The organism is Pseudomonas sp. 43(2021), assembly GCF_017490805.1.
Classification (GTDB): domain Bacteria; phylum Pseudomonadota; class Gammaproteobacteria; order Pseudomonadales; family Pseudomonadaceae; genus Aquipseudomonas.
The window spans coordinates 1-54,979 of sequence record NZ_JAFGYJ010000007.1 but is presented as its reverse complement, the minus strand read 5'-3'; the positions used below and the strand labels follow the sequence as shown (position 1 = coordinate 54,979).

Annotated in this window: 55 protein-coding genes (1 of these 55 cut by a window edge); 28 read left to right on the top strand and 27 right to left on the bottom strand. The window is 63.8% G+C overall.

The window, feature by feature from the left end:
• The 3 genes from J5M71_RS08045 to J5M71_RS08035 form a co-directional block, all read left to right on the top strand.
• On the top strand, nt 1-1,002 hold the 3' portion of the coding sequence (locus tag J5M71_RS08045) for a 5-(carboxyamino)imidazole ribonucleotide synthase (RefSeq protein ID WP_025341133.1). The gene continues 81 nt to the left of window position 1, outside the view; 1,002 of the gene's 1,083 nt are visible here — the last part of the coding sequence; its start codon lies off the left edge, out of view; the stop codon is at nt 1,000-1,002.
• Between the two features lie 95 nt (nt 1,003-1,097).
• Nucleotides 1,098-1,343 (top strand): GlsB/YeaQ/YmgE family stress response membrane protein, encoded by a 246-nt coding sequence (locus J5M71_RS08040; protein WP_207831352.1) that lies wholly within the window; start codon nt 1,098-1,100, stop codon nt 1,341-1,343.
• Between the two features lie 12 nt (nt 1,344-1,355).
• A complete protein-coding gene (locus J5M71_RS08035; RefSeq protein ID WP_207831350.1) occupies nt 1,356-1,925 on the top strand; it encodes a DUF3299 domain-containing protein in 570 nt (189 codons plus the stop codon).
• A 124-nt stretch (nt 1,926-2,049) separates the two neighbouring features.
• Here J5M71_RS08035 and J5M71_RS08030 read toward each other — a convergent pair whose 3' ends face one another.
• Together J5M71_RS08030 and J5M71_RS08025 are read right to left on the bottom strand one after the other, a co-directional pair.
• Nucleotides 2,050-2,946, bottom strand: a complete 897-nt coding sequence (locus J5M71_RS08030) for a D-hexose-6-phosphate mutarotase (protein ID WP_207831348.1) — start codon at nt 2,944-2,946, stop codon at nt 2,050-2,052.
• Nucleotides 2,947-3,017: 71 nt separating this feature from the next.
• On the bottom strand, nt 3,018-3,416 hold the full coding sequence (locus J5M71_RS08025) for an acyl-CoA thioesterase (RefSeq protein ID WP_003253317.1): 399 nt from the start codon (nt 3,414-3,416) through the stop codon (nt 3,018-3,020).
• A 361-nt stretch (nt 3,417-3,777) separates the two neighbouring features.
• Here J5M71_RS08025 and J5M71_RS08020 point away from each other — a divergent pair, with 361 nt between their 5' ends.
• From J5M71_RS08020 to J5M71_RS07985, 8 genes are all read left to right on the top strand, one after another.
• Nucleotides 3,778-5,067, top strand: coding sequence for an MFS transporter (locus J5M71_RS08020; RefSeq protein ID WP_207831346.1), 1,290 nt, complete (start codon nt 3,778-3,780; stop codon nt 5,065-5,067).
• A 218-nt stretch (nt 5,068-5,285) separates the two neighbouring features.
• Nucleotides 5,286-6,284 (top strand): phosphate ABC transporter substrate-binding protein PstS, encoded by a 999-nt coding sequence (locus J5M71_RS08015; RefSeq protein WP_056793940.1) that lies wholly within the window; start codon nt 5,286-5,288, stop codon nt 6,282-6,284.
• Between the two features lie 139 nt (nt 6,285-6,423).
• A complete protein-coding gene (locus J5M71_RS08010) occupies nt 6,424-8,712 on the top strand; it encodes an ABC transporter permease subunit (protein ID WP_207831344.1) in 2,289 nt (762 codons plus the stop codon).
• Between the two features lie 71 nt (nt 8,713-8,783).
• On the top strand, nt 8,784-10,400 hold the full coding sequence (pstA, locus tag J5M71_RS08005; protein ID WP_207831562.1) for a phosphate ABC transporter permease PstA: 1,617 nt from the start codon (nt 8,784-8,786) through the stop codon (nt 10,398-10,400).
• A gap of 72 nt (nt 10,401-10,472) precedes the next feature.
• The gene (gene pstB / locus J5M71_RS08000) at nt 10,473-11,306 is read left to right on the top strand and encodes a phosphate ABC transporter ATP-binding protein PstB (protein ID WP_046613712.1); all 834 of its coding nucleotides are present in this window, start codon (nt 10,473-10,475) and stop codon (nt 11,304-11,306) included.
• A 187-nt stretch (nt 11,307-11,493) separates the two neighbouring features.
• On the top strand, nt 11,494-12,264 hold the full coding sequence (phoU, locus tag J5M71_RS07995) for a phosphate signaling complex protein PhoU (protein ID WP_063912252.1): 771 nt from the start codon (nt 11,494-11,496) through the stop codon (nt 12,262-12,264).
• Between the two features lie 164 nt (nt 12,265-12,428).
• Entirely contained in the window at nt 12,429-13,325 is an 897-nt protein-coding gene (locus J5M71_RS07990) for a response regulator (protein ID WP_063912251.1), read from the top strand.
• Between the two features lie 198 nt (nt 13,326-13,523).
• Nucleotides 13,524-14,420, top strand: coding sequence for a M23 family metallopeptidase (locus tag J5M71_RS07985; RefSeq protein ID WP_207831342.1), 897 nt, complete (start codon nt 13,524-13,526; stop codon nt 14,418-14,420).
• Between the two features lie 100 nt (nt 14,421-14,520).
• Here the strand turns inward: J5M71_RS07985 and J5M71_RS07980 are convergent, their stop codons facing one another.
• From J5M71_RS07980 to phoB, 3 genes are all read right to left on the bottom strand, one after another.
• Nucleotides 14,521-15,861, bottom strand: a complete 1,341-nt coding sequence (locus J5M71_RS07980) for a hemolysin family protein (RefSeq protein ID WP_087500932.1) — start codon at nt 15,859-15,861, stop codon at nt 14,521-14,523.
• A 173-nt stretch (nt 15,862-16,034) separates the two neighbouring features.
• Complete coding sequence (phoR, locus tag J5M71_RS07975; protein WP_207831340.1) at nt 16,035-17,342, bottom strand: phosphate regulon sensor histidine kinase PhoR; 1,308 nt, start codon at nt 17,340-17,342, stop codon at nt 16,035-16,037.
• Between the two features lie 48 nt (nt 17,343-17,390).
• Complete coding sequence (gene phoB, locus J5M71_RS07970) at nt 17,391-18,080, bottom strand: phosphate regulon transcriptional regulator PhoB (RefSeq protein WP_207831338.1); 690 nt, start codon at nt 18,078-18,080, stop codon at nt 17,391-17,393.
• Between the two features lie 172 nt (nt 18,081-18,252).
• Here phoB and J5M71_RS07965 point away from each other — a divergent pair, with 172 nt between their 5' ends.
• Entirely contained in the window at nt 18,253-18,621 is a 369-nt protein-coding gene (locus tag J5M71_RS07965; protein WP_207831336.1) for a hypothetical protein, read from the top strand.
• Nucleotides 18,622-18,740: 119 nt separating this feature from the next.
• On the opposite strand, the gene ubiA is transcribed toward J5M71_RS07965, so the two are convergent.
• Entirely contained in the window at nt 18,741-19,631 is an 891-nt protein-coding gene (gene ubiA, locus J5M71_RS07960) for a 4-hydroxybenzoate octaprenyltransferase (RefSeq protein WP_207831334.1), read from the bottom strand.
• Nucleotides 19,631-20,188, bottom strand: a complete 558-nt coding sequence (locus J5M71_RS07955; protein WP_063912245.1) for a chorismate lyase — start codon at nt 20,186-20,188, stop codon at nt 19,631-19,633. The genes ubiA and J5M71_RS07955 overlap by 1 nt, the downstream gene beginning before the upstream one ends.
• Nucleotides 20,189-20,418: 230 nt before the next feature.
• Here J5M71_RS07955 and J5M71_RS07950 point away from each other — a divergent pair, with 230 nt between their 5' ends.
• The 4 genes from J5M71_RS07950 (at nt 20,419) to J5M71_RS07935 (ending at nt 22,760) form a co-directional block, all read left to right on the top strand.
• Nucleotides 20,419-20,586, top strand: coding sequence for a rubredoxin (locus tag J5M71_RS07950; protein ID WP_003253349.1), 168 nt, complete (start codon nt 20,419-20,421; stop codon nt 20,584-20,586).
• Nucleotides 20,587-20,602: 16 nt separating this feature from the next.
• A complete protein-coding gene (locus J5M71_RS07945; RefSeq protein ID WP_207831332.1) occupies nt 20,603-21,751 on the top strand; it encodes an FAD-dependent oxidoreductase in 1,149 nt (382 codons plus the stop codon).
• Nucleotides 21,752-21,937: 186 nt separating this feature from the next.
• Nucleotides 21,938-22,237: an HU family DNA-binding protein gene (locus tag J5M71_RS07940; protein ID WP_013974808.1), complete on the top strand. Its 300-nt coding sequence runs from the start codon at nt 21,938-21,940 to the stop codon at nt 22,235-22,237.
• A gap of 148 nt (nt 22,238-22,385) precedes the next feature.
• Entirely contained in the window at nt 22,386-22,760 is a 375-nt protein-coding gene (locus tag J5M71_RS07935) for a hypothetical protein (protein ID WP_063912243.1), read from the top strand.
• A 72-nt stretch (nt 22,761-22,832) separates the two neighbouring features.
• On the opposite strand, the gene J5M71_RS07930 is transcribed toward J5M71_RS07935, so the two are convergent.
• The 6 genes from J5M71_RS07930 to exbB all read right to left on the bottom strand — a co-directional run bounded on the left by J5M71_RS07930 (nt 22,833) and on the right by exbB (nt 29,540).
• Complete coding sequence (locus tag J5M71_RS07930) at nt 22,833-24,236, bottom strand: aminoacyl-tRNA deacylase and HDOD domain-containing protein (RefSeq protein WP_207831330.1); 1,404 nt, start codon at nt 24,234-24,236, stop codon at nt 22,833-22,835.
• A 78-nt stretch (nt 24,237-24,314) separates the two neighbouring features.
• Nucleotides 24,315-26,393, bottom strand: coding sequence for an ATP-dependent DNA helicase RecG (gene recG, locus J5M71_RS07925; protein ID WP_039612341.1), 2,079 nt, complete (start codon nt 26,391-26,393; stop codon nt 24,315-24,317).
• Nucleotides 26,394-26,396: 3 nt separating this feature from the next.
• A complete protein-coding gene (locus tag J5M71_RS07920) occupies nt 26,397-27,323 on the bottom strand; it encodes a hydrogen peroxide-inducible genes activator (RefSeq protein WP_087500924.1) in 927 nt (308 codons plus the stop codon).
• 94 nt (nt 27,324-27,417) lie between these two features.
• Nucleotides 27,418-28,149, bottom strand: a complete 732-nt coding sequence (locus J5M71_RS07915) for an energy transducer TonB (RefSeq protein WP_085588821.1) — start codon at nt 28,147-28,149, stop codon at nt 27,418-27,420.
• The gene (gene exbD, locus J5M71_RS07910) at nt 28,146-28,574 is read right to left on the bottom strand and encodes a TonB system transport protein ExbD (protein WP_013974803.1); all 429 of its coding nucleotides are present in this window, start codon (nt 28,572-28,574) and stop codon (nt 28,146-28,148) included. Before exbD ends, J5M71_RS07915 begins: the two co-directional genes overlap by 4 nt.
• A 3-nt stretch (nt 28,575-28,577) precedes the next feature.
• On the bottom strand, nt 28,578-29,540 hold the full coding sequence (gene exbB / locus J5M71_RS07905; RefSeq protein WP_207831328.1) for a tonB-system energizer ExbB: 963 nt from the start codon (nt 29,538-29,540) through the stop codon (nt 28,578-28,580).
• A gap of 190 nt (nt 29,541-29,730) precedes the next feature.
• Here exbB and J5M71_RS07900 point away from each other — a divergent pair, with 190 nt between their 5' ends.
• A complete protein-coding gene (locus tag J5M71_RS07900) occupies nt 29,731-30,588 on the top strand; it encodes an SDR family oxidoreductase (RefSeq protein WP_207831326.1) in 858 nt (285 codons plus the stop codon).
• Between the two features lie 129 nt (nt 30,589-30,717).
• On the opposite strand, the gene J5M71_RS07895 is transcribed toward J5M71_RS07900, so the two are convergent.
• From J5M71_RS07895 to J5M71_RS07875, 5 genes are all read right to left on the bottom strand, one after another.
• Complete coding sequence (locus tag J5M71_RS07895; protein WP_063912237.1) at nt 30,718-31,449, bottom strand: hypothetical protein; 732 nt, start codon at nt 31,447-31,449, stop codon at nt 30,718-30,720.
• A 59-nt stretch (nt 31,450-31,508) separates the two neighbouring features.
• Nucleotides 31,509-31,889 carry a RidA family protein gene (locus J5M71_RS07890; RefSeq protein WP_009684531.1) on the bottom strand — a complete coding sequence of 127 codons (381 nt, stop codon included), beginning with the start codon at nt 31,887-31,889 and terminating at the stop codon, nt 31,509-31,511.
• 23 nt (nt 31,890-31,912) lie between these two features.
• Nucleotides 31,913-34,021: a bifunctional GTP diphosphokinase/guanosine-3',5'-bis pyrophosphate 3'-pyrophosphohydrolase gene (gene spoT / locus J5M71_RS07885; protein WP_207831324.1), complete on the bottom strand. Its 2,109-nt coding sequence runs from the start codon at nt 34,019-34,021 to the stop codon at nt 31,913-31,915.
• Nucleotides 34,022-34,080: 59 nt separating this feature from the next.
• Complete coding sequence (gene rpoZ, locus J5M71_RS07880; RefSeq protein ID WP_003253383.1) at nt 34,081-34,344, bottom strand: DNA-directed RNA polymerase subunit omega; 264 nt, start codon at nt 34,342-34,344, stop codon at nt 34,081-34,083.
• 261 nt (nt 34,345-34,605) lie between these two features.
• Nucleotides 34,606-35,478 carry a LysR family transcriptional regulator gene (locus J5M71_RS07875; RefSeq protein ID WP_013974798.1) on the bottom strand — a complete coding sequence of 291 codons (873 nt, stop codon included), beginning with the start codon at nt 35,476-35,478 and terminating at the stop codon, nt 34,606-34,608.
• A 206-nt stretch (nt 35,479-35,684) separates the two neighbouring features.
• Between J5M71_RS07875 and J5M71_RS07870 the strand changes: the two genes are divergently transcribed.
• The 3 genes from J5M71_RS07870 to J5M71_RS07860 all read left to right on the top strand — a co-directional run bounded on the left by J5M71_RS07870 (nt 35,685) and on the right by J5M71_RS07860 (nt 39,500).
• Entirely contained in the window at nt 35,685-37,067 is a 1,383-nt protein-coding gene (locus tag J5M71_RS07870) for a glutamine synthetase family protein (RefSeq protein WP_015272334.1), read from the top strand.
• 4 nt (nt 37,068-37,071) lie between these two features.
• A complete protein-coding gene (locus J5M71_RS07865; RefSeq protein ID WP_207831322.1) occupies nt 37,072-37,845 on the top strand; it encodes a gamma-glutamyl-gamma-aminobutyrate hydrolase family protein in 774 nt (257 codons plus the stop codon).
• 113 nt (nt 37,846-37,958) lie between these two features.
• Nucleotides 37,959-39,500, top strand: coding sequence for an APC family permease (locus J5M71_RS07860; RefSeq protein WP_207831321.1), 1,542 nt, complete (start codon nt 37,959-37,961; stop codon nt 39,498-39,500).
• 123 nt (nt 39,501-39,623) lie between these two features.
• Here J5M71_RS07860 and gmk read toward each other — a convergent pair whose 3' ends face one another.
• Together gmk and J5M71_RS07850 are read right to left on the bottom strand one after the other, a co-directional pair.
• Nucleotides 39,624-40,244: a guanylate kinase gene (gmk, locus tag J5M71_RS07855; RefSeq protein WP_207831319.1), complete on the bottom strand. Its 621-nt coding sequence runs from the start codon at nt 40,242-40,244 to the stop codon at nt 39,624-39,626.
• A 13-nt stretch (nt 40,245-40,257) separates the two neighbouring features.
• Nucleotides 40,258-41,121 carry a YicC/YloC family endoribonuclease gene (locus tag J5M71_RS07850; protein WP_063912232.1) on the bottom strand — a complete coding sequence of 288 codons (864 nt, stop codon included), beginning with the start codon at nt 41,119-41,121 and terminating at the stop codon, nt 40,258-40,260.
• 228 nt (nt 41,122-41,349) lie between these two features.
• Between J5M71_RS07850 and rph the strand changes: the two genes are divergently transcribed.
• Complete coding sequence (gene rph / locus J5M71_RS07845) at nt 41,350-42,072, top strand: ribonuclease PH (protein ID WP_013974792.1); 723 nt, start codon at nt 41,350-41,352, stop codon at nt 42,070-42,072.
• 23 nt (nt 42,073-42,095) lie between these two features.
• Nucleotides 42,096-42,464 carry a DUF4870 domain-containing protein gene (locus tag J5M71_RS07840; RefSeq protein WP_003258195.1) on the top strand — a complete coding sequence of 123 codons (369 nt, stop codon included), beginning with the start codon at nt 42,096-42,098 and terminating at the stop codon, nt 42,462-42,464.
• A gap of 32 nt (nt 42,465-42,496) precedes the next feature.
• On the opposite strand, the gene J5M71_RS07835 is transcribed toward J5M71_RS07840, so the two are convergent.
• Nucleotides 42,497-43,276: an exodeoxyribonuclease III gene (locus J5M71_RS07835; RefSeq protein WP_003253401.1), complete on the bottom strand. Its 780-nt coding sequence runs from the start codon at nt 43,274-43,276 to the stop codon at nt 42,497-42,499.
• Between the two features lie 80 nt (nt 43,277-43,356).
• Between J5M71_RS07835 and pyrE the strand changes: the two genes are divergently transcribed.
• Nucleotides 43,357-43,998, top strand: coding sequence for an orotate phosphoribosyltransferase (gene pyrE, locus J5M71_RS07830; RefSeq protein ID WP_003253405.1), 642 nt, complete (start codon nt 43,357-43,359; stop codon nt 43,996-43,998).
• A 175-nt stretch (nt 43,999-44,173) separates the two neighbouring features.
• Here the strand turns inward: pyrE and argB are convergent, their stop codons facing one another.
• From argB to coaBC, 4 genes are all read right to left on the bottom strand, one after another.
• Complete coding sequence (gene argB, locus J5M71_RS07825; RefSeq protein ID WP_003258198.1) at nt 44,174-45,079, bottom strand: acetylglutamate kinase; 906 nt, start codon at nt 45,077-45,079, stop codon at nt 44,174-44,176.
• Between the two features lie 30 nt (nt 45,080-45,109).
• Entirely contained in the window at nt 45,110-46,510 is a 1,401-nt protein-coding gene (locus J5M71_RS07820; protein WP_207831317.1) for a phosphomannomutase/phosphoglucomutase, read from the bottom strand.
• A 111-nt stretch (nt 46,511-46,621) separates the two neighbouring features.
• Nucleotides 46,622-47,077, bottom strand: coding sequence for a dUTP diphosphatase (dut, locus tag J5M71_RS07815; protein WP_015272329.1), 456 nt, complete (start codon nt 47,075-47,077; stop codon nt 46,622-46,624).
• Nucleotides 47,078-47,082: 5 nt separating this feature from the next.
• Nucleotides 47,083-48,294, bottom strand: a complete 1,212-nt coding sequence (gene coaBC / locus J5M71_RS07810) for a bifunctional phosphopantothenoylcysteine decarboxylase/phosphopantothenate--cysteine ligase CoaBC (RefSeq protein WP_012274821.1) — start codon at nt 48,292-48,294, stop codon at nt 47,083-47,085.
• Nucleotides 48,295-48,422: 128 nt separating this feature from the next.
• Between coaBC and radC the strand changes: the two genes are divergently transcribed.
• On the top strand, nt 48,423-49,103 hold the full coding sequence (gene radC / locus J5M71_RS07805; RefSeq protein ID WP_207831315.1) for a DNA repair protein RadC: 681 nt from the start codon (nt 48,423-48,425) through the stop codon (nt 49,101-49,103).
• Between the two features lie 135 nt (nt 49,104-49,238).
• Here the strand turns inward: radC and J5M71_RS07800 are convergent, their stop codons facing one another.
• Nucleotides 49,239-50,846, bottom strand: coding sequence for an ABC transporter substrate-binding protein (locus J5M71_RS07800; protein ID WP_207831313.1), 1,608 nt, complete (start codon nt 50,844-50,846; stop codon nt 49,239-49,241).
• Nucleotides 50,847-51,207: 361 nt separating this feature from the next.
• Between J5M71_RS07800 and rpmB the strand changes: the two genes are divergently transcribed.
• The gene (gene rpmB, locus J5M71_RS07795; RefSeq protein WP_003258972.1) at nt 51,208-51,444 is read left to right on the top strand and encodes a 50S ribosomal protein L28; all 237 of its coding nucleotides are present in this window, start codon (nt 51,208-51,210) and stop codon (nt 51,442-51,444) included.
• A 10-nt stretch (nt 51,445-51,454) separates the two neighbouring features.
• Nucleotides 51,455-51,610 (top strand): 50S ribosomal protein L33, encoded by a 156-nt coding sequence (gene rpmG / locus J5M71_RS07790; protein ID WP_003253507.1) that lies wholly within the window; start codon nt 51,455-51,457, stop codon nt 51,608-51,610.
• A 155-nt stretch (nt 51,611-51,765) separates the two neighbouring features.
• Here the strand turns inward: rpmG and J5M71_RS07785 are convergent, their stop codons facing one another.
• Nucleotides 51,766-52,125 (bottom strand): cupin domain-containing protein, encoded by a 360-nt coding sequence (locus J5M71_RS07785; protein ID WP_003258971.1) that lies wholly within the window; start codon nt 52,123-52,125, stop codon nt 51,766-51,768.
• Between the two features lie 195 nt (nt 52,126-52,320).
• Between J5M71_RS07785 and J5M71_RS07780 the strand changes: the two genes are divergently transcribed.
• Together J5M71_RS07780 and J5M71_RS07775 are read left to right on the top strand one after the other, a co-directional pair.
• Nucleotides 52,321-53,814 (top strand): aldehyde dehydrogenase, encoded by a 1,494-nt coding sequence (locus J5M71_RS07780; protein WP_063912225.1) that lies wholly within the window; start codon nt 52,321-52,323, stop codon nt 53,812-53,814.
• A 130-nt stretch (nt 53,815-53,944) separates the two neighbouring features.
• A partial coding sequence (locus tag J5M71_RS07775; RefSeq protein ID WP_207831311.1) for an MFS transporter occupies nt 53,945-54,979 on the top strand: 1,035 nt, incomplete at its 3' end.

Sequence of the window (54,979 nt, the reverse complement as noted above, 5' to 3'; positions counted from 1 at the left end):
TTCCTTGACCCGGCGCCGGACGCCTGCGCCGCGCCGCTGGGCGAGCACCTGCGTGCCGACTACGGCGACCAGGATCACCTGCGCCAGTTGGCCGACGAAGTCGACCTGGTCACCTTCGAGTTCGAAAGCGTCCCGGCCGAGACCGTGGCCTTCCTCTCGCAGTTCGTGCCGGTGTACCCCAGCGCCGAAGCGCTGCGCATCGCCCGTGACCGCCTGTTCGAGAAGAGCATGTTCCGCGACCTGGGTATCCCCACCCCGGCCTTCGCCGACATCCTCTCGCAGGCCGACCTGGACGCCGCGGTGGCCAGCATCGGCCTGCCGGCCGTGCTGAAAACCCGCACCCTGGGTTACGACGGCAAGGGCCAGAAGGTACTGCGCACGCCTGAGGACGTGGTCGGTACCTTTGCCGAGCTGGGTAGCGTACCGTGCCTGCTGGAAGGCTTCGTGCCGTTCACCGGCGAAGTGTCGCTGGTGGCCGTGCGTGCCCGCGATGGCGAAACCCGCTTCTACCCGCTGGTGCACAACACCCACGAAAGCGGCATCCTGCGCCTGTCGGTCGCCAGCCAGGCGCACCCGCTGCAGGCCCTGGCCGAAGACTACGTGGGCCGCGTGCTCAAGCAACTGGACTATGTGGGCGTGATGGCCTTCGAGTTCTTCGAAGTCGATGGTGGCCTGAAGGCCAACGAAATCGCCCCGCGTGTGCACAACTCCGGGCACTGGACCATCGAGGGCGCCGAGTGCAGCCAGTTCGAGAACCACCTGCGGGCCGTCGCCGGCCTGCCGCTGGGCTCGACCGCCAAGGTCGGCGAGAGCGCGATGCTCAACTTCATCGGTGAAGTGCCGGCAGTGGACAAGGTGGTTGCCATCGGTGATTGCCACCTGCACCACTACGGCAAGGCCTTCAAGGTCGGTCGCAAGGTTGGCCACGCCACCCTGCGCTGCCACGACATGGCCACCCTCGAGCGCAAGATTGCCGAAGTGGAAGCCCTGATCGGCAACTGATCGAACTTCTACAGCGGCTTGCCCTCTGAAATGGCGACAAGCCAAAGCGCTGTCTAGGCTTTGGCTTGTTCCATCTTCACTGCAGAGGGATTGCCATGGGTATCATTGGAACCATCTTCATCGGCCTTATCGTCGGCCTGCTGGCCCGCTTCATCAAGCCGGGCGACGACAGCATGGGCTGGATCATGACCATCCTGCTGGGGATTGCCGGCTCCCTGCTGGCCACCTACGGCGGCCAGGCGCTGGGCATCTACCAGGCCGGGCAGGTTTCGGGTTTCCTTGGCGCGCTGGTCGGTGCCGTGATCCTTCTGGTGGTCTACGGATTCATCAAGAAACGCTGAATAGTGGTTAGAATGCCCGGCAATTCATTCGAGTTGCCGAGCATTTTCATGCGTGCCTTTTTCCTCGCTCCACTGCTGTTGGCCAGCGCCCTGGCCCATGCCGAACTGCCTGAAACCGACTGGCTGGAGCTGATGCCCGAGTCGGACCAGCAGGCGCTCGAGCAAATGCCCGAAATCGACCACAACTCGCCGGAAGCCATGGGCACCTTTACCGACAAGGGCGGCCTGAAGCAGGGCAAGGGCCTGCCGGCGGTGATGTACTCGACCAAGACCGTGGCGGCCATGAACGGCAAGGACATTCGCCTGGGTGGCTACCCGGTGCCGCTGGAGAGCGACGCCAAGGGCAACAGCACACTGTTCTTCCTGGTGCCATACCCGGGCGCGTGCATCCATGTGCCGCCACCACCGCCTAACCAGCTGGTGCTGGTGCGCTACCCGAAAGGCCTGAAGATCGATGACATCTACACACCGCTGTGGGTCAGCGGCAAGCTGAAGGTGGAGAAGGTCAGCAATGACCTGGCCGATGCGGCCTATGCGCTGGATGCGGGGAAGGTCAGGGTGGTGGAAGACGCAGACCTCTGATTGCCTGCGCCGGCCCTTTCGCGGGTAAACCCGCTCCCACAGGGTCTCCACAAACCCTGAATATTGTGGAGACCCTGTGGGAGCGGGTTTACCCGCGAAGGGGCCCGAACAGGCACTGCAAGACTCAGATCATTTCACAGCCAATCCTGACCCCCAGCGAACTGCTGGCCCCAGGCTTCAAGTCCACCAGGTCATCCCACACGTTCGCCGTCTCGATGCACAGCATCCGCTGCCACCCGTCATCGGCCATGTCCGGCAGATCCTTGGCCCGCTCGGTCCAAGGGTTCCAGATCACCGCCGAGCGCGACCCGCTGCTGGTCAAGGTAATTCGCCGGCTCCAATGTGGGTCGACAATGCTCAGCGTCTGCGGGGTTGCCAGGTAGATCCGGTCAGTCTCCCCGGCAAACCCCAGCGGCCCCTGCTGCTGGCGTTGTTCCCAGCCAGCCAGGGTCTCGATATAGCCCAGCCCTTCGACCCCTTCGACCCGCGCCTGGCGCACGTCACTGACCGCGAAGTAGCTGTGCAGGGCCTGGCTGATGGTAACGGGGGTATTGCCCATGTTGCGGCTGGTCAGGTTCAGCTGCAGGTCCTCGCCCAGCTCCACTACCAGCTTCAGCTCGACGTCATGAGGCCAGCCAGGCAGGTCACCCTGCGCTTCTGGCAGTTCGAATTCGATGCGCAGGCCATCACCTGCTTCCTCGATACCCAGCAATTGCCAGTCGCGCGCGCGCGCCAAGCCGTGGGCAGGTGCCTGCTCGCCGCGGTACATGGCCTGCACGGCCTGGGGGTTGCGCTGCAGGTTGCCGAACCACGGCCAGCACACCGGCACACCGGCGCGTACCGACTTGCCCTGACGGAAGATGGCCTGGTCGCTCAGCCACAGCAGCGGTGGCTGGCCAACGCGCTGGTAGCTGAGGATCTGCGCGCCCTGCTGGGCGATCAACAGTTCGGCGTGGTCGCTGCTGATACGCCAGCAGTTGAGTTCGCCATGTTGCTCGGTTACGACCTGGAAGGTAGCCATTGCATTTATCTCATTGATTGCCAGTGGGCCTTGGACCCGGGCACATGCAATGAGTTTACCGCCGGCGTGGCTCAGCGACGAGGTACGGAGCGGGTGCGGCCACTGCCGTCGATGGCGACGAAGACGAACACGGCTTCGGTGACCTTGCGCCATTCGCTGGACAGCGGGTCGTCGCTCCACACTTCGACCATCATCTGGATCGAGCTGCGGCCGATTTCCAGGGTCTGGGTATAGAACGACAGCTGCGCGCCGACGGCGACCGGTACCAGAAAGGCCATGCGGTCGATGGCTACGGTGGCCACGCGGCCGCCGGCGACACGGCTGGCCATGGCGGTGCCGGCCAGGTCCATCTGGGCGACCAGCCAGCCGCCGAAGATGTCGCCAAACCCGTTGGTCTCGCGCGGGAGTGCGGTGATCTGCAAGGCCAGGTCGCCTTGCGGGATTGGATCTTCTTGTTCGAGCTCAATCATGCGATGGGGCCTCTGACCCGTGACGCTTTTCGTTGGTGTGGCGCAAAGGCCGGGTAAACGATTCAGCTTGAAACATACTACGCCGATTTCGTTTCACTGGGCGGCCGTAGGGAAACTCTGCGAAACCGTCTGACAATAATGACCGGCGTTTTCGCACAACATCCCACGTTAGGAGCAACCTTTTCCTACGAATCGCCAGTATATAGAGCATAACGGCCAGCGACGACCGCGCATTCATGAATATGTGTAGGGATTTTGTATCGCTTTCGGCGCAGCTCAGCAATTTGCTATCTTCGCCTGTCTCCCAATCCAGAAGCCGCATGCCAAGCGGCCTGCATGCCCACAAAGAGAACAACGAGCGATGACTTCCGTGCCCAGCAGTATCGAGCAGCCTTCGCGGCCGCTGACCCGCAGTGACTACAAGACTCTCTCACTGTCCGCCCTGGGCGGCGCGCTGGAGTTCTACGATTTCATCATTTTCGTGTTCTTCGCCACGGTGGTCGGCAAGCTGTTCTTCCCGGCTGACATGCCCGAATGGCTGCGCCTGATGCAAACCTTCGGCATTTTCGCCGCCGGCTACCTGGCGCGGCCGCTGGGCGGCATCATCATGGCCCACTTCGGTGACCTGCTCGGGCGCAAGAAGATGTTCACCCTGAGTATCTTCATGATGGCCCTGCCAACGCTGATCATGGGCCTGCTGCCTACCTATGCACAGATCGGCATGTGGGCGCCGATCCTGTTGCTGCTGATGCGCGTGATCCAGGGCGCGGCGATCGGTGGCGAGGTACCGGGCGCCTGGGTGTTCGTGTCCGAGCACGTGCCAGAGCGCAACACCGGCTACGCCTGCGGCACCCTCACCGCAGGCCTGACCGCGGGTATCCTGCTGGGCTCGCTGGTGGCAACCCTGATCAACAGCGTCTACAGCGCGCAGGAAGTGGCTGATTACGCCTGGCGCATCCCGTTCCTGCTCGGCGGTGTATTCGGCCTGTTCTCGGTGTACCTGCGCCGCTGGCTGCACGAAACCCCGGTGTTCGCCGAGATGCAGCAGCGCAAGGCGCTGGCCGAGGAGCTGCCGTTGCGCGCGGTGCTGCGTGACCATCGCGGCGCGATCATCCTGTCCATGCTGCTGACCTGGATGCTGTCGGCCGCCATCGTGGTGCTCATCCTGATGACCCCGGCACTGCTGCAGAGCATCTACCACATCAGCCCCACCGACTCGCTCAAGGCCAACAGCCTGGCCATCGTGCTGCTCAGCTTCGGCTGCATCGGTGCTGGCAGCCTGGCCGACCGCTTTGGCGCGGGCCGGGTATTCGTGATCGGCAGCCTGCTGCTGCTGGCCAGTTCCTGGACCTTCTACCACAGCCTGCCGACCCGGCCCGAGCTGTTGTTCCCGCTGTATGCGGTGACCGGTTTGTGCGTGGGTGTGATTGGCGCGGTGCCTTATGTAATGGTCAAGGCCTTTCCGGCGGTGGTGCGCTTCAGCGGGCTGTCGTTCTCGTACAACGTGGCCTACGCGATCTTTGGCGGGCTGACACCGATGGTGGTGACTGCGCTGCTGAAAGTGAGCCCGATGGCGCCTGCCTACTATGTGGCGGGGCTGTGTGCCGTTGGTCTGGTCGTGGGCGTGTACCTGCTCGCCAACAAGCGCTGATCTGCGCCACGGCTGCTGCCCTCTTCGCGGGCACGCCCGCTCCCACAGGGTTCACACAGCCCCTGTGGGAGCGGGCGTGCCCGCGAAGAGGCCGGACCTGCTTTTCGGTGATGGCCTTTCATCCAATTGTCATATTCAAGTCATATCGTATTCATGCGGCCTGCAGATACTTGGGCCCGTTCCATCCAACACCCCAATATTCCTGCTAGGAGCAAGGCATGAAACTGAAGCGTTTGATGGCGGCCCTCACCTTTGCCGCCGCTGGCGTTGCAACCGCCAACGCGGTAGCCGCTGTCGATCCTGCGATCCCGACCTACACCAAGACCACCGGTGTTTCGGGCAACCTCTCCAGCGTCGGTTCGGACACCCTCGCCAACCTGATGACTCTGTGGGCCGAGGCCTACAAGAAGGAATATCCGAACGTAAACATCCAGATCCAGGCTGCCGGCTCCTCCACCGCGCCACCCGCGCTGACCGAAGGTACCGCCAACCTCGGCCCGATGAGCCGCAAGATGAAGGACGTCGAGTTGCAGGCCTTCGAGCAGAAGTACGGCTACAAGCCGACCGCCATCCCGGTCGCCGTAGACGCCCTGGCTGTGTTCGTACACAAGGACAACCCGATCAAAGGCCTGACCATGGCCCAGGTCGACGCCATCTTCTCTTCCACCCGCCTGTGCGGTGGCAAAGCCGACGTCAAGACCTGGGGTGACCTGGGCGTGACCGGCGACCTGGCCAACAAGCCAGTACAGCTGTTCGGCCGTAACTCGGTATCGGGCACCTACGGCTACTTCAAGGAAGAAGCCCTGTGCAAAGGCGACTTCAAGCCTAACGTCAACGAACAGCCTGGCTCGGCTTCGGTCGTGCAGTCGATCAGCTCCTCGCTGAACGGCATCGGCTACTCGGGCATCGGCTACAAGACCGCCAGCGTCAAGACCGTGGCCCTGGCCAAGAAGGAAGGCGGCGAGTTCGTTGAAGACAACGAAACCAACGCCCTGAACGGCACCTACCCGCTGTCGCGCTTCCTGTACGTCTACGTCAACAAGGCCCCGAACAAGCCTCTGGCCCCGCTGGAAGCCGAGTTCGTCAAGCTGGTGCTGTCGCAAGCTGGCCAGCAGGTCGTGGTGAAGGACGGCTACATCCCGCTGCCGGCCAAAGTCGTCGACAAGACCTTGGCTGACCTGGGCCTGTCCCACGCAGGTAACGTTGCAAAAAAGTAAGTAACTGAGGGGGAGGCCGGTGCTGATGCCCGGCCTCTTCCACGAATTTCCAGTCCGAAGCCAGGTTTCCTGTGCGGCGGGCTTTCGTGCGTCACCATTTTGTAATGTTTTTGTCACACGGGACCGCTAGGGTGTGCGCATGAATGATCTGGCCAACTCCAACATGACCCAAAACTCCCAGCCCGTGCGGATTGATTTCAATACGCCGGAGTTGCAACGCAAGCGCCGCATGCGCGCACTCAAGGACCGCCTGACCCGCTGGTATGTACTGGTGGGCGGGCTTGCCGTATTGGCGGCGATCACCCTGATCTTCTTCTATCTGGCCTATGTGGTGCTGCCGCTGTTCCAGGGTGCCGAACTGACCAGCAAGAAGGCCCTGGAGCCAACCTGGCTGCAACAGGATGCCGGCAAGCCGCTGATGATCGCGCTTGAAGAGCAGAACCTGGTGGGCATGCGCGTTTCGGACAAGGGCCAGGCACTGTTCTTCGATACCAAGAGCGGTAACGAGCTCAAGCGTTTCGACCTGCCAGTGCCGGCAGGCACCCAGGTCACTTCGATCAGTGCCGATCAGCCGGGTAGCCCGCTGGTGGTGCTGGGCTTGTCCAATGGCCAGGCGCTGGTGTTCCACCACTCCTACAAGATCACCTACCCGGACAACAAGAAAACCATCGCCCCCGGCATCGACTACCCGTACGGCGAGCAGCCGTTCGTGCTCGACGAGCAGGGCCGTGCGCTGGAGCATGTCAGTGTCAACGTCAACGGCGACACCCTGCTGCTGGCCGGCTCCACCGGCGCGCACCTGCAGGTGGTCGAGCTGACCCGTACCGAAAACATGATGACCGAAGAGGTCACCACCGAGCAGAACCGCATTGAACTGCCGCAGATGACTGAAACGGTGAAGAACATCTTCATCGACCCGCGTCAGCAGTGGCTGTACGTGATCAACGGCCGCGCCACCGCGGACGTGTTCAACCTGCGCGACAAGAGCCTCAACGGCCGCTACAAGCTGTCTGACAGCGCCGACACCGAAATCACCGCCACCGCCCAGCTGGTCGGCGGCATCTCGCTGATCATCGGCGACTCCAAGGGCGGCCTGGCCCAGTGGTTCATGGCCCGTGACCCGGACGGCGAATCGCGCTTCAAGCTGATCCGCACCTTCCAGATGGGCAAGGCCGCGGTCGTGCAGATCGACGCCGAAGAGCGCCGCAAGGGCTTCGTCGCCCTCGACGCCGCAGGTGAGCTGGGCGTGTTCCACAGCACCGCGCACCGCACCCTGCTGGTCGAGCCGGTCGCCGAAGGCCCGGGCATCCTGGCCCTGTCGCCACGCGCCAACCGCATCATCATCGAAGAAGGCGGCAAGCTGCTGCCACTGAGCTTGCGTAACCCGCACCCGGAAATTTCCTTCAGCGCGCTGTGGGGCAAGGTGTGGTACGAGAACTACGACGAGCCGAAGTACGTCTGGCAATCGACCGCTTCGAACACCGACTTCGAGCCCAAACTGAGCCTGTCGCCGTTGACCTTCGGTACCCTGAAGGCCGCGTTCTACGCGATGATCCTGGCGGCCCCGCTGGCGATTGCCGCGGCCATCTACACCGCCTACTTCATGGCCCCAGGCATGCGCCGCAAGGTCAAGCCGGTGATCGAACTGATGGAAGCGATGCCGACGGTGATCCTCGGCTTCTTCGCCGGCCTGTTCCTCGCCCCGTACCTGGAAGGCCACCTGCCGGGCGTGTTCAGCCTGTTCCTGCTGATGCCGCTCGGTATCCTGCTGGCCGGCTTTGCCTGGACCCGCCTGCCCGAGTCGATCCGCCTGCGTATCCCGGATGGCTGGGAAGCGGCGATCCTGATCCCGGTCATCCTGTTCACCGGCTGGTTCGCCCTGACCATGAGCCCGCACCTCGAGAGCTGGCTTTTTGGCGGCGACATGCGCCTGTGGATCACCAACGACCTGGGGATAACCTACGACCAGCGCAACGCCCTGGTCGTGGGTATCGCCATGGGCTTCGCGGTCATCCCGAACATCTACTCCATCGCCGAAGACGCCGTGTTCAGCGTGCCGCGCAGCCTGACCCTGGGCTCCCTGGCCCTGGGTGCAACGCCCTGGCAGACCTTGACCCGCGTGGTCATCCTCACCGCCAGCCCGGGTATCTTCTCGGCGCTGATGATCGGCATGGGCCGTGCGGTGGGCGAGACCATGATCGTGCTGATGGCCACCGGCAACACCCCGGTGATGGAGCTGAACCTGTTCGAGGGCATGCGCACCCTGGCCGCCAACGTGGCCGTGGAAATGCCGGAATCGGAAGTCGGTGGCAGCCACTATCGCGTGCTGTTCCTGGCCGCGCTGGTGCTGCTGATGTTCACCTTCATCATGAACACCTTGGCCGAGCTGATTCGCCAGCGTCTGCGCAAGAAATACTCGTCGCTTTGATAGAAAGGTAGCGATCCGTGAAAAAGGATTCCCTCAAAGGCTGGTTCAAGAGCGGCGCCCCAGGCGTCTGGATGAGCGGCGGCGCGGTGGCCATGGCCGTGATCATGACCGTTGGCCTGCTGGCGGTGATTGCCGTGCGCGGCCTGGGCCACTTCTGGCCGGCCGATCTTGTCCAGGCCACCTACAAGGTGCCGGGCCAGGCCGATCACATCGTCATTGGCGAAGTGGTGCAAAAGGAAGAAGTACCCCGTGCCCGCCTGAAGGGCGCCGGCCTGCCAGTGCCTGACCAGGGCCCGGAGTTCATGACCCGCGAGCTGATCAAGGTGGGCAACCGCGACCTCAACGGCAGCGACTTCACCTGGGTGGTCGGCGACTGGCTGGTGGACGAAAAGCACCCGACCGACCTGATCGCCCTGGAGCGCCGCGAGTGGGGCAACTTCTACGGCTACCTGGTCAGCGTCAAGGAAGAGGGCCGCGTGGTCGCAGAAGGCGCTGCCGCCTGGAACGAGCTGCAGGCCCGTCTCAAGCGCGCCAACCAGCTCAACAGCGAACTGCAAAGGCTCGAGAAGAAAGACATCGGTGCCATCAACCATGGCCTCGAGCGCCTGCGTCTGCAGGCGCGCAAGCTGGAGCTGGAGGGCAAGCTGGACGCCGCCGCCCAGGCCGACATGGACGCCGAGCGTGCCGAGCTGAACAGCCGCTACAAGGCCATCGAAGACCGCCTGACCAGCCTGCACCAGGCCTTCGCCCGCGACAGCCTGGTGGCCCGCGATGGCGACGGCCGTGAAGTGGAAATCAACCTCAGCAAGGTGGTGCACGCCATCCAGCCGAACGCCATGTCGGGCTTCACCAAACTGGGCAGCTACTTCACCAAGGTCTGGGAGTTCCTCAGCGACGATCCGCGTGAAGCCAACACCGAGGGCGGTATCTTCCCGGCCATCTTCGGTACCGTGATGATGACCCTGATCATGGCCGTGATCGTCACCCCGTTCGGTGTGCTGGCTGCCGTGTACCTGCGTGAATATGCCAGACAGGGCCCGGTGACCCGCCTGATCCGCATCGCTGTGAACAACCTGGCCGGTGTACCGGCGATCGTCTACGGCGTGTTCGGCCTGGGCTTCTTCGTCTACGTGCTGGGTGGTTCGATTGACCGCCTGTTCTTCCCTGAAGCACTGCCGGCGCCAACCCTGGGTACCCCGGGCCTGCTGTGGGCATCGCTGACCCTGGCGCTGCTGGCCGTGCCGGTGGTGATCGTGGCCACCGAAGAAGGCCTGGCGCGCATCCCGCGCACCGTGCGCGAAGGCTCGCTGGCCCTGGGGGCGACCAAGGCCGAGACCCTGTGGAAGATCGTCCTGCCGATGGCCAGCCCGGCGATGATGACCGGCATGATCCTCGCCGTGGCCCGCGCCGCCGGTGAAGTGGCGCCGTTGATGCTGGTAGGTGTGGTGAAGCTGGCGCCATCGCTGCCGGTGGACGGTAACTACCCGTACCTGCACCTGGACCAGAAGATCATGCATCTGGGCTTCCATATCTATGACGTCGGTTTCCAGAGCCCTAACGTCGAAGCAGCGCGGCCGCTGGTATACGCCACGGCGTTGCTGCTGGTGCTGGTGATCGCGGCCCTCAACCTCTCGGCCGTGTGGATCCGTAACCACCTGCGCGAGAAGTACAAGGCCCTCGACAGCTGATCCTGATTGCAAGCGTGCCGCCCGTGAGCCGGGCGGCCCTTTGAAACGAATTGTTAGCGTATGGAGTTGACCATGCAGCAAGAATCCCATGCCCACGGCATCGACATGTCTGCCCTCGGCCGCGACAAGCAGAGCCTGCGCCTGGCCGAAGAAACCGTAGCCATCGAAGTGCCGGGTCTGAGCCTGTTCTACGGCGACAAACAAGCGCTGTTCGATGTGCAGATGAATATCCCCAAGCAGCGCGTGACCGCCTTTATCGGCCCGTCCGGCTGCGGCAAGTCGACCCTGCTGCGCACGTTCAACCGCATGAACGACCTGGTTGACGGCTGCCGCGTGGAAGGCGCCATCAACCTGTACGGCAACAATATCTACCGCAAGGGCGAAGACGTGGCCGAGCTGCGCCGCCGTGTGGGCATGGTATTCCAGAAGCCCAATCCGTTCCCCAAGACCATCTACGAAAACGTGGTCTATGGCCTGCGCATCCAGGGCATCAACAAGAAGCGCGTGCTCGACGAAGCGGTCGAGTGGGCGCTGAAGGGCGCGGCCCTGTGGGACGAGGTCAAGGACCGCCTGCACGACTCGGCACTGGGCCTGTCCGGTGGCCAGCAGCAGCGTCTGGTCATTGCCCGCACCATCGCCGTGGAACCGGAAGTGCTGCTGCTCGACGAACCGTGCTCGGCACTGGACCCGATCTCGACCCTGAAAGTCGAGGAACTGATCTACGAATTGAAATCCAAGTACACCATCGTCATCGTGACCCACAACATGCAGCAGGCGGCCCGTGTTTCGGACTACACCGCGTTCATGTACATGGGCAAACTGGTCGAATTCGGGGATACCGACACCCTGTTCACCAACCCGGCGAAGAAGCAGACCGAAGACTACATCACCGGTCGCTACGGCTAGCAGCCGCTCGGGACAGGTGCCTGGCCCCTGTGGGAGCGGGTTTACCCGCGAAGCAGGCGCTGCGGTGTCTGGCACCGGCTTCGCCGGTGTTCGCGGGTGAACCCGCTCCCACAGGATGTGTTTGCCAGGGTGGGCCAGGGTATGACACGAACAAATTGAAGCTTGCAGCTTCTTCGCGGAGCGAACGATGATCAACAAAGAAAGCCTTACGCATCACATTTCCCAGCAGTTCAACGCCGAGCTCGAAGAGGTGCGTAGCCACCTGCTGGCCATGGGCGGCCTGGTCGAAAAGCAGGTCAACGACGCAGTTACCGCGCTGATCGAAGCCGACTCGGGCCTGGCCCAGCAAGTGCGCGAAGTCGATGAGCAGATCAACCAGATGGAGCGCAACATCGACGAGGAGTGCCTGCGCATCCTCGCCCGTCGTCAGCCGGCGGCCTCCGACCTGCGCCTGATCATCAGCATCTCCAAGTCGGTGATCGACCTGGAGCGCATCGGTGACGAGTCGACCAAGATCGCCCGTCGCGCCATCCAGCTGTGCGAGGAAGGCGAGTCGCCGCGCGGTTACGTCGAGGTGCGTCACATCGGTGACCAGGTACGCAACATGGTCCGCGACGCGCTGGACGCCTTTGCCCGCTTCGACGCCGAACTGGCACTGTCGGTGGCCCAGTACGACAAGACCATCGACCGTGAATACAAGACCGCCCTGCGTGAGCTGGTGACCTACATGATGGAAGACCCGCGCTCGATTTCGCGGGTACTGAGCGTGATCTGGGTGCTACGTTCGCTGGAGCGCATCGGCGACCATGCGCGCAACATCTCCGAGCTGGTGATCTACCTGGTGCGCGGCACCGACGTGCGTCACATGGGCCTCAAGCGCATGACGGCAGAAGTGCAGGGTACCGCTGTCGCTGACGGCGAAAACGCTAATGTTCCGGCTGAACCGGACGATAAGTAAGGTTGCTCCCGAGCATCGACGCCCGGCCTTGGCCGGGCGTTTTCGTTTGCGGTCGAGGAGCCGGCAGGCACCCGCGAACGATGTGAAGAAGTCCCGGCGTGACCAGGTTGTAGCAAATGGCCATTATTCGGCAGTAGGCTAGTCGGGATTCAGAAGGAGTATCGATGAGTAAAGTGAATGTGCTGGTCGTGGATGACGCCCCGTTTATCCGTGACCTGGTCCGCAAATGCCTGCGTAATGCCTTCCCGGGCATGACCATCGACGATGCCGTCAACGGTCGCAAGGCCATGGCCATGCTGGGCAAGGAAGCGTTCGACCTGGTCCTGTGCGACTGGGAGATGCCGGAAATGTCCGGCCTGGAACTGCTCACCTGGTGCCGCCAGCAGCCTGCGATGAAGAACCTGCAGTTCATCATGGTGACCAGCCGTGGTGACAAGGAAAACGTCATCCAGGCGATCCAGGCGGGCGTTTCCGATTTTGTCGGCAAGCCGTTCACCAACGAGCAGCTGCTGACCAAGGTGAAAAAGGCCTTGGCCAAGATCGGCAAGCTCGACAGCCTGATGGCCAGTGGCCCGGCGCGGATCAATTCGGCGTTCGCCAATGACTCGCTGAATGCGCTGACAGCCGGCAAGCCTGAAGCGGTGAAGGTCGCGGCGCCAGCGCCGGCACCCGTACCCGCCAGGCCACTGGCCAGCGCCCCCAGGCCCGCAGCCCCCGCGCCGACTGGCCGCGGCCAGGGCCAGTTGCGCCTGGCCAGCGGCATGCAGCCGTGCGTGATCAAGGCGCTGAGCCTGAAGGAGGCCCTGCTGGTGGTGCGCCGTGGCGAAGTGCTGCCGCAGGTGCTGGAGGGCGCGGTGCTGGACCTGGAGCAGGGCGAGAGCGCCGAAGTCGCGCGCCTGAACGGCTACCTGCATGCCATCGCGGCACTGGAGCCCAAGCCCGACAGTGACTGGTTGCAACTGACCTTCAAGTTCGTCGACCAGGATGCCCAGAAGCTCGACTACCTGTCGCGGCTGATTGCCCGCGGGACGGCGCAGAAGCACTTCACCCCGGGCGCCTGAGTCATGGCTACTGGCCTTGTCGCCGGCAAGCCAGCTCCCACAGGTACAGCGCCAACCTCTGGCCTTGTGCAATTCCTGTGGGAGCTGGCTTGCCGGCGATGGGGCCAGTCCTGTTGACGCCATCCGACCAACTGTCATACCCGCCACAAAACCCGCTGCTAGGCTTCGACAGATCATAACTGTCAAAAAGCCACTATCATGCCCGCCCGCCTGCTGCTGTTCTGTGCATTGCTCATGGCCTCGGCGTCGAGCCTGGGCATGACCATCTACGAGATCACCGACGATGGCCGTGTGACCTCCTATTCCGACCGGCCCGGCCCCGGTGCCAAACCCTTGGTGCGGCGCGTACCCATGGTCGAAATGGCCGAAGGCCAGGTGCTGCTGAACGCGATTACCTTCAACGGCGGCGTGAGCTTCTCGGCGCGCAACCAGCTGCATGTGCCGGTGGAGGTGGAGTTGCGCCTGGACAACCTGGTGAACGCACAAGGTGGCAATGCCCCACGTATCGTGCGCCGGGTGCTGCCGCCGCGCACCACGCAAATGCTCAGCGTGCTCAGGGGGCGGCCCGGAATGCTGCTGAACTACCGCTCGACCCTGCTGCAGGCCATGGGCGACCCGGGCAAGCGGCCGCAGGGCTTCCGTTATGCCTTTCCCTGGCTCGGCGGGCCGTTCCGCGTGACCCAAGGGCCCAATGGCCGAGTCAGCCATTTTGGGCCCAAGGGGCGCTATGCCATGGATATCGCCATGCCCGAAGGCACCACCATCATCGCGGCGCGGGAAGGGGTGGTGGTGAAAACGGAGAACAGCCAGAGCGGGCGCGGGCCCAACCCGTCGGGCAATTTCGTCAGGATCCTGCACCCGGATGGCACCATGGGCGTGTACTTGCACCTGATGCGCGGTTCGGTGGTGGTGGCGGAGGGGCAACGGGTGCGGCAGGGGCAGATGCTGGCCAGGTCGGGCAATACCGGCAACAGCACCGGGCCGCACCTGCATTTCGTGGTGCAGCGCAATGTGGGGTTGGCGCTGGAGTCGATACCTTATCGGTTCGACAGGCCGATCAGCGGGTTGCCTGACTTCACTGCGGGTAACCCTTGATCCGTGCCGGCTTCTTCGCGGGCTCGCCCGCTCCCACAGGTAATCTGAAAGGCCCGGCCTTTGGCGATCCTGTGGGAGCGGGCGAGCCCGCGAATGGCCCTCAATCCAGCTTGAGCACCTTGGCCAACACGATCTTCGGCCCTTTCATCTTCTTGATGATGATGCGCAGCCCTTCGACCTCCAGCACTTCCTCTTCTTCAGGTACGCGCTTGAGTGTCTCGTAGACCAGACCGGCCAGGGTTTCTGCCTCGATGTGGTCAAGGTCGACGCCCAGCAGGCGTTCGACCTTGAACAGCGGCGTATCGCCACGCACCAGCAGCTTGCCCGGCTGGTAGGCGAGGATGCCGCGTTCGGTCTTGCGGTGCTCGTCCTGGATGTCGCCCACCAGCACTTCCAGTACGTCTTCCATGGTCAGGTAGCCAATCACCTTGCCATCGGCTTCTTCCACCAGCACGAAGTGTGCGCCGCCCTTACGGAACTGCTCCAGCAACTGTGCCAACGGCATGTGCCGCGACACGCGCTCCAGCGGCCGGGCCAGGTCGTCCAGGTCGATGGTTTCGGGCAGGTGCTCGAGTTCGGCCAGCTCCAGCAGCAGGTCCTTGATGTGCAGCAGGCCGGTGAACTCCTCGCGCTCGGCGTCGTACACCGGGTAGCGGCTGAACTTGTGGCGGCGTACCAGGGCCAGGATCTGCTTCAGCGGCGCATGGGCGTCGATGCTGACCATGTCCTCGCGCGAATTGGCCCAGTCGACCACCTCCAGCTCACCCATTTCCACGGCCGAGGCCAGTACGCGCATGCCCTGGTCGCTCGGGTCCTGGCCCCGGCTGGAGTGCAGGATCAGCTTGAGCTCTTCACGGCTGTAGTGGTGCTCGTGGTGCGGGCCGGGCTCGCCCTGGCCGGCAATGCGCAGGATGGTGTTGGCACTGGCATTGAGCAGGTAGATGGCCGGATACATCACCCAGTAGAACAGGTACAGCGGCACGGCGGTCCACAGCGACAGCAGTTCGGGCTTGCGGATGGCCCAGGACTTGGGCGCCAGCTCGCCGACCACGATGTGCAGGTACGAGATGACGAAGAAGGCGACGAAGAACGAGATCGCCTTGATCAGCTCGGGCGTGTCCACGCCGACGTATGCCAGCAGCGGTTCGAGCAGGTGGGCGAACGCCGGTTCACCGACCCAGCCCAGGCCCAGCGAGGCGAGGGTGATGCCCAGCTGGCAGGCCGACAGGTAGGCGTCGAGCTGGTTGTGTACCTTGCGCAGGATGCTGCCACGCCAGCCATGCAGCTCGGCGATGGACTCGACGCGGGTGGCGCGCAGCTTGACCATGGCGAACTCGGCGGCAACGAAGAAGCCGTTGAGCAGCACCAGGAGCAAGGCAAAGATGATCATGCCGAAATCGGCGAATAACGAGGTGAGGCTGATACCAGGGGAAGGGTCCATGATGGAGTTTTTACGGGGTCCGTCTTCAAGATAGAGAGAAAAAAAGTGCCAGCTCTTGCTGGCACAGGGGGTCCAATGTAGCGGCTGGGGCCGTAAAAGCAAAGGGTGGCGGACTTATTGCGGCCCCTGTGGGAGCGGGCGTGCCCGCGAAGGGCCGCGCAGCAGCCCCGATCTCAAGCCTTGCCGTTAGCCAATTGTGCCGGTGCAAAGTGACAGGTAAAGGTACTGCCATGCCCCGGCACGCTGCTGATCTCCAGCTTGCCGCGGTGGCGCATCAGCACATGCTTGACGATCGCCAGCCCCAGCCCGGTGCCGCCGGTATTCGACGCACGGCTGGAATCGACCCGGTAGAAGCGCTCGGTCAGGCGCGGCAGGTGCTTGGCATCGATGCCCACCCCCGAGTCCTGCACCGACAGGTGTGCGCCCTGGGCATCGGCCCACCAGCGAATACGGATGCTGCCGTTGTCCTGGGTGTACTTCACCGCGTTGAACACCAGGTTGGAAAAGGCACTGCGCAGCTCCGACTCGCTGCCCTTGAGCTTCACGCCGGGTGTGGCTTCCAGGGTGATGCGCTGGTTGCGTGGCCCGGACAGGGCCTGGGCGTCGTTCCTGATCGCGGTGAGCAAGGCATCGACTGCCACCGGCTGGTTGTCCGACGGGTAGTCGGTGGCCTCCAGCTTGGCCAGCAGCAACAGGTCGTTGAGCAGCGTCTGCATGCGCGAGCCTTGCTGGCTCATCTGCTGCAGGGCTCGGCTCCAGCGCGGGTTCACGTCCTCGACGTTGTCCAGCAGGGTTTCCAGGTAGCCGGTGATCACCGTCAGCGGCGTGCGCAGCTCGTGGGACACGTTGGCGACGAAGTCCTTGCGCATCTGCTCCAGCTGGTGGATGCGGGTAACATCGCGCACCAGCATCAGGTGCTCGTTGTTGCCGTAGCGGGTGATGTGCAGCTGCACGCGCATGCGGTCGTTGATCGGCGAGGGGATTTCCAGCGGTTCTAGGTAGTTCTCCGCCTCGAAGTATTCCTTGAAGCGCGGGTGGCGCACCAGGTTGGTCACCTGCTGGCCGCCGTCCTGTGGGGTCTTGAAGCCCAGCAGGGTCTCGGCGGCGCGGTTCCACCATTCCAGGTTGCCGTCGCTGTCGAGCATGATCACCGCGTCACGCAGCGCAGCGGTGGACTCCTGCACCCGGTCGATCACCGCCTGCAGGCGGCCGCGCACGCGCTGGTCGCGGCGTTGCAGGTGGTAGATGCTGTCGAACACCTCGCCCCACAGGCCGTAGCCATCGGGCGGTGCTTCGTCGGGTTGGTGGTTGCGCAGCCAGTCATGCAGGCGCAGCAGCTGCTTGAGGGTCCAGCCCAGGTACAGCGCCAGGCCGATGGCCAGGCTCCAGCCATAGTAGCCGCTGACCAGCCCGCCGATCAGGCAGACGGTGATCAGCAGCAGCAGGTGGCGAATCAGGGTCGCGTGCCAGTTCTGGTTCAATTGACGGTCCTTGTACAACGACGTGCAGCTTGGCGCTTTTCAGCTCGATCAGCTCTTGGTCGAGAAGCGGTAGCCGGTGCCCCGGACGGTTTGTACCAGATTTTCGTAGGCTTCACCCAGCGCCTTGCGCAGGCGGCGGATGTGCACATCGACGGTGCGTTCCTCGACATAGACGTTACCACCCCACACCTGGTCCAGCAGCTGGCCACGGGTGTAGGCGCGCTCCTGGTGGGTCATGAAGAACTGCAGCAGTCGGTATTCGGTGGGGCCCATTTCGGCGGGCTTGCCGTCGATGGTCACGCGATGGCTGATCGGGTCGAGCAGCAGGCCGCCGACTTCGATCGGTGCCTCGCTGTCGCTCGGGCCGGAGCGGCGCAGCACGGCTTTCAGGCGGGCGACCAGTTCACGCGGCGAGAACGGCTTGGTGATGTAGTCGTCGGCGCCCACTTCCAGGCCCTGGATCTTGTTGTCCTCCTCACCCTTGGCGGTGAGCATGATGATCGGGATGTCGCCGGTCAGCTCGTCGCGCTTGAGGCGGCGGGCCAGCTCGATGCCGGAGGTGCCCGGCAGCATCCAGTCGAGCAGGATCAGGTCCGGTTTGCGGTCGACGATGATCGCGTGGGCCTGTTGGGAGTTTTCCGCTTCCAGGCAGTCATAGCCGGCCATTTCCAGGGCAACGGCGATCATCTCGCGAATCGGCGCTTCGTCGTCGACGATCAGAATGTTCCTGCCAACCATGCTCAAAACCTCTCCTGGATACGGTGTCTTGGCCCGCATTAGATAACGGAATTATTGCAGCTGTGTGACAGGGTGTTGGCCGTTCTGGCGACATTCCGTGACTGAACTAGGCTTGAAAGGGCCGCAATCGTGGCAACCCGAACTCAATCCCCCCGAATCAATGGTGAATCCAATGACACGACAAACGCTGAGCTGGATGGCCCTTTTCACTGCGCTGGCGCTCCCGGGGGTGGCCTTGGCCGACCATGCGATGGAGAAGGGCGGGATGTTGGTCGATCATGCCGGCATGACCCTGTACACCTTCGACAAGGATGCGGGTGGCAAGTCGATGTGCAATGGCGAATGCGCCGCCAACTGGCCGCCGCTGATGGTCAAGGGCGGTGAAATGGCTTCTGGCAAGTGGACCCAGGTCAAGCGTGACGACGGTTCGATGCAGTGGGCCTACGACGGCAAGCCGCTGTATACCTTCGTCAAGGACAAGAAGGCCGGTGATATGACCGGTGACGGCATGAAGGACGTCTGGCACGTCGCCAAGCCTTGAGATCCCGGGGCCGCTTAGCGGCCCATCGCCGGCAAGCCAGCTCCCACAGGTTGTATGCAAGCCTTGATGGCAGCGCTGTACCTGTGGGAGCTGGCTTGCCGGCGATAGGGCCATCAGCTTCAGCGCATTGCGTAATCCAGCACCACCCCGATGAACACCAGCATCCCCGCCCAGTGATTGTGCAGAAACGCCTTGAAGCACGACTCCCGGTCCAGCTTGCGCGTCGACCAGTATTCCCAGGCAAAGCACGCCGCCGCGCCCAGCAGCCCCAGATGGAACCAGCCACCCAGCTCGAAGCGGTTGCCGGCCAGCAACAGGCAGCCCAGCGACAGCAGCTGCAAGGTCAGGATGATGGTGCGGTCGGCGTCGCCGAACAGGATTGCGGTCGACTTCACGCCAATCTTCAGGTCGTCATCACGGTCAACCATGGCGTAGTAGGTGTCGTAACCCACAGTCCACAGCAGGTTGGCGATATACAGCAGCCAGGCGCTGGCCGGCAGCTCGCCACCCGCTGCGGTGAAGGCCATGGGAATGCCCCAGGAATATGCCGCCCCCAGCACCACCTGCGGGTAATAGGTGTAGCGCTTCATGAACGGGTAACAGAACGCCAGTGCCACCGCGCCGAACGACAGCCACACCGTGCGGCTGTTGGTGCACAGCACCAGCAGGAAGCTCGCTCCGACCAGGATGGCGAACAGCGCCAGTGCTTCGCGTGGCCGGACCCGGCCACTGGCCAGGGGGCGGTCGGCGGTGCGCTTGACGTGACCGTCCACCTTGCGGTCGGCAAAGTCGTTGATGCAGCAGCCTGCGGCGCGCATCAGCACCACGCCGAGGCCGAAGATCAGCACGTTGGCCAGGGTTGGTGAGCCGTTGCCGGCAATCCACACCGCCGACAAGGTCGGCCACAGCAGCAGGTAGATACCAATCGGCCGGTCCATGCGGCTGAGCTGGACGAAGTCCCAGGCCCGTGGGTGCAGGCGGTTGAGCGACTTGAGCAGTTGCAGGTACATCAGCGGTTTTCCTCCTTGGCCGCTTGCCACAATGCTGGCAGAAATACCTCTGCCACCAGCAGGTCCAGGCCGTCACGCTCGAAGCGCGAACGGCGGCCCCACAGCGCCGCATGGGCGGCTTCGCTCGGTAGCCAGGCCTGTGGATAACTGCACACCTCGATGGGGTGGCGGATGAACGCCTGGTCGCAGAACAGCAGCTCGCCCAGCGAGCGGCTGCCCAGGGTTTCCAGGTCCAGCCCGCCGCGCTCCAGGGCGCTGCGGCTGGCGACGCTGCGGGCGAACACCCAGGGTTGGCCATGGCCGCGCAGGTACACCTCACGCACCCAGCCCTCGGCGCCGGCGGCGATGCCCAGTGCCTGGCATTCGTCATCGCGCAGCGGCTGCCAGCCCTCGAACAGCGGGGTGACGGAGAAGTGATCGTTGGACAGGCGGGTCAGGCGGCGGGTCAGCGAGCCCTCGTCGAACAGCCAGTCAAGGGTGGGCTGGTCGATGTCGGTCGCCAGCCGTGAATACGGCAGCCACGCGACAGCGGCTGCTTGCGGGGATTCGTACGACACGTCGGTCTGCTTGTTACAACCAGAGAGGCGGCGAGCTTAGCATGATTGCCCCGACTGCTTGCATACTGCTGGCAGGGCCGCTACAAAGCCCCACGAATTGCGCGCTGGCCTCTTCGCGGCCGCGCCCGCTCCTACAGGTTATGCACAACTCCTGTGGGAGCGGGCGTGCCCGCGAAGAGGCCATCAGCAGCAACACAAAGCCCCAGCCTGAAGCGAGGAAACCCACCCCCATGAAAAAGTGGCAATGTATTGTCTGCGGCCTGATCTACGACGAAGCCGAGGGCTGGCCCGACGACGGCATCGCCCCCGGCACCCGCTGGGAAGACGTGCCTGAAGACTGGCTGTGCCCCGACTGCGGCGTCGGCAAGAGCGACTTTGAAATGATCTCCATCGGCTAATCGAGGAAAGCACGACATGACGTCCCCTGTGGTAATCATCGGCACCGGCCTTGCGGGCTACAACCTGGCCCGTGAATTTCGCAAGCTCGATGCGCAGACGCCGCTGCTGCTGATCACCGCCGATGACGGTCGCTCCTACTCCAAGCCCATGCTGTCCACCGGCTTTGCCAAGCAGAAAGACGCTGATGGCCTGTGCATGGCCGAGCCGGGCGCCATGGCCGAGCAACTGAACGCCGAGATTCGCACCCATACCCGCATCAGCGGCATCGACCCGGGCCACAAGCGCCTGTGGATTGGCGAGGAGGCGGTGGAGTACCGCGACCTGGTGCTGGCCTGGGGCGCGCAGACCGTGCAGGTGCCGATCGAAGGCGATGGCGGCGATCGGGTGTTCCCGATCAACGACCTGGAAGACTACGCGCGCTTCCGTGCTGCCGCCGTCGGCAAACAGCGCGTGCTGATCCTCGGTGCCGGCCTGATCGGCTGCGAATTCGCCAACGACATGAGCCTGGGCGGCTTCCAGGTCGATGTGGTGGCGCCGTGCGAGCAAGTCATGCCGACCCTGCTGCACCCGGCCGCTGCCACTGCCGTGCAGGCCGGGCTGCAAGGCCTGGGCGTGCGCTTTCACCTGGGCCCGGTACTGACCCGCCTGCAGCAGGTGGGACAGGGCCTGGAGGCACACCTGTCCGATGGCAGCGTAATCGCCTGCGACCTGGTGGTTTCGGCCATCGGCCTGCGCCCGCGCACCGACCTGGCCGCCGCCGCCGGGCTGCAGACCAACCGCGGCGTTTGCGTGGATCGCCAGCTGCGTACGTCCCACGCCAACATCTTTGCCCTTGGCGACTGTGCCGAGGTCGATGGCATCAACCTGCTCTATGTGATGCCGCTGATGAGCTGCGCCCGCGCCCTGGCGCAAACCCTGGCCGGCAAGCCGACAACGGTCGCCTACGGGCCGATGCCTATCACCGTGAAAACCCCCGCCTGCCCGCTGGTGGTTTCGCCGCCGCCCCCGGGCCACGAAGGCACCTGGCAGGTGGACGGGCAGGGCAGTGACCTCAAGGTGCTCTGCCTTGATGCCGACGGCAAGCTGCTGGGCTACGCCCTGACCGGGGCGGCCGTGATGGACAAGCTGGCCCTGAATCGCCAGCTGCCGGCCGTTATGGCGTAAATAGCTGGTGTTCTGTCGGATTTATCCTGTTGTTGCTTGCACAATGGCCGCCCAGATACTGGCGCGGCCCCGGTGCACGTGCCATTCTCACTTCCGTCTGCCGCAGATTAGAGCCTGCGGTGCCTTGAGCGCTGCTCCCAGGGCAGCACGGCATAACAACAAGAATTCCGTCAAAGAGGCTTCACTATGCGCAAACCAGAACTCGCCGCCGTCATCGCCGAAAAGGCCGATCTGACCAAGGAAAAGGCCAATCAGGTTTTGAACGCGATTCTCGACAGCATCACGGGTGCCCTGGACAAGGACACCGTGACTTTGGTCGGTTTCGGCACCTTCGAAAAACGCCATCGCGGTGCGCGTACCGGCAAGAACCCGCAAACCGGTGAGCCGGTCAAGATCAAGGCCAGCAATACCGTGGCCTTCAAGCCAGGCAAGAACCTGCGCGACAGCGTCAACGCCCCCGTCAAGCCGGCCAAGAAAGGCAAGTGATCGCTCCCTGACAACCCCAGTGTCAGCCAAGCGGGCGCCCCAGGGCGCCCGTTGTGCTTTCTGCAGGCAAAATGTTTCGAACTTGCATAAATAGTTCTGTAAAAGGATAAACTGCGCGCCTTAGTCACTTTTAATTCGAGGCGCGTTGATGAAGTTCCGCTTTCTTCTCTGGGCCATGGGGCTGTTGATGGCCAGGGCCAGCCGTAACAACCCGGCTTTCCAGCAGCAGCTCAAGGGCAAGGACCTGGTGTTCCAGATGCAGACTCTGGACGGCAAGGTCGCCCGGCACTTCATCGTCAACAACGAACGCATCAGCAGCAAAGGCGGCGCGCACCCGCAGCCGGCGTTCGCCATTGCCTTCAAGGACGCCGCCTATGGCTTCGCTACCCTGCAGGCGGGTAACAAGCAGTTGGCGTTCATGCAGGGGATTCAGGACAAGCACATCCAGATCAAGGGCAACCCGGCCCTGGTGATGTGGTTCCAGGGGTTGATGAAGTACCTGAAGCCGAAGAAGAAGGGCTGAAACCCAACGGGGATGTTGACGCCTTACCTGTAGGAGCGGGCATGCCCGCTCCCACAGGTTACGCGTTAATGCTCAATGCGGTGCGTGGAACTGCGAAGCCAGCTCGCGCAGCAGGTTCTCGGCCTCGAGCACCTTGTTCACCACTTCCTCGGCCTTGTCCCGGGTTATCCCCAGCCGCTCCAGCAGCTCGTCAGGAATCTCCTGCTGCGGCCCCGAGCCAATCCCCCGCGAGCGCAGCAGGCGGGTGGCCAGGCATACCAGGTTGGGGAATGCCGAATACTCGCCTTCATAGGCTGGGTCGTGCTGGAAGCGCAGCGCGGTGGACAGTTCTTCCGGCATGTCCCACAGCTTCATCAGCCAGGCTCCGATCTGTTCGCGGCTGATGCCCAGCAGGTGTTGTTCCACGTAGGTGTGGCACAGGTGCGGGTTGACCTCCAGGTGGCGGCAGATCAGCGAGAAGTGCGGCGGAAACACGTGTGCCAACAGCAAGTAGCCGAAATTGTGCAGCAGCCCGGCCAGGTAGGTCAGGCCAGCTTCCGGGCGTTCGGCGCGCGGCATGGCACGGGTCAGGCCATCGATGACGGCAGCAGTGTAGATCGACTGCTGCCAGTATGGTGTGGCCTGCTGCGGGTGGTCTTTCGGCAGGCTCAGGGTCTTGCCCAGTGCGAGGCCCAAGGCCAGGTTGATCACCAGGTCGAAACCCAGCACCCGCACGATGGCATCTTCCACAGAGCGAATCTTGTAGGTCGAGCCGTAGTAGGGCGATGCCGCCCAGCTCACCACCTGTGCCGCCAGTGCCGGGTCGGTTTCGACCACGCCCGTGATGTCATCGATACTGGCGTTGGGGTCTACCCGCAGCTTGATGATCTTTTGCGCGGTGTCGGCCAATGGCGGGATTTCGATGGTTTCTTCCAGGCGCTTCTGAATGCGCCTGGCGGTGAAGGCTTGCACTGCCTGGGTGATTTCCCGGGTGTCGTCATCGGGGCGGTCGAGGTTTGGGCTGATGGCCTCGACCTCCTGGCCGAAGCTGCTGGCGCTGGCCTTGACCAGCATGCGCTTGAAGTGCACGCGGTCGATTTCCAGCAGCAGGCCGGCTTCACCGGACTGGATGAACACGCTATCGGCGTCGAGCAGGCTCTTTTCGTACTGGCACGGCGAGCTGGTCAGCGCCGGGATACCCGGCAGGGCCTTGAGCTGATGCTTGTCCAGCATCTGCTTCAGGCGCGGCACCGACACCGCCGTGAGCTTGCGCCCGGTCAGTTCGGCCAGGCGGTCAAGGTCCAGCAGCTGGCTTTGCGGGAACAGCACCATCAGGGCGCCGACCTCGTCATCGAGCAGCACGGCCTGTACCCGCGACGCTGGCGGCAGGTGCGGATGTTCGACCACCTCGCGGTAGGCTACGCCGAGTTTGTCGAGCAGCAGCCGGATGACCGAGGGAGCGTGTGGGGTTGCGGTTTCCAGGGCAACTTCAGTCATGGTCCGTATCCACTGATTCTTTTAAACGCAAAGTATAACCAGCCTCGGGGCGAAACTGGATCCATTATGGGACGAGCGTCACACTTGGCCATATTGCTGGCCATGGCGCAGCCAGCGGTCGAGCAGTGGGCTGACGTGCTCCGGCCAGCGTGCGATCAGGGCCTGGGCGGCGTCGCGCACGGCCGGCAGCAGGTCGGCATCGCGCATCAGGTCGGCGACCTTGAACTGCAGCAGGCCGGTCTGGCGGGTGCCGAGCATCTCGCCGGGGCCACGCAGCTCCAGGTCTTTCTCGGCGATGATGAAGCCGTCGTTGGTTTCCCGCATGATCCCTAACCGTTCGCGGCCGATCTGCGACAGTGGCGGGTGGTACAGCAGCACGCAATGGCTTACGGCGCTGCCCCGGCCAACCCGGCCGCGCAGCTGGTGCAACTGGGCCAGGCCCAGGCGCTCGGGGTTCTCGATGATCATCAGGCTGGCGTTGGGCACGTCCACGCCCACCTCGATGACCGTGGTGGCGACCAGCAACTGCAGGTTGCCGGCCTTGAACTCGGCCATGATTTCAGCCTTTTCCGCCGGCTTCATGCGACCGTGGATCAGCCCCACCCGCAGTTCGCCCAAGGCGCTGCCCAGCTCCTCGTAGGTGCTTTCGGCGGCCTGGCAGGTCAGTTCTTCGGACTCTTCGATCAGGGTGCACACCCAGTAGGCCTGGCGCCCTTCGGCGCAGGCGGCGCGTACCCGCTCGACCACTTCGAAGCGGCGGCTGTCGGCCACCAGCACGGTGTTCACCGGGGTGCGCCCGGGCGGCAGTTCGTCGAGCACCGAGGTGTCCAGGTCGGCGTAGGCGCTCATGGCCAGGGTGCGCGGAATGGGCGTGGCGGTCATGATCAGCTGGTGCGGGCACAGCTCGCCGGCCACGCCCTTCTTGCGCAGGGCCAGGCGTTGCTGCACGCCAAAACGGTGCTGTTCATCGATGATCGCCAGGGCCAGGTGCTTGAACTTCACCTCTTCCTGGAACAGCGCGTGGGTGCCGACCACCATCGGTGCACCGTTGGCGATCTGCTCCAGGGCGGCTGCCCGGGCCTTGCCCTTGAGCTTGCCGGCCAGCCAGGCCACTTCGATGCCCAGCGGTTCGAGCCAGCGCTTGAAGGTGATGTAGTGCTGTTCGGCGAGGATCTCGGTGGGCGCCATCAAGGCCACCTGGTAGCCGGCCTCCAGGGCCTGCAGGGCAGCCAGGGCGGCGACCACGGTCTTGCCGGCACCCACGTCGCCCTGCACCAGGCGCATCATCGGCTCGTGCTGGCTGAGGTCGTAGGCAATTTCGTTGGCCACCCGCTGCTGCGCGCCGGTCGGCTGGAAGCCCAGGTTGGCCAGGTACTGCGCCTGCAGACGCTGGGCCTTGGGCAGCACCGGTGCGCGCAGGCTGCGCAGGCTTTCGCGCAGGCGTTGCTGCGACAGCTGGTGGGTCAGCAGCTCTTCGAAGGCCAGGCGGTGCTGGGCCCAGTGCTGGCCTTCGGCAAGCTCGTCGAGGTCGGCATCGGCCGGCGGGTTGTGCAGGTAGCGGATGGCATCGTCCAGCGGTGCCAGCTGGTAGTCCCTGGCCAGTTCGTCGGGCAGCCAGTCCGGCAGGCTGCGCGGGCCGAGCAGGCCCAGGCTCTGCTGGCACAGCAGCCGCAGGCGTTGCTGGGTAAGGCCTTCGGTGGACGGGTAGATCGGCGTCAGGGTCTGCTCGACCGGTGGCGGCGGCTCGTCGCCATTCAGCGCGCGGTATTCCGGGTGGTAGATTTCCAGGCCCGAAGCACCAGGGCGGGCTTCGCCGTAGCAGCGCAGGTGAGTGCCACGCTTGAGGCCTTCCTTCTGCGCGTTGCTGAAGTGGTAGAAGCGCAGGCTCAGCACGCCGCTGCCGTCACCCAGGCGCACTACAAGACTGCGGCGCTTGCCCATGGTCACGTCGGCGCCGCTGACCACGCCTTCGATCACCGCGTCCTGGCCCGGACGCAACTGCCCGATCGGCACGACGCGGGTGCGGTCCTGGTAGCGCAGGGGGAGGTGGAACAGCACGTCTTGCAGGTTCTCCAGGCCGACCTTGGCGAGTTTCTCCGCCATGGCCTCACCAACCCCCTTGAGTACCGTGACCGGGACCTTCGACAGCTCACTCATGACTCAGGCCGGCTGTTCCGCAGGGGCTTTGGCGACCGAGCACAGGCGGATCGAGTCGGCGAGGATCTCGATGGCCTTCGGCCGCGGGAAGCTGGCGCGCCAGGCGATGGCCACGGTGCGGAATGGTGCCGGTGCGGTCAGTGGGCGGACCTCGATGACGCCGGGGGCGTAGTGGTGGCTGTGCACCGCCGACAGCGGCAGGATCGACACGCCAAGGCCCGAGGCCACCATGTGACGGATGGTTTCCAGCGAGCTGGACTCGACCGTGGTGTGCCTGGAGCCTTCACCGCCCTTGTTCAGCGTTGGGCAGGCTTCCAGTACCTGGTCGCGGAAGCAGTGGCCTTCACCGAGCAGCAACAGGCTCTTGTCGTTGAGCATGGCGGTGTCGATGGTCTTTTTCGCCGTCCACGGGTGGTCGGCCGGCATCAGGGCGCAGAATGGCTCGTCGTACAGCGGCAGGGTCAGCACGTCGGCTTCGTTGAACGGCAGGGCGATGATCACTGCGTCCAGTTCGCCGTTGCGCAGCTTTTCGCGCAATACGTGGGTGAAGTTTTCTTCGATGTACAGCGGCATCTGCGGTGCCACACGGTGCAGCTGCGGGATCAGGTGCGGGAACAGGTACGGGCCGACGGTATAGATGGCACCGACCTTGAGCGGGGCGGTCAGCTGGTTCTTGCCGGCCTGGGCCAGTTCGCGAATGCCCTGGGCCTGCTCCAGTACCTTCTGCGCCTGGGCGACGATGCTTTCGCCGACCGGGGTCAGGCGTACCGCGCTCTTGCTGCGCTCGAAAATCAACACGCCAAGCTCATCCTCGAGCTTCTTCACACCGACCGACAGGGTCGGCTGGCTCACATGGCAGCGTTCGGCGGCATGGCCGAAGTGCTGTTCCTGGGCGAGTGTGACGATGTAGCGTAATTCTGTGAGGGTCATAACGTGCGTCCATGAAGTTGCGGGCCCAGCATAGCGGCTGCAATCGATAGACGCACGTTATCAGACTTGCCGATTTGTGACAGAAACAAAAGTCTCAGCGGCGGTCCAGCGAGTAGACGAACGGTGCCACGACTTCGATCGTGCCGTTGTTCAGCAACTCGGGTGGCGGCTTGGGTACCGTGCCGGCCCGGCGGATCATTTCCAGGGTCGCCCGGTCCAGGGCGGCACTGCCCGAGCCACCGGCCATGGAATACGACACCACCTTGCCTTCGGCGTCGACCACGAAGCGCAGGCGGTTGATGCCCTGCAGGCCGCGACGGCGCGCGTCTTCCGGGTAGCGCTTGTACTTGGCCAGATGACGCAGCAGGTCGCTCTGCCAGGTCGGCAGGGCGTTGCTGTTGGACGCAATGCTCGGCGCCGGTGCAGCGGACTTCTGCGGTGGCGTGTTGCTGGGCGGTGCGTCTACCGTTTGTTCGGTCGGCGGTGCTTCCTTCGGCGGCTCAGGCTTTTTCTCGGGCTTGGGCGGCTGCGGCTTGGCCTTCGGCTTGGGCGGCTTGGGAATGGCGATCTTGGGTTTGGGGGCCTCGGCCAGCTTCGGCAGCGGCGGTTCCTCGACCGGTGCCGGTGGCTGTGGGGCCGCTTTCGGAGGGGGTGGTGGCGCAGGCTCCGGCAACGGTGCCAGCTCGACCATCATGGCTGCCGGGGGCAGTTCGATGGCCTGGGGCACCGACCAGTTGAGCGTCAGCAGCACGGCGACCACGTGCACACCCAGCACGATCGCCAGGCTGCCACCGTAGCGCGCCATGTTCGAGCGCGTTCTTGTCATTTCTTGGCTGCCGTCTCGAGACCTACCAGACCGACTTTCAGGTAGCCGGCCGCGCGCATGTTGTTCATCACTTCCATCAGGTCACCGTAATCCACGCCTTTGTCAGCCTGGAAGAAGATGGTGGTTTCCTTGTCGCCCTTGGTCTTGGCATCGAGCATCGGGCCAAGCTGGTCGGGGGCAGGGACCTGATCGTCGCCGACGTACAGCTTCTGGTCGGCCTTGACGCTGACGAACACCGGTTTCTCGGGCCTCGGCGCCGGCTTGGCGGTCGAGGCTGGCAGGTCGACCTTGATGTCGACCGTGGCCAGGGGGGCTGCGACCATGAAGATGATCAGCAGCACCAGCATCACGTCGATGAACGGCGTAACGTTGATTTCGTGGTTTTCGGCGAGGTCGTCGCCACCTTCGTTGAGATGCAGGCCCATGGCTTACCCCACTTTCACCATGTGCGGGGCAACACGCTCGCTGCCCTGGTGGTCCAGGTCACGGCTGACCAGCAGCAGCACCTGGGCGGAGGCGTCGGACACCTGGGCCTTGTAGCCGGCGATGGAGCGGGCGAAGACGTTGTAGATGACCACGGCCGGGATCGCGGCGACCAGGCCCAGGGCGGTGGCCAGCAGGGCTTCGGCGATACCCGGGGCAACCACGGCCAGGTTGGTGGTCTGGGTCTTGGCGATGCCGATGAAGCTGTTCATGATGCCCCATACGGTACCGAACAGGCCGACGAACGGCGCAGTGGAGCCGATGGTGGCGAGTACGCCGGTGCCGCTGCTCATGGTACGGCCGCTGGCGTGTACCAGGCGCTCCAGGCGGAAGCTGACGCGCTCCTTGATGCCTTCTTTTTCGCGGGCGTTGGCCGACAGGCGCATCTCTTCGAGGGCGTCGTGGACCAGGGTGTGGGCCAGGGTGCCTTCCTTGTTGGAAACGTCGCTGGCTTCCTTGAGGCTGGCGGATTTCTTCAGCAGGGCGATTTCACCACGCAGGCGGCGCTTGGCGCCCATCAGCTCGAAGCCTTTGGCGATCCAGATGGTCCAGGTGATGATGGAGGCGATGGCCAGGCCGATCATGACTGCCTTCACCACCACGTCGGCGTTCTTGTACATGCCCCATGGGGACAGGTCGTGGGCCATGCCCAGCGAGGTGTCTTCAACCAGGGCTTCGACGCTCGGGTCTACTGCGACCGGGGCATCAGCCGGGGTGGCGGCAACTGCGCCGGCAGCCGGCGCTGCGGCTGGAGCAGCTGGAGCAGTAGCGGCAGCCGGGGTGGCGGCATTGGCGGTTGGCTCATCGGCCATGGCCACCGGGGCCAGCACCAGGCTGAGCGTCAGCGCGGCGATGGCGCGCCAGGCGCGCGACGGGGTTGGCGAAGCGGAAGGTTGAGTACGTGTCATGCTGGCCGGACCTGATGAAGAATAGAGTGAACGTTCTCCAAGGCCTCGAGGTAGGCCGAGAACAATTTGGCGGCCATTATTGCAAGTAATTCTTGTTAACAAAAGTAATCTTGTTGCTTTTTTCGCCTATGGTCTAGCTATCCATCGTGTAGCGTGGGCGGGCTGATCAATTGGTCCAGGGAGTTTAGAGATGTCAGGCCTTTCCGTGATGGTGGTGGGTTGTGGTGATGTAGGCGGGCGTCTTGCCCGGCAAATGCTTGCGCGCGGTTGGCAGGTGTGCGGCCTGCGTCGCTCGATCGGGCAGTTGCCTGCGGGTGTCGTGCCGGTGGCTGCAGACCTGTCCGAGCCCTCCATTCCCGCCGCCTGGCCGCAGCGTGCACCGGACTACCTGGTGTACTGCGTGGCGGCCAGCCAGCACGACGAGGCGGGTTACCAGGCGGCGTATGTTGATGGTTTGCGCCATGTGCTGGCCTGGCTGGCCGAGCGCGGCCAACGCCCACGGCGCCTGCTGTTCGTGTCCAGCAGCAGCGTGTATGCACAGAAGGACGGCGAGTGGATCGAGGAGGGCGCGGCCACCGAGCCTGAAGGCTATTCCGGGCGGTTGATGCTGGAGGCTGAGCGGCTGGCACTGGCCAGTGGCATCCCGGCTAGCGTGGTGCGCCTGACCGGCATCTATGGCCCCGGCCGCGAGTGGCTGCTCAGTCAGGTGCGCCAGGGCTACCGCGTGGCCGAGGAGCCTCCGCTGTATGGCAACCGTATTCATGCCGAGGACGCCGCCAGCCTGTTGGCGTTCCTGTTGCAGGCCGATGCCGATGGCAAGGTGCTGGATGACTGCTACATCGGCGTCGACGATGACCCGGCGCCGCTGGCCGACGTGGTGGCCTGGCTGCGGGCGTACCTGGGGGTGACCGAGTGGTCGGATGAGCAGCGGGTGCGGCGTACCGGCAGCAAGCGCTGCAGCAATGCCCGGGCAAGGGCGTTGGGCTGGGCGCCGGTGTATCCGAGTTACAAGGAAGGCTATGCCGCAATCCTGAAAGGCGTGCGCTGAGTCTACCGGCCTCTTCGCGGGTAAACCCGCTCCCACAGGTGCACCGCTGGTTTCAAGCCTGGCGGTGTACCTGTGGGAGCGGGTTTACCCGCGAAGAGGCCAGTGTGTTCGGCCGCTATTCAGCAGGTCTCAGCTGCGCTCCAGCACCCATTGGCGCTTGCCTGCTGCCAGTTCCGGCATTTCATCCGGCTGCGCACGGTTCACCGCCTGGAAGATCTCCAGCTTGTCGCCATCGCGCTTGATGATGAATGGCGCGCCACGTTGGTTGCGCTCCAGCCACAGGCTGTCATTGCTGCCACCCATGGTCGCGCAATCACCCGCCAGGCACAGGGCGAAACGGTCTGGCCCCGGCAGGCCGGTGACGTTGCCGGTGTCGCTGAAGCGCACGGTGGCACCTTTGCCCTGGCCTTCGACGACCTTCCAGTCGCCGCCCAGATAGGCCTGGTACAGCGCCTTCTCGAAGCTGCTGCCCAGTGGTGCGTTGGCCGCCGCCGGCGCTTTGGCGCGCACGAAGGTCTGCTTGCTGCCGCTTTGGTCGACAGCCTGCAGTTCGTCGCCATCGAGCGACAGTTGCTCGGTCTGGCCGCCCTGGAAGCTGGCCTGCCATTGCTTGTCGGTGGCGCTCAGCTGGCCGTCGGCCGCTTCGAAACCATTGCTGTAGCTGGCCTGCTGGCTGGCGACGTCGAGCTTCCACTCGAACACCGGGCCGTGCTCATTGAGCGCCTGGCGCAGGCTGCCGCCCTTGACGGCCGCAGTGATGGCGTCCTGGTTGATCCAGGTGCCGTTGAAATCTTCGGGTTTGTGGCTGGCGCAGCCGCCCAGAAGCAGGGCTGCCAGCGCGAAGGGCAGTGCTTGACGCATGACGGGGTAACCTTGCAGAGAAGGGAAGGTGACGGGCAGGGCGCCCGTCACCGGGGGCATCATTCGATGACCAGGATGGCGTCCATTTCGACCTGGGCGCCTTTCGGCAGCGCGGCAACGCCGATGGCGGCGCGGGCCGGGTACGGCTGCTCGAAGTAGCGGCCCATCACCTCGTTGACCTTGGCGAAGTGGCTCAGGTCGGTGAGGAAGATGTTCAGCTTGACGATGTCCTTGAACGAACCGCCAGCGGCTTCAGCCACGGCCTTGAGGTTTTCGAACACCTGTACGGTCTGGGCTTCGAAGCCTTCGACCAGCTCCATGGTCTTTGGGTCCAGCGGGATCTGGCCCGACATGTACACGGTGTTGCCGGCCTTGATCGCCTGCGAGTAGGTGCCGATGGCGGCAGGGGCCTTGTCGCTGTTGATGACGGTCTTGCTCATGATGACTCCTTGCAGTTGGCGGACTACGTACGCATGCGGGTGATGCGGACCACACCGGTCAGGGTACGCAGCTTCTTGATCACACGCGCCAGGTGCACGCGGTCGTGCACGCTGACCACCAGTTGGACCACGCTGATACGGCCGTCGCGTTCGTCCATGCTGATCTTCTCGATGTTGCCGTCGGCGGCGTTGACACTGCTGGCCAGCAGGGCAATCAGGCCGCGCTGGTGCTCCAGTTCGACACGCAACTCGACATTGAATTCACCGGTGATGTCCTTGGCCCAGGAGAGCTGCACGCACTTCTCCGGGTTGTGGCGGATTTCACTGATGTTGCGGCAGTTTTCCAGGTGCACGACCATGCCCTTGCCGGCTGACAGGTGGCCGACGATCGGGTCACCCGGGATCGGCGTGCAGCACTTGGCGTAGCTCAGCACCAGGCCTTCGGTACCGCGGATCGCCAGCGGGCCTTCCGGTGCCGGCAACTGCTCGCCTTCGGCCGACAGCAGGCGGCGCGCGACCACGTAGGCCATGCGGTTGCCCAGGCCGATGTCTTCGAGCAGGTCTTCGATCAGCTCCAGGCGGTACTCGGCGAGAATCGCCTGGATACGTTCCTGGGGGATTCTCTCCAGGCTGCTGTCGAAGCCGGTGAGTACCTTGTTCAGCAGGCGTTCGCCCAGGCTGATGGATTCGGAGCGCCGCTGCTGCTTGAGCGCGTGGCGGATGTGCGTGCGCGCCTTGCCGGTAACCACGAAGTTGAGCCAGGCCGGATTCGGCCGTGCGCCCGGGGCGCTGACGATTTCCACCGTGGAGCCGCTTTGCAGCGGTTCGGACAGCGGCGCCAGGCGGCGGTTGATGCGGCAGGCGATGCAGCTGTTGCCGACGTCGGTGTGCACCGCGTAGGCGAAGTCGACGGCCGTGGAGCCTTTGGGCAGCTCCATGATGCGGCCTTTGGGCGTGAACACGTAGACCTCGTCCGGGAACAGGTCGATCTTCACGCTCTCGATGAATTCCAGCGAGTTGCCGGCACGTTGCTGCAGTTCGAGGATGCCCTTGACCCACTGGCGGGCACGGGCGTGGCTGCCCTTGGGCTGCTCGTCGTCGTTGGACTTGTACAGCCAGTGCGCAGCGATGCCGTTGTTGGCCATCTCTTCCATCTCGCGGGTGCGGATCTGGATTTCGATGGGCACGCCGTGCATGCCGAACAGCGTGGTGTGCAACGACTGATAGCCGTTGGCCTTGGGGATCGCGATGTAATCCTTGAAGCGACCGGGCAGCGGCTTGTACAGGTTGTGCACGGCACCGAGCACGCGGTAGCAGGTGTCGACCTTGTCGACGACGATGCGGAAGGCGTACACGTCCATGATCTCGTTGAAGGCGCGGCGCTTGCCACGCATCTTCTTGTAGATGCCATAGAGGTGCTTCTGCCGGCCGCTGACCTCGCCCTCGATGCCGTCGGCGGCCAGGCAGTTGGCCAGCGAGTGCTCGATCTTGGCGACGATCTCTTTGCGGTTGCCGCGTGCGCTTTTCACTGCCCGGTGGATCAGAGACGAGCGCATCGGGTGCATGGCCTTGAAGCCGAGGTCCTCGAACTCCACGCGCACGGTGTGCATGCCCAGGCGGTTGGCGATGGGGGCGTAGATCTCGAGGGTTTCCTTGGCGATGCGCCGGCGTTTTTCGCCGGACAGCACCTCCAGGGTGCGCATGTTGTGCAGGCGGTCGGCCAGCTTGACCAGGATCACGCGGATATCGCGGGCCATGGCCATGGCCATTTTCTGGAAGTTCTCGGCTTGCGCCTCGGCCTTGGTCTCGAAGTTCATCTGGGTCAGCTTGCTGACCCCATCGACCAGTTCGGCCACGGTCTCGCCAAACTGCTGGCTGAGGGCTTCCTTGGCGATGCCGGTGTCTTCGATCACGTCGTGCAGCATGGCCGCCATCAGGCTCTGATGGTCCATGTGCATGTCGGCGAGGATGCTGGCCACGGCCAGCGGGTGGGTCACGTAGGGCTCGCCACTGCGGCGGCGCTGCCCATCGTGGGCCTGTTCGGCGTAGAAATAGGCGCGCCGGACCAGGTTGACCTGTTCCGGGCCAAGATAGGTCGACAGCCGTTCGGCCAAGGCTTCTATACCCGGCATGGGTTCACCTCCTGCCGAGGAAGGGGGCCTTGCGCCGTGCGACTTCGACCTGGCATCAATCAGACAGCCTCGTTGTTCTCGTCCTCGAACGCGGCGAACACCGGATCCTCGGTGACGATCTCTTCAGCGGCGATGAACTCGTTGGTGACGATGCCTTCGGCGATTTCACGCAGGGCAACAACGGTCGGCTTGTCGTTTTCCCACGCAACGCGTGGCTCTTTGCCGCCGGTCGCCAGCTGGCGAGCGCGCTTGGTCGAGAGCATGACCAGCTCAAAGCGGTTATCCACGTGTTCCAGGCAGTCTTCAACAGTTACGCGGGCCATGGTCTTCCTCAGTAGCAATTGCGGTGGGCGTGCAGCCCAATAGTGGGCAGGCGGACTCGATAGTTTAAAAAATCACCAGCCAATAGGGAAGCGCTGTTTTGTCGGGTGGTTACCTTCAAGCCCTGTATTGCCTTCTTCGCGGCTAAAGCCGCTCCCACAGGGACCGCATTGTTCTCAGGTTCATCACCGCACCCTGTGGGTGCGGCTTCAGCCGTGAAAGGGCCGGAACAGACACCCTATCACTTGAGCCTGACGATAACCTCAGAGCATCGCGTCACGCAACCGCGGGGTCAGCTCCTCGAACAGGGTCTGCACCGAGCGCAACGCCCGGCAATCGGGCCGGGTCAGCAGCCACAGCTGGGTGTCGCAACCCGGCAGCGGCCCGCTCAGCGCATCCACCCCGGGCAGCGCGTGCACCATGTAGTCCGGCAACGCCGCCACGCCGAGCCCGGCCGTGACCAGCTGGGCGATGGTCGACATGCCGCTGCACTGGTAGCGCGGGCTCAACCCCGGGTGCTGCTGGTTGCGCCAGACCACCGTGGGGTGGTCCTGCATCGAGTCGTCGGGGGCGATCCACGGCACGCTGGCAGGTGACTCGGCCAGGCGCTCGCGCCACTGCGGTTGGCCGCAGACCACGTAGGAGGTGGACCCCAGGTTGCGGCCCACCAGGTGCTCCGGCGGCGTGTTGGTCAGGCGCAGGGCAATGTCGGCATCGCGCCGGCTGAGGTTGGCGAAGGTGTTGGAGGTGCCCATTTCCAGCGACAGGGCCGGGTAGTTGGGCATGAACTCGGCCAGCGCCGGCAGCAGCAGGCTGTGCATCACCGCCTCGGTACAGGTCAGCCGCACCGTGCCGCTGACCACCTGCTCGCCACTGGTCATGGCGATGCGCGCCGCCTCCAGCGCCTGCTCGGCGCGTTCGGCCTGCTCGGCCAGGGCCTGGGCGGTGTCGGTCGGCAGGTAGCCCTTGCGGCTCTTGACGAACAAGGCGGTGCCCAGCGCCGACTCCAGCCGGCGGATCGAGCGGAACACCGTCGACACATCGACCTTGAGCAACTCGGCAGCCTTGGCCAGCGAGCGGCCACGTTCCAGGGCCAGGACCAGGGAAAGGTCGGCATGGGTAATCTGATATTGCATTGGTGCACGCTCTGCTTGCCGAATTGCCAATGTCTGTTGCGTTTTGGCCATTTTATAGTGGAACGGCCCCCGGGAATCAATGCGCCCGGTCGGGTAACCAGTCCCCACGATGGGAAAGTGAAAAGAACAACAGCTGCAACCATCGTCGCCCGTGAGGCGCCAGCCGTATCCCCACATCGCCGCAGCAAATCAAAGGATGTACAGCCATGACGTCGGTAACCCCGTGCGCCAGTTCTTCCAGCGAGATGAATGACTTCCTCCAGGCCCATCCGGACACGCAGTACGTCGACCTGCTGATTTCCGACATGAACGGCGTGGTACGTGGCAAGCGCATCGAGCGGGCCAGCCTGCACAAGGTGTACGAGAAGGGCATCAACCTGCCGGCATCGCTGTTCGCCCTGGACATCAACGGTTCCACCGTCGAGAGCACCGGCCTTGGCCTGGACATCGGCGATGCCGACCGCATCTGCTTCCCGATCCCTGGCACGCTTTCGGACGAGCCGTGGCAGAAGCGCCCCACCGCCCAGCTGCTGATGACCATGCACGAGCTGGATGGCCAGCCGTTCTTCGCCGACCCGCGCGAAGTGCTGCGCCAGGTGGTGAGCAAGTTCGACGACCTGGGCCTGGATATCTGCGCCGCGTTCGAGCTGGAGTTCTACCTGATCGACCAGGACAACCTCAACGGTCGCCCGCAGCCGCCGCGCTCGCCGATTTCCGGCAAGCGCCCGCAGTCGACCCAGGTGTATTTGATCGACGACCTCGACGAATATGCCGACTGCCTGCAGGACATGCTCGAAGCGGCCAAGGAGCAGGGCCTTCCCGCCGACGCCATCGTCAAGGAAAGCGCCCCGGCACAGTTCGAGGTCAACCTGCACCATGTGGCCGACCCGCTGAAGGCCTGCGACTACGCGATCCTGCTCAAGCGCCTGATCAAGAACGTCGCCTACGACCATGAAATGGACACCACCTTCATGGCCAAGCCCTACCCGGGCCAGGCAGGCAACGGCCTGCACGTGCACATTTCCTTGCTGGACAAGAAAACCGGCAAGAACATCTTTGCCAGTGACGACCCGCTGCAAAGCGACGCGCTACGCCACGCCATCGGTGGCGTGCTGGAAACCATGCCGGCGTCGATGGCCTTCCTCTGCCCGAACATCAACTCCTACCGCCGCTTCGGTGCGCAGTTCTACGTGCCCAATGCGCCAAGCTGGGGCCTGGACAACCGCACCGTGGCCGTACGCGTGCCCACTGACAGCAGCGACAACGTGCGCCTCGAGCACCGCGTGGCCGGTGCCGACGCCAACCCGTACCTGATGCTCGCGGCGATCCTCGCTGGCGTTCACCACGGCCTGACCAACCAGGTCGAGCCCCAGGCGCCGATCGAAGGCAACTCCTACGAACAGTTGGAGCAGAGCCTGCCGAACAACCTGCGCGATGCCCTGCGCGCGCTGGACGACAGCGAAGTCCTCAACCAATACATCAGCCCGGACTACATCGATATCTTCGTGGCCTGCAAGGAAAGCGAACTGGCCGAGTTCGAAGTGTCGATTTCCGACCTCGAGTACAACTGGTACCTGCACACGGTGTAAGCCCATGAGCGCAAATGCGGTCCCCTTGATCGGTGTCAGCGCCTGCCGCCAGCAGGTGGGGAAGAACTCGTCGCACACGGTAGGCGACAAGTATGTCGAGGCGGCCGGCTTTGCCGGCTTGCCACTGATCTTGCCGGCCCGTGACGGGGGCAGCGACACGCAGGCGCTGCTGGCCCGCCTGCACGGCATTGTTTTTACCGGCTCACCTTCAAATATCGAACCGCATCATTACAATGGCGCCCCCAGCGCGGCAGGTACCCGGCACGATCTGGCACGCGATCGCCTGACCCTGCCGCTGCTGCAGGCGGCCATTGCCGCCGGCGTGCCGGTGTTCTGTATCTGCCGTGGCTACCAGGAACTGAACGTGGCCCTGGGCGGCAGCCTGCACCAGCGCGTGCAGGAACTGCCCGGCTACCTTGACCACCGTGAACCTGAGGACGCACCCCTGGAGGTGCAATACGGCCCTCGTCACCCTGTCGGCATCGAGCCTGGCGGGATGTTCGAGCGCCTGGGCCTGGCGGCGCAGTTCGAGGTCAACTCGCTGCACAGCCAGGGCATCGACCGCCTGGCCCCGGGCCTGCGCGTCGAGGCACGGGCCCCGGATGGCCTGATCGAAGCGGTGTCCATGCCTGCGGCGCCGGGCTTTGTGCTCGGCGTGCAGTGGCACCCGGAGTGGCGATTTACCGAAAACCCGGTCTCGCTGCGCCTGTTCCAGGCGTTTCGCGAGGCCTGCATTGCCTACGCAGCACGGGAGGGCGCACGGCAGGAGGCATTCTGACGTCACCCGAAGGTCTCGGATGACTTGTTCCCGGCAGCAAGCTTTCAATGAGTGAAAGCGGGCCTTGTACGCAAGGCCTGTGAAAACAATTCCAAAATCTACGGCAAATACTCATGAGCAATTACACAGAAGCCGGCCGCCCACCCGACGTGGCGGCCGACGCGGGCAATACCCAGCGCAGCAAGGGCCTGGCCACAGGCCGGCTGGGCTTGCTGGCCAGCGTGGTGCTGGGCATTTCCACCATCGCCCCGGTCTACACCCTGACCGGCGCCCTTGGTCCGACCGTGCGTGAAGTGGGTGCGCACCTGCCTGCCGTGTTCATTGTCGGCTTCCTGCCGATGCTGCTGGTGGCCTTGGGCTACCGCGAACTGAACTCGGCGGAGCCGGACAGCGGTACTTCGTTTACCTGGTCGGCGCGTGCCTTCGGCCCGATGATCGGCTGGATCGGCGGCTGGGGCCTGGTTGTCGCCACCACCATCGTGTTGTCGAACCTGGCAGGGGTGGCGGTCGATTTCTTCTATCTGTTCCTTGGCCAGATCACCGGCAAGCATGAGCTGGCGGCATTGGCCGACAACCTGCTCATCAACATAACCACCTGTTGCGTGTTCATTGCCATGGCGGTGTGGATCTGCTGCCGCGGCATGACCACCACCATGACCGTGCAGTACGGCCTGGTGGCCCTGCAGTTGCTGGTGCTGATCGGCTTCGCCTTTGCCGCTTTCGGCGAAACCACCGCGCCGCCACCGCTGGAGTTCGATTTCGCCTGGTTCAACCCGTTCGGCGTCGAGTCGTTCTCGGCTTTTGCCGCCGGGCTGTCGCTGTCGATCTTCATCTTCTGGGGCTGGGACACGTGCCTGACCGTCAGCGAAGAGTCGGTGGGCAGTGAAGAGGTGCCGGGCAAGGCCGCCACCTGGACCGTGATGTTGATTCTCGGCCTGTACCTGTTTACCGCCATCGCCACCCTGCAGTTTGCCGGTATCAGTGAAACTGGCCTGGGCCTGAACAACCCGCGCATCCAGGAAAACGTGTTTGCCCACCTGGCCGGCCCGGTCATGGGGCCGCTGGCGATCCTGATGTCCATCGCCGTGCTGGCCAGCACGGCGGCTTCGCTGCAGTCGACCTTCGTGGCGCCGGCGCGCACCCTGTTGGCCATGGGTTACTACGGCGCGGTACCGCAAAAGTTCGCCAGCGTCTGCCCGCGTTCGCAAACCCCGCGCTACGCCACCATCTGCGCCGGCCTGGCCGCAGGCCTGTTCTACGTGACCATGCGTACCCTGAGCGAGAACGTGCTGGCCGATACCATTACCGCGCTGGGCATGATGATCTGCTTCTACTATTCGCTGACCGCATTCGCCTGCGTCTGGTATTTCCGCCACAGCCTGTTCGACAGCCTGCGCCACTTCATCATGCGCGGCCTGTGCCCGCTGGTGGGTGGGGTGATCTTGTCGGTGATCTTTGCGCGTACCGCCATCGATAGCGCCTCGCCGGACTTTGGCAGTGGCTCGCATGTGGGCGGGCTGGGGCTGGTGTTCGTTATTGCCGCGATCATCTCGGTGCTCGGCATCGCGCTGATGATGCTGTCGCGCATGCGCGCGCCGGCGTACTTCCTGGGGGCTACCCTGCGTCAGCAGGCTACCTTGCCACTGCAGGAATAAAGCTGGGGGCGCTTTGTGCCCCTATCGCGACACGAGGCCGCTCCCACAAAAGCACGGCGTACGCCATCAGATGTGGGAGCGGCCTTGTGTCGCGAAAGGGCCTCGAAGAGGCCCAGGCAATCTTTAGCCGATCATTTGCTTCAGCAACGCCGCATGACGCTGCTGCTGCTTCTTCAACACCAGGCGATTCGAGCGGAACACCGCTTTCAAATCCTCCAGCGCCACGTCGAAATCATCGTTGATGATCACGTAGTCATACTCGTCGTAGTGCACCATCTCGCTGACGGCTTCCTTCATGCGCCCGGCGATGATCTCTTCGCTGTCCTGCCCGCGGCCGTCCAGGCGCTGGCGCAGGGCCTGCTGGCTTGGCGGCAGGATGAACACCGACAACGCCTGCGGCATCAGCTTGCGCACTTGCTGCGCGCCCTGCCAGTCGATTTCCAGGATCAGGTCGTAACCCTGGTCCAGGGTCTGCTGCAGCGCGCTGCGCGAGGTGCCGTAGAAGTTGCCGAACACCTCGGCATGTTCCAGGAAGTCGCCTTGGGCGATCAGCGCCTTGAATTCCTCGTGGACGACGAAGTGGTAGTTCACCCCGTGCTGCTCGCCCGGGCGCATGGCGCGGGTGGTGTGCGAGACCGAGACGCGGATTTGCTGGTCGTCCTTGGTCAGGGCGGTGACCAGGCTGGTCTTGCCGGCGCCCGAAGGAGCCGAAACGATGTAGAGGGTGCCGCTGCTATGGTTCATGGTCGGGGTGGCCTTACTCGATGTTCTGTACTTGTTCACGCATCTGTTCGATCAATACCTTCAGGTTGACCGCCGCTTGCGTGCTGCGTGGGTCGAAGGCCTTGGAGCCGAGGGTGTTGGCCTCGCGGTTGAGTTCCTGCATCAGGAAGTCCAGGCGCCGGCCGGCGGCACCGCCACCCTTGAGCACTCGGCGCACTTCGGTGACGTGGGTGCTGAGACGGTCGAGTTCCTCGGCCACGTCGCTCTTCTGGGCCAGCAGCACCATCTCCTGCTCCAGGCGTTGCGGGTCGAGTTCGGCCTGCATGTCGCCGAAGCGGTCGAGGATCTTCTGCCGCTGCGCCGCCAGCATCTGCGGCACCAGGGCGCGCAGGGTGGTGACTTCGCTGGCCATGTTGTCCAGGCGCTCGTTGATCAGCCGGGCCAGTTCCTGGCCTTCACGCTGGCGCCCGGCCTTGAGCTCGGCCAGCGCTTCATCGAACAGCGCCATGGCTTCGCTATTCAGTGCCTGCGGGTCGCTGGCGTCGGCTACCAGCACGCCAGGCCAGGACAGCACCTCCAGCGGGTTCAGGGGGGCCGGCTGCTTGATCAGGCCGGCCACTTCCTCGGCGGCGGCAACCAGCTGTGCGGCGCGCTCGCGGTCCACCTTCAGTGGTTTGCCGTTGCTGTCTTCGTTGAGGCGCAAGGTGCATTCCACCTTGCCCCGCGACAGGCCCTGGCGCAGGCCTTCACGCACGGCGCCTTCGAGGTCGCGCAGGGCCTCGGGCAGGCGCAGGTGCGGTTCCAGGTAACGGTGGTTGACCGAGCGCAGCTCCCAGACCAGGGTGCCTTGGCTGCCGGCGCGCTCGACACGAGCAAAAGCGGTCATGCTGTGCACCATGGGGAGTACCTCGCGTAGATGAATGAACGGTGGGAGCCTCTCGGCTGCAAGGCGCAGGATTGTAGCGCAGTGGGGCCATGGCGCCCAATCCACCCATGTTACCGACGGGTGGCCTGGCCGGTAGGATAAGGCGACGGGCAGTGCCGGGCGCGACAATAGGCATGTCTTCCCCGGGCTGCGGGCTCTATAATGCTCGGCAGATTCAAAGTCCCAGTACAGGTATCCCAGATGAAACGTCCAAGTGGTCGCGCCGCCGATCAGCTCCGCTCGATCCGCATCACCCGCAACTACACCAAGCACGCCGAAGGGTCGGTACTGGTCGAGTTCGGTGACACCAAGGTCATCTGCACGGTCAGCGTGGAAAACGGTGTGCCACGCTTCCTCAAAGGCCAGGGCCAAGGCTGGCTGACCGCCGAATACGGCATGCTGCCGCGCTCCACCGGCGAGCGTAACCAACGTGAAGCCAGCCGTGGCAAGCAGGGTGGGCGCACCCTGGAAATCCAGCGCCTGATCGGCCGTTCGCTGCGCGCCGCGCTGGACATGAGCAAGCTCGGTGACATCACTCTGTACGTCGACTGCGACGTGATCCAGGCCGATGGTGGCACCCGCACTGCGTCCATCACCGGTGCCATGGTCGCCCTGTGCGACGCCCTGGCGGTGATCAAGAAGCGCGGTGGCCTGAAGGCCGGCAACCCGCTCAAGCACATGATCGCCGCCGTGTCGGTGGGCATGTACCAGGGCGAAGCGGTGCTCGACCTGGACTACCTGGAAGACTCCGCCGCCGAAACCGACCTGAACGTGGTCATGACCAGCGCCGGTGGTTTCATCGAAGTGCAGGGTACTGCCGAGGGCGCGCCGTTCCAGCCTGAAGACTTCAACGCCATGCTCGCCCTGGCACAGAAGGGCATGAGCGAGATCTTCGAACTGCAGCAGGCGGCACTGGCCGACTGAACCCAGCCAGGGAGGTGCGGGGCATGAGCGAATCGAACCTGTCGATCACCCCGCCCAATGCCGAAATCCGGCAATGGGCGATGTTCTGCCACCTCTCCGCGCTGCTGGGCCTGGTGGTGCCGCTCGGGCACCTGCTGGGCCCGCTGGTGCTGTGGCACCTCAAGCGCGAGCAAGACCCTTTCATCGACGCCCAGGGCAAAGAGGCGCTGAACTTTCAGATCAGCGTGACCATTGCCGGGTTCATCTGCTTCCTGCTGATGTTCGTGTTCATCGGGCTGGTGCTGTTCGCCATGCTGATGGTCGCGGTGATGATCCTGATCATCATTGCGGCGGTGCGGGCGAATGAGGGCAAGCCTTATCGCTACCCGATGATCTGGCGACCGATCAAATAGCAATTGGGGCCGCAGAGCGGCCCCAATTGCGTTTAGATGGTCAACGTCCAGTCATAGTCGACGATCAGCGGCGCATGCTGGGAGAAGCGCGGCTGACGCGGCAGACGGGCGTTACGCACGAAGCGGCGCAGGCCCGGGGTTAGAATCTGGTAGTCGAACCGGTAGCCCAGGTTGAGCATCTCGGCCTGCTCGTTGTCCGGCCACCAGCTGTACTGGTCGCCTTCACGGCTGACTTCGCGCAGGGCATCGACGTAACCCATCTCGCCAGTGATCGCATCCATCCAGGCGCGCTCCGGCGCCAGGAAACCCGGCGACTGCTGGCTGTCACGCCAGTTCTTGATGTCAAGCTTCTGCTGCGCCACGTAGAACGAGCCGCAGTAGATGTATTCGCGACGCTTGCGACGCTGTTTGTCCAGGTATTTGGCGAAGTCGTCCATCAACTTGAACTTCTGGTTCAAGTCTTCGTCGCCGTTCATACCCGAAGGCAGCAGCAGGCTGGCAATACTGACTTTGTCGAAATCTGCTTGCAGGTAACGCCCGTAGCGGTCGGCTGTCTCGAAGCCCAGGCCGGTGATGACTGCCTTGGGCTGCATGCGCGAATACAGGGCCACACCACCTTGGGCAGGCACCTCCGCGTCGCAGGCATAAAGGAAATAGCCATCGAGCTGGAAAGCTGGGTCATCGAGTTCAAAGGCCGAGGCGCGGGTATCCTGAAGGCAGATGACGTCGGCATTCTGGGCTTGCAGCCAGCTGAGCAAACCACGCTCGGCCGCAGCCTGAATGCCATTTACGTTCACACTGATGATCCGCATAAATGGCCCCAAAAATCTCGTGCGTGTATGATACCCGAGCTCAAACCATTTAGCTAAATCCGTGGTGTCCGGGACTATCCATGCAGCCGTATCAGCGCGACTTCATCCGTTTTGCCATCGATCGCGGGGTACTGCGTTTCGGTGAATTCACCCTGAAATCGGGGCGTACCAGCCCGTATTTCTTCAATGCCGGCCTGTTCAACACCGGTTCCGCCCTGGCCGAACTGGGGCGCTGCTATGCCGCAGCCATCGTCGACAGCAAGATCCCGTTCGATGTGCTGTTCGGCCCGGCCTACAAGGGTATCCCGCTGGCAGCGACGACTGCCGTGGCCCTTGCCGATCAGCATCAGCTCGACGTGCCATGGTGCTTCAACCGCAAGGAAGCCAAGGATCACGGCGAAGGCGGCAGCCTGGTCGGTGCACCGCTGGCCGGTGACGTGCTGATCATCGACGACGTGATCACCGCCGGTACCGCCATTCGTGAGGTCATGCAGATCATCAATGCCCAGCAGGCCAAGGCCGCCGGCGTGCTGATCGCGCTGAACCGCGAAGAGCGTGGCAATGGCGAGCTGTCGGCGATCCAGGAAGTGGAGCGCGACTTCGGTATCCCGGTGGTCAGCATCGTTTCGCTGACCCAGGTGCTGGAGTTCCTGGCCGATGACCCGCAGCTGAAGCAGCATCTGCCGGCTGTCGAGGCTTACCGGGCGCAGTACGGTATCTGATTCGAGGCCCGGAAATGAAAAAGGCGACCTTCGCATGAGGGTCGCCTTTTTTGTTTCGCCTGTTCCGGCCTCTTCGCGGGTAAACCCGCTCCCACAGGATCTCCACAGCCCTCAAAGGCGGTGCTGTACCTGTGGGAGCGGGTTTACCCGCGAAGAGGCCGGAACAGGTTGACGATCAGCGCTGCTTGCGGTTGGTAATCAGGGTACCCACACCGCTGTCGGTGAAGATCTCCAGCAGTACCGCATTCGGCACACGGCCGTCGATGATGTGCGAGCTGTTCACACCGCCCTGCACCGCATCCAGCGCGCACTTGATCTTCGGCAGCATGCCGCCGTAGATGGTGCCGTCGGCGATCAGTTCGTTGACCTGCTCGGTGGTCAGGCCGGTCAGCACCTCGCCCTGCTTGTCCATCAGGCCGGCGATGTTGGTCAGCAGCATCAGCTTCTCGGCCTTCAGCGCCTCGGCTACCTTGCCCGCCACCAGGTCGGCGTTGATGTTGTACGACTCACCGTTGGCACCCACGCCGATCGGCGCGATCACCGGGATGAAGTCGCCCTTCACCAGCATGTTCAGCAGGTCGGTGTTCACGCTCACCACTTCGCCCACGTGGCCGATGTCGATGATTTCCGGGGTGGTCATCTCGGGCGTCTGGCGGCTGACGGTCAGCTTGCGGGCGCGGATCAGCTCCGCGTCCTTGCCGGTCAGGCCGATGGCGCTGCCGCCGTGGCGGTTGATCAGGTTGACGATGTCCTTGTTGACCTGGCCACCCAGCACCATCTCCACCACGTCCATGGTCGCCGAGTCGGTGACGCGCATGCCGTCGATGAAGTGGCTTTCGATCGACAGGCGCTTGAGCAGGTCGCCGATCTGCGGGCCACCACCGTGGACCACCACCGGGTTGATGCCCACAGCCTTCATCAGCACGATGTCACGGGCGAAGCCGGTCTTGAGCTCCTCGCTCTCCATCGCGTTGCCGCCGTACTTGATCACCAGGGTCTTGCCGACAAAGCGGCGGATGTAAGGCAGTGCTTCGGACAAAACCTCGGCTACATGGGAAGCGGCATCGCGATCGAGGGTCATGCAGGGCTCCTGTAAGGAACAGATAGTCGGTCAGAACGGCAGTTGCAGCTCAGGCTCAACCCGCAGCAACTGAGTACGGAAAACATCCTTGATACGTTGCAATTCGGCGTCGCTGTCGGCCTCGAAGCGCAGCACCAGCACCGGGGTGGTGTTGGAGGCGCGAACCAGGCCCCAGCCGTGGGCATAATCCACCCGCACACCATCGATGGTGGTCAGGTTGGCGTCGCCCCAGTCGGCGTCGCGTTGCAGTGCATCAATGATGCTGAATTTACCCTCGTCGGTCACATCAATATTGATTTCCGGCGTGGAAATATCGTTCGGGAAGGCGGCAAACAGGTTTTCGGCGCTTTGCCCGGTCTTGCTGAGGATCTCCAGCAGGCGCGCGGCGCTGTAGATGCCGTCGTCGAAACCGTACCAGCGTTCCTTGATGAAGATGTGACCGCTCATCTCGCCGGCCAGCAGCGAGCCAGTCTGTTTCATCTTCTTCTTGATCAGCGAGTGTCCGGTCTTCCACATCAGCGCGCGGCCGCCGTGCTGCTCGATCAGCGGGGTCAGGCGGCGGGTGCATTTGACGTCGAAGATGATTTCGGCGCCCGGGTTGCGCGACAGCACGTCCTGGGCAAACAGCATCAGCAGGCGGTCGGGGTAGACGATGCTGCCGGTGTTGGTCACCACGCCGACGCGGTCGCCGTCACCGTCGAAGGCCAGGCCGATGTCGGCGCCGGTTTCCTTGACCTTGGCGATCAGGTCTTCGAGGTTTTCCGGCTTGCCCGGGTCCGGGTGGTGGTTGGGGAAGTTGCCATCGACCTCGCAGAACAGCGGGATCACTTCGCAGCCCAAGGCTTCGATCAGTTGCGGCGCAACCACGCCAGCGGCGCCATTGCCGCAGTCCACCACCACCTTGAGCTTCCTGGCCAGCTTCACGTCGCCGACAATCTGCTGGAAGTAGCGGTCGAGGATCTCGACTTTTTCCACGCGGCCTTCGGCGCGGGTCAGGTTGTTGGTTTTCAGGCGGGTCAGCAGCGCCTGGATCTGTTCGTTGGCCAGGGTATCGCCGGCGATGACGATCTTGAAGCCGTTGTAGTCCGACGGGTTGTGGCTACCGGTCAGCATCACACCCGACTTGCCGGCCAGCACGTTGGCTGCGTAGTACAGCGCCGGGGTAGGCACCAGGCCGACGTCGCTGACCTGGCAGCCGGCATCGACCAGGCCCTTGATCAGCTGTTCGACCAGCATCGGGCCGGACAGGCGGCCATCGCGGCCGACCGAAACCTGCGGTTCGCCCTGGGCCAGGCTTTGCGCGCCGATGGCGCGGCCGATCCAGTAGGCGGTTTCGGCGTGAAGGGTTTTGCCGACCACGCCGCGAATGTCATACGCGCGGAAAATGCTGTCTGGCAGTGCGGCGGGGACCAGGTGGGCCATGTCGTTCATCTCTGGAAGCTCCATTAGTCAAAGGCTTTCTGGGCAGGCGCAAACTGAACGCTTGGACGGTGGTTTCGCCAGAGAGTTCGCCATCCTTGGCCTGAACGGTCATTTCTCGGCTCAGTGGCTGCCGGAATGGCCGAAGCCGCCAGCGCCGCGCTGGCTTTCATCGAACGCTTCGACGATGTCGAAATGGGCCTGTACCACCGGTACCAGCACCAGCTGGGCGATGCGCTCGCCGACAGCGATGGTGAACGGGGTGTTGCCGCGGTTCCAGCACGACACCATCAACTCGCCCTGGTAGTCCGAGTCGATCAGCCCGACCAGGTTGCCCAGCACGATGCCGTGCTTATGGCCCAGGCCCGAGCGCGGCAGGATCACCGCCGCCAGGCCCGGGTCGCCGATGTAGATCGACAGGCCGGTGGGAATCAGCAGGGTCTGGCCTGGCTCGAGGACGGTGTCCTCCTTGAGCAGGGCGCGCAGGTCCAGGCCGGCGGAGCCGGGGGTGGCGTACTGCGGCAGGGGGAATTCGGTGCCCAGGCGTGGGTCGAGGATCTTGGCTTGAAGAGCGTGCATGTAACTTATTGAACCTGATTGAGCCGTTCGGCGATGAAGGCGACCAGTTGCCGGGCGATCTTGCCCTTGCTGGTCTGCGCGAAGAGGGTCTGGTGCTGCTGGCGGTCGATCACGGTCAAGGCGTTTTCTTCGCTGTTGAAGCCGATGCTGGGGTTGGCCACATCATTGGCGACGATCAGGTCGAGGTTCTTGTCCTTGAGCTTGCGCGTGGCGTAATCGAGCAAGTGTTCGGTTTCGGCGGCGAAGCCGACGCTGAACGGGCGGTCGGCGCGGCCAGCGAGGGTGGCAAGGATATCGGGATTGCGCACCATCTGCAGCAGCATGCCGTCGCCGGTCGTAGGATCTTTCTTCAGTTTTTGCGTGGCAACGACTTCCGGGCGGTAGTCCGCGACCGCCGCCGAGGCGATGAACAGGTCGCACGGCATGGCCGCTTCACAGGCTGCGAGCATGTCCCGCGCGCTGACCACGTCGATACGGCTGACCCGGTCGGGGGTCGGCAGGTGCACAGGGCCGGTGACGAGGGTGACCCTAGCCCCGGCTTCGGCGGCCGCTTCGGCCAGGGCGAAGCCCATCTTGCCGGAGCTATGATTGGTGATGTAGCGCACCGGGTCGATGTTTTCCTGGGTCGGGCCGGCGGTGATCAGCACGTGCTTGCCGGTCAGGGCCTGGCGCTTGAAGCTTTCCGCGGCACACCAGGCCAGGTCGGTGGCTTCGAGCATGCGGCCCAGGCCGACGTCGCCACAGGCCTGGCTGCCGGACGCCGGGCCGAACACCTGGATGCCACGGCTCTTGAGCAGTTCGAGGTTGGCCTGGGTGGCCGGGTCGCGCCACATGGCCTGGTTCATGGCCGGGGCCACGGCGACGGTAGCGTCGGTGGCCAGTACCAGGGTGGTCAGCAGGTCGTCGGCCATGCCTTGGGCCATGCGCGCCATGAGGTCGGCGGTGGCCGGGGCGATCAGCACCAGATCGGCCCACTTGGCCAGTTCGATATGGCCCATGGCCGCTTCGGCGGCAGGGTCGAGCAGGTCCATGTGCACCGGGTGGCCCGACAGCGCCTGCAGGGTCAGCGGGGTGATGAACTCTGCACCACCACGGGTCATGACGACGCGCACCTGCGCGCCGTGCTCCAGGAGTCGGCGAATCAGTTCGGCGCTTTTGTAGGCGGCAATGCCGCCACCCACGCCGAGAACGATGCGCTTGCGATACAGCCGCTGCATAGGCTTGCCTTTTTCCAGTGAGAGCGGGCGGCGACGTTTGGGAATGCCTGCGGCAGAACGTCGCATGTACGAGGCGAAATAGATTAACACAGGGCCGAAATGGGCCGCAGCAAGGGCAGAGGGGCGGGATGAATATCAGGAAGTGGCCGGCTGAAGAGCGGCCGAGGGAGAAGTTGTTGCAGCGTGGGGTCGGAAGCCTGACGGATACGGAATTGCTTGCTGTATTTCTCGGCTCAGGTGTGCGTGGGCGCAATGTCGTGGAACTGGCGCGAGGTCTGCTCGTGAAGTTCGGGGGCTTGCGCCAGTTGCTGGAGGCCGACCGTGAGGCCTTCGTCGGTGAGCTTGGTTTGGGCCCGGTGAGGTACAGCCAGTTGCAGGCGCTGCTGGAGATCGGGCGCAGGCACCTTGCAACTTCGATTGAGCGTGAATCTGCGATGGACAGCCCGGGAACGGTGAGGCGCTATCTGAAAGCGATGCTGCGACATGAAGTCAGCGAGGTGTTCGGATGTCTCTTTCTCGATACCAAGCACAGGCCGTTGGCGTTTGAAATCCTCTTCCGAGGCACGATAGATCGGGCCAGCGTCTACCCACGGGAAGTGGTGCGGCGGGCATTGCTGCATAACGCAGCGGCCTTGATCCTGTGCCACAACCACCCCTCAGGCAACAGTGAGCCCAGCCAGGACGATGTGCATTTGACCCTGTCGCTGAAGCGGGGGCTGGCGTTGATCGATGTGCGGGTGCTGGATCACATCATCATCGGTGACGGGGAGCCGCTGTCGATGGTCGAGCATGGGTGGATTGTGGCCTGAGGAAAAACTGGGAGCCTTGTGCTGCCAGTACCGGCCCTTTCGCGGGTGAACCCGCTCCCACAGGGATAGTGCCATGTTCAAAGTTGGCGCGGTCCCTGTGGGAGCGGGTTTACCCGCGAAGAGGCCGGCGCGGGCTTACTTGGTCACTGACACCTTGCTGAAATCCAGCCGCCCGAACGGGCTCACCTGGTACCCCTCGACCCCTTGGCGCAGCAGGGCCGCCGCCGTCGGGTGCGCCAGCGGCACCCACAGCGCCTGCTGCTGAATCAGGGTTTGCGCCTGCTGGTAAAGCCGGCTGCGCACGCTCTGGTCGTTGGTGGTACGCCCGGCGCTGATCAACTGGTCCAGGCGGCTGTCGCAGAAACGTGCGAAGTTGGTCCCCGACTGCACCGCGGCGCAGGAAAACTGCGGGCTGAGGAAGTTGTCCGGGTCGCCGTTGTCACCCGCCCAGCCCATGAACAGCAGGTCATGCTCGCCCGCCTTGGCGCGGCGGATCAGCTCGCCCCACTCGATCACGCGGATCTCGGCCTTGATGCCAATCTTGGCCAGGTCGGCCTGCAGCATCTGCGCACCGAGGCTGGGGTTGGGGTTGAGCAGGCTGCCCGACGGGCGGGTCCAGATCGTGGTGCTGAAGCCTTGGGCCAGGCCAGCCTTGGTCAGCAGGGCCTTGGCTTTCTTCAGGTCCAGCGGGTAGCCGGGCAAGTCCTTGGCGTAGCTCCAGGTGTTGGGCGGGTAGGGGCCGTTGGCGGCTACCGCGGAGTCTTCGAACACGGCCTTCAGATAAGCCTGCCTGTCGAAGGCCAGGTTGATGGCCTGGCGCACTTCCGGCTTGTCCAGCGGTGGGTGCTGGCTGTTGATGGCGACGAAGGCGGTCATGAAGGCCGGGGTGGTGACCACCTTGAGGTTGCCGTCCTTGCCGGCTTCGGCAATGTCCAGCGGCTTGGGCGACAACGCGACCTGGCACTCGCCGCGCTTGAGTTTCTGCAGGCGCACGTTGGCATCGGTGGTGATGGCGAAGATCAGCGGGTCGACCGCCGGCTTGCCGGCGAAGTAGTCAGGGTTGGCGCGGTAGCGCACCAAGGCGTCCTTCTGGAAGCGCTGGAAGATGAACGGCCCGGTACCGACCGGCTGGCTGTTGAGCTTCTCCGGCGTGCCGGCCTTGAGCAGTTTGTCGGCGTACTCGGCGGAGTAGATCGAGGCAAAGCCCATGCTCAGCGTGGCCAGGAACGTGGCGTCCGGGTGGTTGAGGGTGAAACGCACGGTGTTCGGTGCGGGCGCCTCGATCGCCTTGATCAGGCTGCCCAGTTGCAGCGACTGGGCATGCGGGTAACCGCCCGGTGCGGTCTTGTGCCAGGCATGGGCGGGGTAGAGCATGCGCTGGAAGCTGAACAGCACATCGTCGGCGTTCAGGGCGCGGCTTGGCTTGAAGTAGGCGGTGGTGTGGAATTTCACGTCATCGCGCAGGGTAAAGTCGTAGATCAGGCCATCGGCCGATACCGTCCAGCTGGCCGCCAGGCTCGGCACCACCTTGCCTTGCGCCGCGTCGAACTCCACCAGCCGGTTCATCAGCACATCGGCCGTGGCGTTGGTGGTGGTCAGCGAGTTGTACTGCACCACGTCGAAGCCTTCGGGGCTGGCCTCGCTGCAGACGCTCAGCGGGGCGGCCTGGGCAACGCCGGCGGCGAACAGGGCGCCTGCGGCGAACAAGGAGTTGAACAATAAGGAAAGGGCGGCAGCACGCATAGTGGCTCCTTGGCTGTCAGTGGCCCATCTGCCAGTGCAGTCTGGAAAAGGCCTACCCTAGTGTGCCCGTCGGGAAATGGCCACACCCTTTTTTACAAAATTGGCGACGAGCGGTCGACGGCTGACGGGGCCTGCCGCTATGCTGGCCGGGCGCGTCGAGGCTCGTGTCAATATTCATCTAATGTTGTTGCGGCCGAGTCTTTCTGGTATAAAGCAGCGCTCTTTTCTAGGGGCTCGGCCTGTCGCATCAGCGAATGCGGCCGATAAGACCTCCAGAATCACGGCGCCCAGGCGCCAAAGACTGAGAGATTAAGCGGCCAACCCATGCCGGGTTGGGCATGTGGTTTTAGAGGGCTGAGTCATGTCGAGAGTCTGTCAAGTTACTGGTAAGGGTCCAGTAACCGGGAACAACATTTCCCACGCAAACAACAAAACCCGTCGTCGTTTCCTGCCGAACCTGCAGCACCACCGTTTCTGGGTTGAATCCGAGAAGCGTTTCGTGCGTCTGCGCGTATCTGCCAAAGGCATGCGCGTCATTGACAAGCGTGGTATCGACGTAGTGCTGGCCGAGCTGCGCGCTCGCGGCGAAAAGTTCTAAGGAGAACGTCATGCGTGAATTGATCCGTCTGGTTTCGAGTGCTGGCACTGGCCACTTCTACACCACCGACAAGAACAAGCGCACCACTCCGGACAAAATCGAGATCAAGAAATATGATCCGGTTGTTCGCAAGCACGTGGTGTACAAGGAAGCCAAGATCAAGTAATTGATCGGCGACCTGAAAAAACCCGCATCCGAAAGGACGCGGGTTTTTTTATGCCTGTGCTGGCCTCTTCGCGGGCAAACCCGCTCCCACAGGTGCATCACAAGCCTTTAGGGCGGTGAAATCCTTGTGGGAGCAGAGGCCGGCACAGCCTCAAATCATTTCTGCTCGAACATCACATAGATCTTGCGGCAAGGTTCCAGCACCTCCCAGGTGCCCTTGAACCCCGCCGGAATGACAAACCGGTCACCGGCACGCAAAGTCTTGGCCCCACCGTCCTGGTCGCGCAGCACCGAAACACCCTGGACGATCTCGCAGTACTCATGCTCGGTGTAGTTCACCGTCCATTGCCCCACCTCGCCTTCCCACACGCCCGCGGCAAACTGCCCGCACGGGCTGGAATAATGGTTGTAGACCGCCTGGTCGGGCTCGCCCTTGAGGATTTTTTCCGCCGCCGGGCGGTAGCGTTCGGCCTCGGTAATGACCTGTGCGAAGTCGATGATGCTGTCGATGCTCATGGTGCGGCTCCTGTTGTTGTTTAATAAAATGCACATCAGTAGGCTTTTGAGCCTTCTGTGTCAAATATATTGATAGTTTACCCGGGCTGGTTTAGGGTATCGCTTGCCAGTGTGCGCTCGTCGCCCACCAGAATTCTGACAACGCCTGTGAGTCCTCAGTGCGGCGTTGCACCTAAACAAGAGGAGGAGTTTCGTATGACCACCCTGACTCGTGCGGACTGGGAACAACGTGCCCAGCAACTGAAGATCGAAGGCCGTGCCTTCATCAACGGCGAATACACCGATGCCGCATCCGGTGAAACCTTCGAGTGCCTGAGCCCGGTCGACGGACGCTTCCTGGCCAAGGTTGCCAGCTGTGACCTGGCCGATGCCAACCGCGCTGTGGAAAACGCCCGTGCCACCTTCAACTCCGGCGTGTGGTCGCAGCTGGCACCGGCCAAGCGCAAGGCCAAGCTGATCCGCTTCGCCGACCTGCTGCGCAAGAACGTCGAAGAGCTGGCACTGCTGGAAACCCTGGACATGGGCAAGCCGATCGGTGACTCCTCCAGCATCGACATCCCGGGCGCGGCCAATGCCATCCACTGGACTGCCGAAGCCATCGACAAGGTCTACGACGAAGTCGCCCCGACCCCGCATGACCAGCTCGGCCTGGTCACCCGTGAAGCAGTGGGTGTGGTCGGTGCCATCGTACCGTGGAACTTCCCGCTGCTGATGGCCTGCTGGAAGCTTGGCCCGGCCCTGGCCACCGGTAACTCGGTAGTGCTCAAGCCGTCCGAAAAATCGCCGCTGACTGCCATTCGCATCGCCCAGCTGGCCATCGAAGCCGGTATCCCGGCTGGCGTGCTGAACGTGCTGCCAGGCTACGGCCACACCGTGGGCAAGGCACTGGCCCTGCACATGGACGTCGACACCCTGGTGTTCACCGGTTCGACCAAGATCGCCAAGCAGCTGATGATCTATGCTGGCGAATCGAACATGAAGCGCATCTGGCTGGAAGCCGGTGGCAAGAGCCCGAACATCGTCTTCGCCGACGCCCCGGACCTGCAAGCTGCTGCCGAGGCTGCCGCCAGCGCCATCGCCTTCAACCAGGGCGAAGTGTGCACCGCAGGCTCGCGCCTGCTGGTCGAGCGTTCGATCAAGGACAAGTTCCTGCCAATGGTGGTCGAGGCCCTGAAAGGCTGGAAGCCAGGCAACCCGCTGGACCCACAGACCACTGTCGGTGCCCTGGTCGACACCCAGCAGATGAACACCGTGCTGTCGTACATCGAAGCCGGCCACAAGGACGGCGCCAAGCTGCTGGCCGGTGGCAAGCGCACCCTGGAAGAGACCGGCGGCACCTATGTCGAGCCGACCATCTTCGACGGCGTGACCAACGCCATGCGCATTGCCCAGGAAGAAATCTTCGGCCCAGTGCTGTCGGTGATCGCCTTCGACACCGCTGAAGAGGCCGTCGCCATTGCCAACGACACGCCGTATGGCCTGGCCGCTGGCATCTGGACCTCGGACATCTCCAAGGCCCACAAGACCGCCCGTGCCGTGCGCGCTGGCAGCGTCTGGGTCAACCAGTACGACGGCGGCGACATGACCGCGCCGTTCGGTGGCTTCAAGCAGTCGGGCAACGGCCGTGACAAGTCGCTGCATGCGCTGGAGAAGTACACCGAGCTGAAGGCGACCTGGATCAAGCTGTAATCCCAGGGGGCCGCTTTGCGGCCCATTCGCGGCACAAGGCCGCTCCTACAGGGGCATGCGTTTCCCTGTAGGAGCGGCCTTGTGCCGCGAATGGGCTGCAAAGCAGCCCCAAGAACTCAAGAGGTCAAGGATGCGTTGGGGGACCTACTTCGCCGTACTGGCATCGGTGCTCAGTGTCGGGCTGGCGCTGGGCGTGAGCATGCCGCTGGTGTCCCTGCGTCTGGAAGCCTGGGGCTATGGCAGCTTCGCTATCGGCGTAATGGCCGCGATGCCGGCGCTGGGTGTGCTGGCAGGTGCCAGCCTGGCCAGCCGCCTGGCCGGCTGGGTCGGTGTGCCCTCGGCCACGCGCATATGCCTGTGGGGCGGCGCGCTGTCGATCGGCCTGGTGGCACTGCTGCCCAGCTACCCATTGTGGCTGCTGTTGCGGCTGATGATCGGCATGTCCCTGACCGTGGTGTTCATCCTCGGCGAAAGCTGGATCAACCAACTGGTGGTCGAGCAATGGCGTGGCCGCTTGGTGGCGCTGTATGGCAGCAGCTATGCCCTCAGCCAGCTGGCCGGCCCGCTGGTGCTGGGCTTTCTCGGCTCGGATGACGACTTCGGCTTCTGGGCCGCGACCGGCCTGCTGCTGGTGGCGCCGCTGATTCTCCTTGGGCGTGGTGGTGCGCCCAGTACAGAGGCCTGCAGCGTCACCTTCGGCGACCTGTTCGCCTTCTGCCGGCGTTTGCCGGTGATCGCCTGGGCCATTGCCCTGTTCGCCTCGTTCGAGGCGATGATCCTGACCTTGTTGCCGGTGTACTGCCTGCAGCAGGGCTTCAGCACCGAAATCGCCCTGTTCATGGTCAGTACCGTGGTGGTGGGCGACGCAGTGCTGCAGCTGCCCATTGGTGCGCTGGCCGACCATATGTCGCGGCGCACCCTGTTCACCGGCTGCGCGGTGACCTTGCTGTTGTCCAGCCTGGCGATTCCGCTGTTGTTGCACACGCCGGCGATCTGGCCGTTGTGGGTGTTGTTCGGCGCCAGTGCGGGGGGCTTGTTCACCTTGTCGCTGGTGCTGATCGGCGAGCGCTACCGCGATGATGAGCTGGTGCGGGCCAATGCCCATGTGGCGCAACTGTGGGGCATTGGCTGCCTGCTCGGGCCGTTGTTGGCGGGGGCGGGGGGC

What these genes read in the sequence shown, in the direction of transcription:
- exbD (WP_013974803.1), bottom strand. Translation starts at nt 28,574, where the DNA reads ATGGGCCTGCATCTCAACGAAGGTGGCGACGACCTCGCCGAAAACCAC.
- J5M71_RS07980 (WP_087500932.1), bottom strand. Translation starts at nt 15,861, where the DNA reads ATGGACCCTTCCCCTGGTATCAGCCTCACCTCGTTATTCGCCGATTTC.
- J5M71_RS07965 (WP_207831336.1), top strand. Translation starts at nt 18,253, where the DNA reads ATGACACGACAAACGCTGAGCTGGATGGCCCTTTTCACTGCGCTGGCG.
- J5M71_RS07915 (WP_085588821.1), bottom strand. Translation starts at nt 28,149, where the DNA reads ATGACAAGAACGCGCTCGAACATGGCGCGCTACGGTGGCAGCCTGGCG.
- J5M71_RS07850 (WP_063912232.1), bottom strand. Translation starts at nt 41,121, where the DNA reads ATGGTGCACAGCATGACCGCTTTTGCTCGTGTCGAGCGCGCCGGCAGC.
- exbB (WP_207831328.1), bottom strand. Translation starts at nt 29,540, where the DNA reads ATGACACGTACTCAACCTTCCGCTTCGCCAACCCCGTCGCGCGCCTGG.
- pstA (WP_207831562.1), top strand. Translation starts at nt 8,784, where the DNA reads ATGAGCGGCGGCGCGGTGGCCATGGCCGTGATCATGACCGTTGGCCTG.
- J5M71_RS07940 (WP_013974808.1), top strand. Translation starts at nt 21,938, where the DNA reads ATGCGCAAACCAGAACTCGCCGCCGTCATCGCCGAAAAGGCCGATCTG.
- J5M71_RS07985 (WP_207831342.1), top strand. Translation starts at nt 13,524, where the DNA reads ATGCCCGCCCGCCTGCTGCTGTTCTGTGCATTGCTCATGGCCTCGGCG.
- pstB (WP_046613712.1), top strand. Translation starts at nt 10,473, where the DNA reads ATGCAGCAAGAATCCCATGCCCACGGCATCGACATGTCTGCCCTCGGC.
- J5M71_RS08035 (WP_207831350.1), top strand. Translation starts at nt 1,356, where the DNA reads ATGCCCGGCAATTCATTCGAGTTGCCGAGCATTTTCATGCGTGCCTTT.
- J5M71_RS07860 (WP_207831321.1), top strand. Translation starts at nt 37,959, where the DNA reads ATGAGCAATTACACAGAAGCCGGCCGCCCACCCGACGTGGCGGCCGAC.
- argB (WP_003258198.1), bottom strand. Translation starts at nt 45,079, where the DNA reads ATGACCCTCGATCGCGATGCCGCTTCCCATGTAGCCGAGGTTTTGTCC.
- rpoZ (WP_003253383.1), bottom strand. Translation starts at nt 34,344, where the DNA reads ATGGCCCGCGTAACTGTTGAAGACTGCCTGGAACACGTGGATAACCGC.
- rpmG (WP_003253507.1), top strand. Translation starts at nt 51,455, where the DNA reads ATGCGTGAATTGATCCGTCTGGTTTCGAGTGCTGGCACTGGCCACTTC.
- J5M71_RS07990 (WP_063912251.1), top strand. Translation starts at nt 12,429, where the DNA reads ATGAGTAAAGTGAATGTGCTGGTCGTGGATGACGCCCCGTTTATCCGT.
- J5M71_RS07930 (WP_207831330.1), bottom strand. Translation starts at nt 24,236, where the DNA reads ATGACTGAAGTTGCCCTGGAAACCGCAACCCCACACGCTCCCTCGGTC.
- J5M71_RS08010 (WP_207831344.1), top strand. Translation starts at nt 6,424, where the DNA reads ATGAATGATCTGGCCAACTCCAACATGACCCAAAACTCCCAGCCCGTG.
- J5M71_RS07895 (WP_063912237.1), bottom strand. Translation starts at nt 31,449, where the DNA reads ATGCGTCAAGCACTGCCCTTCGCGCTGGCAGCCCTGCTTCTGGGCGGC.
- ubiA (WP_207831334.1), bottom strand. Translation starts at nt 19,631, where the DNA reads ATGTACCTGCAACTGCTCAAGTCGCTCAACCGCCTGCACCCACGGGCC.
- gmk (WP_207831319.1), bottom strand. Translation starts at nt 40,244, where the DNA reads ATGAACCATAGCAGCGGCACCCTCTACATCGTTTCGGCTCCTTCGGGC.
- J5M71_RS07890 (WP_009684531.1), bottom strand. Translation starts at nt 31,889, where the DNA reads ATGAGCAAGACCGTCATCAACAGCGACAAGGCCCCTGCCGCCATCGGC.
- J5M71_RS07865 (WP_207831322.1), top strand. Translation starts at nt 37,072, where the DNA reads ATGAGCGCAAATGCGGTCCCCTTGATCGGTGTCAGCGCCTGCCGCCAG.
- dut (WP_015272329.1), bottom strand. Translation starts at nt 47,077, where the DNA reads ATGCACGCTCTTCAAGCCAAGATCCTCGACCCACGCCTGGGCACCGAA.
- J5M71_RS07900 (WP_207831326.1), top strand. Translation starts at nt 29,731, where the DNA reads ATGTCAGGCCTTTCCGTGATGGTGGTGGGTTGTGGTGATGTAGGCGGG.
- phoB (WP_207831338.1), bottom strand. Translation starts at nt 18,080, where the DNA reads ATGGTTGGCAGGAACATTCTGATCGTCGACGACGAAGCGCCGATTCGC.
- rph (WP_013974792.1), top strand. Translation starts at nt 41,350, where the DNA reads ATGAAACGTCCAAGTGGTCGCGCCGCCGATCAGCTCCGCTCGATCCGC.
- rpmB (WP_003258972.1), top strand. Translation starts at nt 51,208, where the DNA reads ATGTCGAGAGTCTGTCAAGTTACTGGTAAGGGTCCAGTAACCGGGAAC.
- J5M71_RS07945 (WP_207831332.1), top strand. Translation starts at nt 20,603, where the DNA reads ATGACGTCCCCTGTGGTAATCATCGGCACCGGCCTTGCGGGCTACAAC.
- J5M71_RS08030 (WP_207831348.1), bottom strand. Translation starts at nt 2,946, where the DNA reads ATGGCTACCTTCCAGGTCGTAACCGAGCAACATGGCGAACTCAACTGC.
- pyrE (WP_003253405.1), top strand. Translation starts at nt 43,357, where the DNA reads ATGCAGCCGTATCAGCGCGACTTCATCCGTTTTGCCATCGATCGCGGG.
- coaBC (WP_012274821.1), bottom strand. Translation starts at nt 48,294, where the DNA reads ATGCAGCGGCTGTATCGCAAGCGCATCGTTCTCGGCGTGGGTGGCGGC.
- J5M71_RS07935 (WP_063912243.1), top strand. Translation starts at nt 22,386, where the DNA reads ATGAAGTTCCGCTTTCTTCTCTGGGCCATGGGGCTGTTGATGGCCAGG.
- radC (WP_207831315.1), top strand. Translation starts at nt 48,423, where the DNA reads ATGAATATCAGGAAGTGGCCGGCTGAAGAGCGGCCGAGGGAGAAGTTG.
- J5M71_RS08015 (WP_056793940.1), top strand. Translation starts at nt 5,286, where the DNA reads ATGAAACTGAAGCGTTTGATGGCGGCCCTCACCTTTGCCGCCGCTGGC.
- J5M71_RS08025 (WP_003253317.1), bottom strand. Translation starts at nt 3,416, where the DNA reads ATGATTGAGCTCGAACAAGAAGATCCAATCCCGCAAGGCGACCTGGCC.
- J5M71_RS07870 (WP_015272334.1), top strand. Translation starts at nt 35,685, where the DNA reads ATGACGTCGGTAACCCCGTGCGCCAGTTCTTCCAGCGAGATGAATGAC.
- J5M71_RS08040 (WP_207831352.1), top strand. Translation starts at nt 1,098, where the DNA reads ATGGGTATCATTGGAACCATCTTCATCGGCCTTATCGTCGGCCTGCTG.
- J5M71_RS07920 (WP_087500924.1), bottom strand. Translation starts at nt 27,323, where the DNA reads ATGACCCTCACAGAATTACGCTACATCGTCACACTCGCCCAGGAACAG.
- J5M71_RS07840 (WP_003258195.1), top strand. Translation starts at nt 42,096, where the DNA reads ATGAGCGAATCGAACCTGTCGATCACCCCGCCCAATGCCGAAATCCGG.
- J5M71_RS08020 (WP_207831346.1), top strand. Translation starts at nt 3,778, where the DNA reads ATGACTTCCGTGCCCAGCAGTATCGAGCAGCCTTCGCGGCCGCTGACC.
- recG (WP_039612341.1), bottom strand. Translation starts at nt 26,393, where the DNA reads ATGAGTGAGCTGTCGAAGGTCCCGGTCACGGTACTCAAGGGGGTTGGT.
- J5M71_RS07820 (WP_207831317.1), bottom strand. Translation starts at nt 46,510, where the DNA reads ATGAACGACATGGCCCACCTGGTCCCCGCCGCACTGCCAGACAGCATT.
- spoT (WP_207831324.1), bottom strand. Translation starts at nt 34,021, where the DNA reads ATGCCGGGTATAGAAGCCTTGGCCGAACGGCTGTCGACCTATCTTGGC.
- phoU (WP_063912252.1), top strand. Translation starts at nt 11,494, where the DNA reads ATGATCAACAAAGAAAGCCTTACGCATCACATTTCCCAGCAGTTCAAC.
- J5M71_RS07875 (WP_013974798.1), bottom strand. Translation starts at nt 35,478, where the DNA reads ATGCAATATCAGATTACCCATGCCGACCTTTCCCTGGTCCTGGCCCTG.
- J5M71_RS07950 (WP_003253349.1), top strand. Translation starts at nt 20,419, where the DNA reads ATGAAAAAGTGGCAATGTATTGTCTGCGGCCTGATCTACGACGAAGCC.
- J5M71_RS07780 (WP_063912225.1), top strand. Translation starts at nt 52,321, where the DNA reads ATGACCACCCTGACTCGTGCGGACTGGGAACAACGTGCCCAGCAACTG.
- J5M71_RS07835 (WP_003253401.1), bottom strand. Translation starts at nt 43,276, where the DNA reads ATGCGGATCATCAGTGTGAACGTAAATGGCATTCAGGCTGCGGCCGAG.
- J5M71_RS07785 (WP_003258971.1), bottom strand. Translation starts at nt 52,125, where the DNA reads ATGAGCATCGACAGCATCATCGACTTCGCACAGGTCATTACCGAGGCC.
- J5M71_RS07800 (WP_207831313.1), bottom strand. Translation starts at nt 50,846, where the DNA reads ATGCGTGCTGCCGCCCTTTCCTTATTGTTCAACTCCTTGTTCGCCGCA.